Here is a 57,493-nt window from a genome sequence, read left to right on the forward strand (position 1 = left end):
GGTGCGTGGAGCGCGTACTGGAAGTCGTGATCGACGAAGTAGAAGGAGACCTCGTACGAGAAGGGGATACGCGGCTGTACGAGAACGTCCCCGAGACCGCCACCGGGCCGGCCCAGGCCGCCGAGTTCGGCGAGCCTGTCGCGCGGCACGAACCGCATGCCTATCGAGTCCGCGCCGTCCTTCGGCTTGACGACGTACTCGTCCGCGTCCGGCAGCCGCCCCAGGTCCTCGGCCCGGTCGACGGTGGGGATGACCGGCAGCCCGGCGGCGCTCAGCTCCACCAGATACTGCTTGCCCGCCATGTCGCCGCGCCCGGTCAGCGGGTTGTAGACGCGCACGCCCTCGGCCAGCGCCCGGTCCCGGAAGTCGTCGTACTGCTTCCGGTAGTGGATCACGGGCCCGCTGTTGCGTACGACGACCCCGTCGAACTCGCCCATGAGGCGGGCGGCGTCGGCCGGATGGCACGTGGCGACGGTGAAGTCCCGCCGCAGCCGGGAGGAGAACAGGATGTCCTCGTCGCAGTAGCGGCGGCCTCCGGCCTCGTAGGCGAGGTCGGTGACGTAGAGGACACGGGGAGGTACGGCGGCGGACATCGTGCTCCTGAGAGTGAGGGTCTGTCGTTCGGATCAGGCTGGATCAGGGGGCGGGCGCGCGTGCCAGGGACCGCGAGCCCAGCCTGATCCGAACGGCAGACCCTAAGGCGGTGCCCGCAGGTTACGCCGCGCCTCCGGGCGGCCGACGGCCCGGTGCCGGGGGGCCGCGGCACGGCTCCGCGAGGTGCGGAAGCGCCCTCAGAGAGCCACGACCGTCGCCTCCGTCGCCTTCACGCTCGTCCAGACCGGCACCCCGTCGGCCAGCCCGAGTTCGACGGCGGCCCCCGGGGTGATCTCGGCCACCAGGTCCGGGGCCTCTTCCGAGGTGATCAGCACGCGCAGCCGGCTGCCGCTGGAGGTGATCTCGCGTACGGTGCCGGGCCAGACGTTACGCGGGCTGCCGCTCGGCCGGTCGCGGTGCACGGACACCGCCTCGGGCGCGATGATCGCCAGCGCGCGCGTCTTGGGGGGCGGCGGATCCGCCACGACCAGGAGGCCGCCGCCGGTGAGCGCGAGCCCGTCGGCGGTCGCGGTGCCGGACCAGGCGTTCCGGCCGAGCATCCGGGCCACCCACGGCGAGCGGGGGTGGCGGGCGACGTCGGCGGGCGGTGCGTCCTGGACGATACGGCCCTCGTCCAGGACGAGCACCCGGTCGGCCAACGACACCGCCTCCACCGGGTCGTGAGTGACCATCAGACAGACTCCGCCGAAGCCTTCGAGGTGACTGCGCAAAGTGTGCCGTACCCGCGCACGGGTCGTCTGGTCGAGCGCGGCCAGCGGCTCGTCGAGCAGCAGCAGGCGCGGGCTGGTCGCCAACGCCCTTGCCAGCGCCACCCGTTGGGCCTGTCCGCCGGAGACCTGGGCGGGCCTGCGGTGCGCGAGATGGCCCACGCCGAGCCGGTCGAGCCACAGTTGGGCGGTCCGGCGAGCCTCGGCCCGGGTGACGCCGTGGGCGCGGAGCCCGTACGCCGTGTTGCTCAGGGCGCTCAGGTGCGGGAAGAGCGCACCGTCCTGGGGCACCCAGGCGACGCCCCTGCGGTGCGGCGGGAGCGCGGTGACGTCGAGCGCGCCGAGGCGCAGCTCGGCGTGGGCGCGCGGAGTCAGGCCGAGGAGGGCGCGCAGGAGGGTGGTCTTGCCGGCGCCGTTGGGGCCGACGACGGCGATGGTGGTGCCGGGCTCCGCGTCGAGCGTGAGGCGGGTGAAGCCGGTGACGTCGGCGTGCAGCGCCCACCGTTCGTCGACGGTCGGCCGCTCGCCGTCACCCTTCGCGGGGCCGCCGGCCGGCACCTCCGCCCCCGCCCCCGCCTCCGATGCCGTGTCGTCGTCCGCCGAAGTGGCCTGCTTCCGGGGCCTGTTGGTGGCGTCTTTGGTGTCCTGCGGCGTGCCCGTCCACCGTCCGCGCAGCGCGATCAGCACGGCCATGGCGATGACGAGCAGCAGCAGGGAGACGGATGTCGCCGCTTCCGGCGAGCTCTGGAGCAGCAGATACACCTGGAGTGGCAGCGTCTGCGTGGTACCCGGCAGATTCCCCGCGAAGGTGATGGTCGCGCCGAACTCACCGAGCGCCCGCGCCCAGGTCAGCGCCGCCCCGGCGAGCAGCCCCGGGGCGACCATCGGCAGGGTGACGGTGGCGAACACCCGTACCGGCGAGGCTCCGAGGGACGCGGCGGTCTCCTCGTAACTGGGGCGCAGTCCGCCCAGCGCGCCTTCCAGGCTGATGACGAGGAACGGCATCGCGACGAACGTCGCCGCCAGGACGGCGCCCGAGGTGTGGAACGGCAGGGTGATGCCGAACGTGTCCTCCAGCCAGGGGCCGAGCAGCCCGCGCCGCCCGAACGCGAGGAGCAGCGCGACGCCGCCCACGGTGGGCGGCAGCACCATCGGCAGCAGGACCAGGGACCGCACCAGCGCCTTGCCGGGGAAGTCCACGCGCGCCAGCAGCCAGGCGAGCGGCACCCCGAGGACCAGGGAGAGCACGAGTGCCCAGCCGGAGACGAGGAGGGAGAGTTCCAGCGCCACGACGACTCCGGGGCTGGTCAGATGCGTACCGACCTCGCCCCAGGAGGTTCGGGCGAGGATCCCGATGAGCGGCAGGAGCAGGAAGGCGACGGCGAGCAGCGCGGGGACGGCGAGCGCGACGGGGGTACGGGTGCGGCCAGTGGCCCGGCGGGGAATGCTGAGGCGGCTCATCGGGCTCCTGCGGGTCCTTCGCGGTCTCCCGCGGTTCCGGACATCTGCCGCGCGACGGGGAAATGGCCTGAGGCAGGGGCGAGTTGGCGGTTACGGCTGCTGGAAGCCCGCGTCCTTCAGGAGCTTCTGCGCCCCGGGGGTGCTGAGCCACGCGACGAACGCCGCTGCGGCTTCGGCGTGTTCGGACGTCTTGAGTGTGGCGGCCGGGTATTCGGCGACGGCGTTCTGCGCCTCGGGGATCGCGATCGCATCCACCTTGTCCGTGGCGGTGGCGGCGTCCGTCTTGTAGACGATCCCGGCGTCGGCCTCGCCGAGTTCGACCTTGCTGAGGACGGCGCGGACGTTCGGCTCCTCCGAGACCGGCTCGACCTCGACCTTCTGTGCGTCCAAAACCTGTTCGCCGTACCGGCCGACCGGGACCTCGGGCGCCGCGAGGACGACCTTGAGCCTGGTGTCGGCGAGGTCCTTGAGGTTCTCGATCTTCTCCGGGTTGCCCTTCGCGGTGGCGATGACGAGACGGTTCTCGGCGATGACGGTCGGCGTCCCGGTGTCGGCCTTCAGACCGTCCATCGTCTTGGTGTCGGCGGTGACCAACGCGTCGGCGGGGGCGCCCTGTCGGACCTGTGCGGCGAGTTCCTGCGAGCCCGCGAAGGAGAACGTCACCTTGGTGCCGGGGTTCTCCTTCTCGTACGCGGCGCCCGCCGTCTCGAAGACGTCGGTGAGCGAGGACGCGGCGAGAACGGTCAGGTCGGCCTTGGGCGCGCCGGTGGCCGACCCGGTGGACTTGGCACCGGTGTCGCTGTCGTCACTGTCGCTGTCGCCGCACGCGGCCGGCGTGGCGAGCAGGGCCGCGGCGAGCGCGGCGACAGCGGTACGGCGTATGGCGGCAGTTCTGAGGGTGAACGACATGAGGGTTCGAAACTCCCTGGAAGGCTGACGCGGTGGCTGGACGCGGTGGCCGTGCTCGGAGGCTGGGCTCAGATGCTGGGCTGGAAGTGCTGAGCGGGTCAGACGCGGTCGATGTGCACGCTGGTCGACTTCACGCGGGCGGTGGCCTGCATCCCGACCTCCAGGTCCAACTCCTCGACGGCCTCCCTGGTCAGGAGCGAGACGAGCCGGTGCGGCCCGGCCTGGATCTCGACCTGGGCCGCGACGTCGCCGAGTTTGACGGCGGTGACGATGCCGGGGAAGGCGTTACGGGCCGAGCTGTACGGCACCTCCTCCTCGCCGTTGCCGCCACCCTGGCCGACCTCGATCGAGAACGCGGCCAGGTCGCGGCCGTCGATGAGCCGTCGGCCGCCGTCGTCGCGATGGGTGGCGACCCGGCCGGCGTCGGCCCATCGGCGAGCGGTGTCGGTGCTGACGCCGAGGAGACGCGCCGCCTGACCGATTGTGTAGGAGTGCATGCGCGGAAAGATAGGCGTCGGGCCTCGCATTTGCAATGCTTGAGGCGATTACTCATGGCAGATGCGGCGCACCTTGAGGAACGCCCAACGGCGGCGGTCACGCCTGGCCCGACCCGGCGGCGAGGCGCGCGCCGATCGTCGCCCAGCTGTGGCACGTCGGCATGGACCGTGCGCCGGGATCCGGACCGGTCCCCGGGGCCCCGGCCGTCGGGCCCTCCGGCATCGCGGCCGACGGCTCGGTGTCCGGCGTGGCCATGACCTCGGCGGACATCGACGCGGTGATCGCGGCGTACGCCGGGGGAGCCGCGAACGCGAAGGCGGCCGGTTTCGACAGGATCGAACTGCACGCCGCCCACGGCTACCTCATCGACCAGTTCCTCTGGTCGCACACGAACCGTCGTACCGACGGCTACGGCGGCGACCTCGCGTCCCGGACCCGCTTCGCCTCGGAGATCGTCGAAGCGTGCCGTGCCGCCGTGCCGGCGGACTTCCCGGTCCTCTTCCGGATCTCGCAGTGGAGGATGGGCGCCTTCGACGCACGGATCGCCCAGGACCCGCGGGAACTCGACGCCCTCCTCGCACCGCTCGCGGCGGCGGGCGTGGACGCCTTCCACCGCTCGACGCGACGGTTCCACCCGCCGGAGTTCGAGGGCTCGGACCTCAACCTCGCCGGGTGGGCGAAGAAGCTCACCGGCAGGCCCACGATCAGCGTCGGATCGGTGGGCCTCGACAACGAGTTCCCGCATGCCTTCCAGGGGCTACGGGGCGGAGTCACCGACAGGGGTCCTGTTGGACCGCATGGAGCGCGACGAGTTCGACCTGATCGCCGTCGGCCGGGCCCGTTCACCGGCAGGCTCGGCGACGGCCCGCGCACGGCCTGCCGTGGGCTGCCGGGGTGGGCGGCGCGGTCGGACTGGTCTGGCTCTACTGGGCGTTGGGCGGCACGGCGGGAATCGCGCACCCGGCCGAGCGGAACACCGACTGGTACGTGCTGGTCGCTCTTTCGGGTGGCTGGGCACTCGCCGCTGCCGCCGCCGTCACGACGCTCGCCCGCGCACGCCCCGCCCGGCTGCCCCGCCGGGCTGCCCCGCCCGGCTGCTCCGCCGGGCGGCTCTGGCCTTCGGCTGGATCGGCTCGGGCTCACTCTTCGCGTGGAGCGGCTGGAAGGCGCCCGTCTCGCTCTACTGGCATGGGCGGACCCGCCCGACGTCCACCCGCCCGAACACCCCGCCGCCGCGGTGGCGCCGCACCTCTGCGCCGTGCTGGCGGGAGCGGCGATGCTGCGGACAGTGCTCCGTACCCGTACCCATGTCCGCACGACCCCGTCGCGGTCGCACACGCGGCCGGACATGAGCGCCCCGTGATCGTCGGCCCGCTGGGCCGACAGGGGATGATCAAAGGATTTTCAGCGTGTCTTGACCGGATGTCCTCGACCCGAGGTGCATGGTGGCCTCGCAGGTCGAATCGTTCCTTCGCCACAGCACCGTGGTGGGGCGGGTGGGACTCGAACCCACGGCCGACGGATTATGAGTCCGCTGCTCTAACCGGCTGAGCTACCGCCCCTAACGGCGCGTCGCGCACATTTGTGCGCGCCGTCTGCCGCAGCATAGCCGCTCATACGATCTCCTGCTTCAGATGGTCGGCAACGCCTGACCATGAGGACTTCGCCGTGCCTCGACCGGTTCCAGGAAGCCCGAAGATCACCCGGAAGTTGACCGACGCGCCCTCGGCGGACCGCCCCTGGACCGTCGGCGAGCAGTCCGCGGGCACAAGAAAGAGGACCCCGAGGGGTCCTCTTTCCCGTTTGCTCTCCCGGCTGGACTCGAACCAGCAACCCTCCGGTTAACAGCCGAATGCTCTGCCAATTGAGCTACAGGAGATCGCGCTCCCCCGACTGGACTCGAACCAGTAACCTGCCGGTTAACAGCCGGCTGCTCTGCCAATTGAGCTACAGGGGATTGCTGCGTTTGCACCGAACGTACCCGCTCCGGCTCTGCCGGGCGGCGGACGTCCGCTGCGACACATACATTAGCGCAAGCAGGGGGGTGCTCCGCCAATCGGTATCCCGCCGGGTCACACTGGGTGATCTCGGGCCCCGGGGGTAGGCGGACGTCACGGCTCAAGGTCCGATGCCAACGAACTAACGAAGGGTGGCAGGCCATGCGGCGCCTCATGTTCATCGCGGGACTGGCTGTCGGTTACGTACTCGGAACGAAGGCCGGACGCGAGCGCTACGAGCAGCTCAAGAAGTCCGCCACCCGGATCTCGCAGAACCCGGCCGTGCGCAACGCCGCCGAGACCGCGGCCCTGTCCGGCCGTGAGTACGCGGGCAAGGCCTACCACTCGGTGAGCGACAAGGTCGGGGACAATATCCCCGCGTCCGTCGCCGAACGCGTCCGGTCGCTGCGCTCGCGCAACCACAACGGCGAGGACGACTGGGGAACCACCAACACCTGACCCGCTTCACCGGGCTCTCGCACCCGGTCGGTCCCGGAGCGCCTCCGCGGCCTCGCGCGTGCGGCAGAATCGTGCCATGGGAATAGTCGCCGGGTTGGACAGTTCGTCGGGTTCCACGCGCATCATCGTGTGTGACGCGGACACGGGTGCCGTGCTGCGGCAGGGATACGCGGTGCATCCTGTCGAGGCCAAGGCCACCGAGGTCGATCCGCAGGCCTGGCTGCTGTCGCTCGGCGAGGCCGCGGGCGGCGGGCTGCTGGAGGGTGTGGAGGCCATCGGCGTCTCCGCACAGCAGCACGGGCTCGTGCCGCTGGACCAGAGCGGCAATCTCGTACGTCCCGCGCTGCTCGGCAACGACAAGCGCGCGCAGGTCGCCGCCGCCGATCTGATCGACGCGCTCGGCGGGCGGCAGGCCTGGGCCGAGGCCGTCGGGTCGGTGCCGCAGTCCGGTCAGCCGCTGGCGAAGCTGCGCTGGCTGGCGCGGAACGAACCGGAAGCGGCGCGGCGTACGGTGATGATCCTCCAGCCGCACGACTGGCTGGTGTGGCAGTTGCTCGGTCGGCCCGCCCGGCGGACGACGGACCGGGGCGCGGCGTCCGGTTCCGGTTTCTGGTCCGCCCGCACCGGTGCCTACCGGCCGGATCTGATGGAGCTCGCGCTCGGTCACCAGGCGGCACTGCCGGAGGTGCTCGGTCCGGCCGAGGCGGCCGGGACCACGCCCGAGGGGCTGCTGATCTCCGCGGGTACGGGCGAGACCATGGCCGCCGCCTTCGGGCTCGGCGTCGGGATCGGCGACGCGGTCGTGTCGCTGGGCGCCTCCGGGTCGGTGATGACCGTGCACCACGAGGCGCTGGCGGATCCCTCCGGGATGATCACGTCGTTCGCCGACGCCACGGGGATGCATCTGCCGGTCGTCCACACGCTCAACGCCGTACGGGCCCTGCGCGGCACGGCGGAGCTGTTGGGGACCGAGGACCTGGACGAACTGTCCGCGCTGGCGCTCAAGTCCACGCCGGGCGCGTCCGGGCTGGTGTTCCTGCCCTATCTGGAGGGCGAGAAGACACCCCAACTGCCGCACACGGCGGGCACGTTGACCGGGCTGCGGCGGGAGTCGATGAAGCCGGAGCATCTGGCGCGGGCCGCGTTCGAGGGGATGCTCTGCTCGCTGGCCGACGCGATGGACGTGGTGCGCGGGCGCGGTGTCGAGGTGCGCCGGGTCTTCCTGCTGGGGGCGGCGGCCGGGCTGCCCGCCGTGCAGACGTGCGCGCCGGGGATCTTCGGGGCGCAGGTCGTCGTGCCGGAGCCGGCCGACTACGCGGCGCTGGGCGCGGCCCGGCAGGCCGCCTGGGCGCTCGGCGTATCGAAGAACACGCTGTCCCCGCACAGCCCGCCCGAGTGGCGTGGCGCGGCGGCCCAGATCTTCGAGCCGGGCGAGGAGGCGGCGGTCGGCGCCGCGGTGCGCCAGCAGTACACGGCGGCCCGCGAGCAGATCCACCCGGGCGCGTTCTCGCCGGCGCCGGGGGCGTAGGGCGGGGTGGGGATGCGGAGGCCGGGGGTGTGGGGCCGGCGCTCGTGAGGAGGTGGAGCCGGGGCTCCGGTACGACAGTCGTTCTTGACCGGTCCTTTGTGGAAAACCCTTGGGTTCCGGCGGTCGGTGTGTCGCAGGATGGGTCCGACCCCCGATCTTGCCGAGCCCGAGAGACAGTACGTGCTGCTACGACTACTCAGAACCCATCTGGCCCCCTACAGAACGGCCATCGGTCTGCTGGTGGCTTTCCAGTTCCTGCAGACCTGTGCCTCCCTCTATCTGCCCACCCTCAACGCCGACATCATCGACAACGGTGTCGTGAAGGGGGACACGGGTTACATCATGGAGTTCGGCGGTCTCATGATCGCCGTCAGCGTTCTCCAGGTCCTCGGCCAGATCGGGGCGGTCTACTACGGTGCGCGCACCGCGTCGGCCCTCGGCCGTGACGTGCGGGCCGCGATATTCGACCGGGTGCAGAGCTTCTCCGCCCGCGAGGTCGGCCAGTTCGGCGCGCCGTCGCTGATCACGCGTACGACGAACGACGTCCAGCAGGTACAGATGCTGGTCCTGATGTCGTTCACGCTGATGGTGTCGGCCCCGATCATGTGCGTCGGCGGCATCGTCATGGCGCTCGGTCAGGACGTGCCGCTGTCGGCGGTGCTGCTCGCCGTCGTGCCGGTGCTCGGTGTCTCGGTGAGTCTGATCGTGAAGCGGATGCGCCCGCTGTTCCGCACCATGCAGGAGCGGCTCGACACCGTGAACCGGGTGCTGCGTGAGCAGATAACCGGCAACCGCGTCATCCGGGCCTTTGTACGCGACGAGTACGAGAAGGAGCGGTTCAAGGGCGCCAACACCGATCTCACCGAGATGTCGCTGGCGACCGGCCGGCTGATGGCGCTGATGTTCCCGGTCGTGATGACCGTCGTGAACGTGTCGTCGGTCGCCGTCGTCTGGTTCGGCGCGCACCGCATCGACAGCGGCGGAATGCAGATCGGCGCGCTGACCGCGTTCCTCGCGTATCTCATGCAGATCGTGATGGCCGTGATGATGGCCACCTTCATGTTCATGATGGTGCCGCGCGCCGAGGTGTGTGCCGAGCGCATCGAGGAGGTGCTGGACACCAGGTCGAGCGTCGTCCCGCCGAAGGACCCGGTGCGAAGCTTGCGTCGGCACGGTCATCTGGAGGTGCGGGGCGCCGAGTTCCGCTACCCGGGGGCCGAGGAGCCGGTGCTGCGCGAGGTGTCGCTGACCGCGAGACCGGGCGAGACGACCGCCGTCATCGGCTCGACCGGCAGCGGCAAGTCCACCCTGCTCGGGCTGGTGCCCCGGCTGGTCGACGCGACCGCCGGCGAGGTGCTGGTGGACGGCGAGAACGTACGGGGTCTCGATCCGGCCCTGCTGGCCAAGACGGTCAGTCTGGTGCCGCAGAAGCCGTATCTCTTCTCGGGGACGGTGGCGACGAATCTGCGGTACGGCAATCCGGACGCGACCGACGAGGACCTGTGGCACGCGCTCGATGTCGCGCAGGCCAAGGAGTTCGTGACCGAACTGGAGGGCGGGCTGAACGCGCCTGTCGCCCAGGGCGGCACGAACGTCTCCGGCGGGCAGCGCCAGCGGCTCGCCATCGCGCGCACGCTGGTGCAGCGGCCGGAGATCTATCTGTTCGACGACTCGTTCTCCGCGCTGGACTACGCGACGGACGCGGCGCTGCGCGCCGCCCTGGCGCGTGAGACCGCCGAGGCGACGGTGGTGATCGTCGCCCAGCGGGTGTCCACCATCCGTGACGCCGACCGGATCATCGTCATGGACGAGGGCCGGGTGGTCGGTGAGGGGCGTCATCACGAGCTGATGGCGGAGAACGAGACGTACCGGGAGATCGTGCTCTCCCAGCTGACCGAGGCGGAGGCGGCCTGATGAGCGGTCCTGGTGGACGCATGATGGCGGCCGGCGCGGGGGCTCCTTCGCAGCGGTCGATGGATTTCAAGGGGTCGAGCAAGCGGCTGCTGCGGCAGTTGGCGCGCGAGAAGGTCACCCTGTGGTGGATGCTCGCCGCGGGCGTGCTGAGTGTGGCGGCGGCGGTGGTCGGCCCGAAGATTCTCGGCTCGGCGACCGACCTGATCTTCGCGGGGGTCGTCGGTCGTCAGACGCCGGGGGGTGTCAGCAAGGACGAGACGGTCTCGCGGCTGCGGGACGAGGGCGACAGCGGGCTCGCCGATCTGCTCTCCGGGGTGGACTTCACGCCGGGGCAGGGCATCGACTTCGACGCGGTCGGCCGGGTCCTGCTGCTGGCGCTGGCGGTGTATGTCGCGGCCGGGCTGCTGATGCTCGTCTCGACGCGGCTCTCCATCCGGGTCATCAACCTCACCATCTACCGGATGCGTGAGGACGTACAGGCCAAGCTGTCGCGGCTGCCGCTGTCGTACTTCGACCGTCAGCAGCGCGGTGAGGTGCTGAGCCGGGCGACGAACGACGTCGACAACATCTCGCAGACGCTCCAGCAGACAATGGGCCAGCTCGTCAACTCCCTGCTGACGATCGTCGGCGTGCTGGGCATGATGCTGTGGATCTCGCCGCTGCTGGCGCTGGTCGCGCTGGTGACGGTGCCGCTGTCGGTGTTCGTGGCGACGAAGGTCGGCAAGCGTTCGCAACCGCACTTCGTCTCGCAGTGGAAGTCCACGGGCACGCTGAACGCCCATGTCGAGGAGATGTACACGGGGCATGCCCTGGTGAAGGTCTTCGGGCGGCAGGACGAGTCGGCGCAGGCGTTCAAGGAGCAGAACGACGCGCTGTACGAGGCGGGGTTCAAGGCGCAGTACAACAGCGGGATCATGCAGCCGCTGATGTTCTTCATCTCCAACCTCAACTATGTGCTGGTGGCGGTCGTCGGCGGGCTGCGCGTCGCGTCGGGGACGCTGTCCATCGGCGACGTGCAGGCGTTCATCCAGTACTCGCGCCAGTTCTCGATGCCGCTGACGCAGGTGGCGTCGATGGCCAACCTCGTCCAGTCCGGGGTCGCGTCCGCGGAGCGGATATTCGAGCTGCTGGACGCGGACGAGCAGGAGAAGGACGCTCCCTCGGCGGAGCGCCCGCACGAACTGCGGGGAGGGGTGACGCTGGACAACGTGGCGTTCCGCTACGAGCCGGACAAGCCGCTCATCGACGATCTGTCGCTGTCGGTCGAGCCGGGCCAGACGGTGGCGATCGTCGGCCCGACGGGCGCGGGCAAGACGACGCTGGTCAACCTGCTGATGCGGTTCTACGAGGTGACGGCCGGCCGGATCAGTCTGGACGACATCGACATCGCCACCATGTCGCGTGAGGACCTGCGCTCCCGAATAGGCATGGTCCTCCAGGACACCTGGCTGTTCGGCGGCACGATCGCGGAGAACATCGCGTACGGCGCCGCGCGCGACGTCACCCGGGCGCAGATCGAGGAGGCGGCACGGGCGGCGCACGCGGACCGTTTCATCCGGACGCTGCCCGACGGGTACGAGACCGTGATCGACGACGAGGGATCGGGCGTCAGCGCGGGCGAGAAGCAGCTCATCACGATCGCGCGGGCGTTCCTGTCCGACCCGGTGATCCTGGTGCTGGACGAGGCGACCAGCTCGGTGGACACCCGTACGGAGGTGCTGATCCAGAGGGCGATGGCCCAACTGGCACACGGACGGACGAGCTTCGTGATCGCGCACCGGCTCTCCACGATCAGGGACGCGGACGTGATCCTGGTGATGGAGAACGGCGCGATCGTCGAACAGGGCACGCACGAGGGGCTGCTGGCGACGGAGGGCGCGTACGCGCGGTTGTACGCGGCGCAGTTCGCGCAGGCGGTCGCCGAGGTGGACTAAGGGCTGTCCCGTCATCCCCGGTCGACGGGGCCCCGATCGCCGGACGGGCTGCCTGGGGGTGGCCCGTCCGGCGTGTGAGCGGGGCGTTCAGTCCAGATAGCCGCGCAGCTGGTCCGCGAACGCGTGGTCGCGGAGTTTGCTCAGGGTCTTGGACTCGATCTGCCGGATCCGCTCGCGGGTCACCCCGAAGATCCGGCCTATCTCCTCCAGCGTGCGCGGGCGGCCGTCCGCGAGGCCGTAACGGAGCTGGACCACTTTGCGTTCGCGCTCGCCGAGCGTGGAGAGGACCGCCTCCAGATGCTCGCGGAGCAGCAGGAACGCCGCCGACTCCACGGGTGAGGCCGCGTCGCCGTCCTCGATCAGGTCACCGAAGGCGACATCGTCCTCCTCCCCCACCGGCGCGTGAAGCGACACGGGTTCCTGGGCGAGCCGCAGGACCTCGCCGACCCGCTCGGCGGTCAGCTCCAGCTGCGCCGCGACCTCTTCGTGGGTCGGTTCGTAACCGCGCTCCTGGAGCATCCGGCGCTGGACGCGGACGACACGGTTGATCAGCTCGACCACATGGACGGGGACCCGGATCGTACGGGCCTGGTCGGCCAGCGCGCGGGACATCGCCTGGCGGATCCACCACGTCGCGTAGGTCGAGAACTTGTAGCCGCGCGCGTAGTCGAACTTCTCCACGGCCCGGATCAGGCCGAGGTTCCCCTCCTGGACGAGGTCGAGCATGGTCAGTCCGCGGCCGACGTAGCGCTTGGCGACGGACACGACGAGCCGCAGATTCGCCTCGATGAGCCGGCGCTTGGCCATCCGGCCGAGCACGACGAGCCGGTCGAGGTCGACGGCGAGCTGGGAGTCCAGGTCGGGCGTGGAGCCGAGCTTCTCCTCGGCGAAGAGTCCGGCCTCGACGCGGCGCGCGAGGTCCACCTCCTCGACGGCGGTGAGCAGTTTGATCCGCCCGATCTCCCGCAGATACTGCCGGAAGAGGTCGGACGAGGGCCCGCCGTTGTCGGCCTTGCCACGCGGACCGAGGCGTTCCGGGATCTCGGAGATGTCCACCGGGTCCTCGGTGACGGTCTCCGGGACCGCCTCGGGGCTCGCCCCGGGGGTCGTCTCCGGGTGGTGCGCGGCGCGGCTCTGCGATGGAACCGCCGACGCCGGCTCGGTCTCGGTCAGGGTCTGGGTCTGCACGGGCGCGGCCTCCAGGGTGATCGCTGCCGGATCGGGGGCGTGCGGCAGCGGGACGTGAGCGGCCGGGCCGCCGTCAGTCCCGTACACGATGAGCGGATCCGCGGGGGTCAGAGGCCCACTGTGGGTGGACCGGCCGCGCTCCGGGAACACAGGCACCGCTGTCCAGTGTGGCTCAAGGCACACGGCCGCTACGAGAGGTGTGCGGGGACTTTCTGAGTCCAGTGCGTAACCGGGCAGTTACCGAAGGATGTTTAAAACACGGGAAGTTGGGGCGGGTGGGGGTGGAGTGACGGCCTGGGCGCACGCCTCCGCCCTCGATCGGCCGGACAGGGCTTAGAGCGCCGCCGCGCCGCTGTTGCGCAGGGACTGGCGGTACTGCTGGAGCACCCACAGCTCGTTCTGCACGGCCTGGTGCCGTTCGTCGTCCGCGCCGGTGCCCAGGCGGGCCAGCGTGCCCGTCACGTCGTGGATGCGGATGTCGACGGCGCGCAGCCGGACCCGTACGAGCTGGTCCCCCGCGTACGCCTCGTCGATCGTCTTGCCGTGGAAGACCTCCACCGCCAGCTCCGTGACCAGGGCGCGCACCGCGTCGTTCGGCGCGGCCTCACGGACCCGCGCCAGATACTCCGGTGCGGAGTCGGTGCCCTGCTCGGCGCCGCCCGCGTCCTCGATCGCCCGGCGGACCGCCGCGTAGGGCGGGGCGGTGAACTCGTCCGCGCCGTACGCGTCGAAGGCCGGGGAGACCAACTCCGGCCGCTGGAGGGCGAGTTTGAGCAGCTCGCGCTCCGTGCGGTGGGCGGGGCTGCGGAGATTGAGCGCGGGCCCGGAGAGAGCCGCGGGCCGTCCGGAGTCGTAGGAGGACGACGGGCCTCCGCGTCCGCCCTGGTCAGGCGTCCGGCCCGCCGGTCCCGCCGGACCGCGTCCGCCCCGGTCACGCGCCCAACGGGCCATCTGCGCCACGCGCTTGACCACGAACTGGGTGTCGAGGATGCCGAGGATGCCGGCGAGCTGGACGGCGACCTCGTGCTGCGACGCGCCATTCTTGATGCGGGCCACGATGGGGCCCGCCTCGTCCAGCGCGGACGCGCGGCCCGCCGGGGTCTCCAGGTCGTACCGGGAGACGATCTGGCGGATCGCGAACTCGAAGAGCGGCGTGCGCGGTTCCACCAGGTCCTGGACCGCCGCGTCGCCCTTGCTGAGCCGCAGTTCGCACGGGTCCATGCCGTCGGGCGCGATCGCGATGTACGTCTCGGCGGCGAACTTCTGGTCGTCCTCGAAGGCACGCAGCGCGGCCTTCTGACCGGCCGCGTCACCGTCGAAGGTGAAGATCACCCGCGCGCTGCCGTTGTCCATCAGCAGCCGGCGCAGGATCTTGATGTGGTCGGTGCCGAAGGCCGTACCGCAGGTCGCGATGGCGGTCGTGATCCCCGCAAGATGGCAGGCCATCACGTCCGTGTAGCCCTCGACCACCACCGCCCGGCTGGCCTTGGCGATGTCCTTCTTGGCCAGGTCCACCCCGTAGAGCACCTGCGACTTCTTGTAGATCGCGGTGTCGGGGGTGTTCAGATACTTCGGCCCGTTGTCGTCGTCGCGCAGCTTGCGCGCGCCGAAGCCGACGACCTCGCCCGAGATGTCGCGGATGGGCCACATCAGCCGGCCCCGGAACCGGTCGATCGGACCCCGGCGGCCGTCCTGGGAGAGCCCGGCGAGCAGCAGCTCCTTGTCGCTGAAGCCCTTGCCGCGCAGAAAACGGGTCAAATGGTCCCAGCCCACCGGGCTGTAACCGATCCCGAAATGCTCGGCCGCCGCCTGGTCGAAGCCCCGCTCGGCGAGGAACTTCCGGCCGATCCCGGCCTCTTCACCGGCGAGCTGCTCCACATAGAACTCGGCCGCCGCCTTGTGCGCTTCCACCAGCCGGATCCGCTCGCCCCGCTGGTGGGTGGGGTTGTACCCGCCCTCCTCGTACCGCAGCGTGATGCCCGCCTTGGCGGCGAGGCGCTCGACCGTCTCGGAGAAGGAGAGATGGTCGATCTTCATCACGAAGGCGATGGTGTCCCCGCCCTCCTGGCAGCCGAAGCAGTGGAAGAGACCCTTGCTCGGACTGACCTGGAAGGATGGGGACTTCTCGTCGTGGAAGGGGCAGAGACCCTTGAGATTGCCTCCGCCGGCCGGGCGCAGTTGCAGATACTCGGACACGACGGTGTCGATCGGGACCGCGTCCCGAACCACCTTCACGTCGTCGTCGTTGATCCTGCCTGCCACAGGAGAATTCTACGGGGACGCACCGACAGTCCCTTACGCCCGGTCCACGACCGCCCGTCCCACGGACCTCTCAGCTGCCGGGCGTGCCGAAGCTCTCCAGCGGCACCGTCGGGTCGGCGAGGGCGTCGAGATCCTGCCGGGCACCGGAGCGGATGATCCGCTGGATGTCACCGGTGACGTCCCACACGTTGACGTTCATCCCGGCGAGCACCCGGCGGTCCTTGAGCCAGAAGGCGATGAACTCGCGCTTTCCGGCGTCGCCGCGCACCACCACCTGGTCGTAACTGCCGGGCGGCGCCCAGCCCGAGTACTCCAGGCCCAGGTCGTACTGGTCGGAGAAGAAGTACGGCAGCCGGTCGTACGTCACGTCCTGGCCGAGCATCGAGCGGGCCGCGGCCGGGCCGCCGTTGAGCGCGTTGGCCCAGTGTTCGACACGGAGCCTGTCCGTGGGCAGTTCGGTGCCGGGCAGCGAGAACGGGAAGGAGGCGACGTCGCCCGCCGCGTAGATGTCCGGGTCGGAGGTGCGCAGGCCCAGGTCGACGGCGATGCCGCCGCCGTGCTCGCGGTCCACGAGGTCGAGACCGGCCGCCTCGGCGAGGCCCGTACGGGGCGCGGCGCCGATCGCGGCGAGCACGGCGTGCGCCATGTGCTCCTCGCCGTCCTGCGTACGGACGGAGAGGACCATGCCGTCCTGGCCGACGATCTCGGTGAGCCGGGTGCCGAAGTGGAACCGTACGCCGTGCTCGCTGTGCAGCTCGGTGAAGAGCTGGCCCAGCTCCGGGCCGATGACCTGGTGCAGCGGCGTCGGGTGCGGCTCGACGACGGTGACCTCGGCGCCGTACCCGCGGGCGGCGGAGGCGACCTCAAGCCCGATCCAGCCGCCACCTGCGATGACCAGATGGCCGTTGTCACGGCCGAGGGCGGTCAGGACCTGGCGCAGCCGGTCGGCGTGCGCGAGCCGGCGCAGATGGTGGACGCCCGCGAGGCCGGTGCCGGGGATGTCGAGGCGGCGGGGTTCGGAGCCGGTGGCGAGGAGCAGCTTGTCGTAGCGCACGGAGGTGCCGTCGCCGAGGTGGACGCATCGGGTGTCGCGGTCGATCTCGGTGACCGTCTGGCCGAGGTGGAGCTCCACCCGTTGCCGGGCGTACCAGGCGGGCTCGTGGACGAAGACGCTGTCGCGCTCCTCCTTGCCGGTCAGGAAGCCCTTCGACAGCGGGGGGCGTTCGTAGGGGTGGTCTCCCTCGTCCCCGATGATGATCACTCGGCCGGTGAATCCTTCGGAACGGAGGGTTTCCGCGGCCTTCGCCCCGGCCAGCCCACCGCCGACGATGACGAAAGTCCGATGTGCGTCGACCACTTGATGCCTCCTCGTTACGCTGCCGCCATCTGTGAGCGTCCCGCACGGAGCGTGATGGCGAAAGAGGGGAGGCTCCACGGGCATGGTTCCGGCTTGATGTGGCTACCTTGCTACACGCGTCATCCCAGCGCGTGGCGGCTCGGCCCGCTTCGGCCGTTGGCTGAATATGACGGGTGCCTGATGCACGGTGCGGGCGCCCGGGTGCGGCGCCCAGGTATGTCCCCCGGGTACGGCACCCAGTGCGTCCCTCAGGCGCGTCCGGTGAGCGCCGTGTGGAGGGAGCGCGCCGCCGCATCCGTAAGAGAGGCGATCTGGTCGACGATCACACGCTTGCGGGCGCGGTCGTCGGACGCCGTGTCGAAGAGCGCGCGGAACTGCGGGTCCAGCCCGTCGGGCGCACGGGCCGTCAGCGTCCAGGCGAGTTCGGCGAGAACGATGCGCTGGTCCGCGCGGAGCGATTCCTGGTCGGCGCGCTGCATCACATAGCGGTGGGCGACGGCTTTCAGTACGGCGCACTCGTCGCGCGCCTCGCGCGGGACGACCAGAGAGGCGCCGTAGCGGGTGAGCGGCCCGGTGCCGTACTCCGCCCGGGTGGCGCTCTCGGCCGCGAGACAGAACCGGCCGATGAGCTGGCTGGTGGCGTCCTTGAGCCCGGCCTGGGCGACGGCCGTGCCGTCGTAGCCGTGCGGCCACCACTCCTGGACCATGAGCCGGTCCAGTGCGTCGGCCAGTTGCCCCGGGTCCGTGCCGTGCGGTACGTACCGGCCGATCGCGACCGCCCAGATCTCCTCGCGCTCGGGCTCGGAGAGAAGCATCCTCGGGTCCACATGCCCGGCGTGCAGGCCGTCCTCGAAGTCGTGCACCGAGTACGCGACGTCGTCGGACCAGTCCATCACCTGTGCCTCGAAGCAGACGCGGTTCGGCGGGGCGCCGTGCCTGGCCCATTCGAAGACGGGCAGGTCGTCCTCGTACACGCCGAACTTCACCGAGCCCGGGTCGGTGGGGTGGGCGCCCTGCGGCCAGGGGTACTTCGTCGCGGCGTCGAGGACCGCGCGGGTGAGGTTGAGGCCGACGCTGATGAGGCGGGCGCCGCCGTCGGCCTCAGCCTCCGCCTCGACGGCCGCCTCGGCGCGCGGGGCGGTGACCGCCGTGCTGATCGCCGCGGACACCGAGTCGGCGCGGACGAAACGCTTCGGCTCGATGCGGGTGAGCAGGCGGAGCGACTGTGCGTTGCCCTCGAAGCCGCCGCAGTCCTTGGCGAAGTCGTTGAGCACCTGTTCGCCGTTGTGGCCGAACGGCGGATGGCCCATGTCGTGCGAGAGACACGCCGTCTCGACGAGGTCCGGGTCGCAGCCGAGCGCGGCGCCGAGTTCGCGGCCGACCTGGGCGCACTCCAGGGAGTGGGTCAGCCGGGTGCGCGGGCTGGCGTCCCACTCCTGGCTCTGTGAGCCGGGTGTCACGACCTGGGTCTTGCCGGCGAGCCGGCGAAGGGCCGAGGAGTGCAGGACGCGCGCGCGGTCACGCTGGAAGGCGGTGCGGCCGGGGCGCTTGTCGGGTTCGGCCGAGAAACGTTCGGTGTCCGCCGGGTCGTAGGCGCTGTCGTCGTGAGGTGCGGTGATGCCTTCCATGCACCGAAGGTAACCGGCTCGGCCGCCAGGTGTGCCCGCGCCTCCTCGTAGCGGTGGAGCAGGAGGCGTGCCATGTCCGGGTGGGCGCCGAGCGGGGCGGCGGCGATCCATGGCGCGTCGGCGGCCGCGCGGGTGGCGAAGTGTCCGGGCGCGGTGAAGTACGACGCGAGCGCGATACGGCTCCGGCCACGTGCCGTCAGGTCCCGTACGGCGTCGGGGACGGTGGGCGTGGCGGCGGACGCGTACGCGGGGACGACCGGCACCCCGCCGAGCCGCGCGCTCAGCAGCGCCGCCGTGCGGCGGGCGGCGGCGGCGGCCGAGCGCGGGTCGCGCGATCCGGCGGCGGCGAGGACGACGGCGGTGTCGTCCGCGCGGTGCGGTTCGTCGCGCCAGCCGGCCTCCACGAGGCGTGCGTGCAGGGTCTCGACCAGCAGCGGGTGCGGGCCGAGCGATGCGGCGATCGTGGTCCGGAGCCGGGGCGCGGCGGCGGCCGAGCGGGGCAGGTCGTACGTGACGTGGTGGCCGGGGCCGAGCAGCAGCGGTACGAGGACGGCCCGGCCGCCTCCCAAGGAGGCGAGGGTGTCGGCGAGGGACGGCCGCTCGATCTCGATGTGCCCGAGCCGGACGGCGAGACCGGGCCGGTACTCCTCGACCTGTCGCAGCAGGGCCCTGACGGTGCGCAGGGCGCGCGGGTCACGGCTGCCGTGGGCGACGACGACAAGGGTGGGGGCGGGCGTTGCGGCGGGCGGCTCGTCCATGGGCCGATCCTGCGGGGCGGACGTTGCCGGGTGGTTGCGGCGGGTGTCGCGGAGGTTTTCGGGGTGCTCACAGGCGCGAGGGGGGCGCTGCGAACTCTTCGGCGGCGCCGGACGTCTTACCGGGTGCGGGGTACGGAGTACGGGGTCCGGACGGGCGGCGGGACCGTACGGAAGAGACGAATGACGGGGGCTCATGTTCACGCCGAAGATGCCACGGCCGCGTATGCCGAGGGTGCGTATGCCGAGGGTGCGTATGCCGAGGGTGCGTATGCCGAAGGTGCGTATGCCGAAGGTGCGTATGCCGAAGGTGCGTATGCCGAAGGTGCGTATGCCGAAGGTGCCGCTGCCCCGGGTACGGCTGCCGAGGACCCGGCGGGAGCGGCGGCTCGCGGTGCAGGCCCTCATGCTCGGGTGTGTCGTGGCGCTCGCGCCCTCCACCTGGATGTACACGACGGCCGACGCCCATGTCCGCACCGTCGCCGACGTGCCGGAGCATGACGTCGCCGTCGTGTTCGGGGCGGGGCTGCGGGGCGACGCGCCGACGCCGTATCTGGCGCACCGGCTCGACACGGCGGTCGAGCTGTACGAGAGCGGCAAGGTGAAGGTCGTCCTCGTCACCGGCGACAACAGCCGTGAGGAGTACGACGAGCCGGACGCCATGCGGACCTATCTGACGGCACGCGGGGTCCCGGACGACCGGATAGTCAGCGACTTCGCCGGCTTCGACACCTGGGACTCCTGCGTCCGGGCGAAGAAGATCTTCGGGGTGGAGCGGGCGGTGCTGGTGACGCAGGGCTTCCACGTACGGCGCGCGGTCGCGCTCTGCCGGGCGGCGGGCGTCGATTCGTACGGTGTCGCGGTCGCCGAGCGCCACGACGTGACCTGGTACTACGGCGGGGTCCGGGAGTTGGCGGCGGCGGGCAAGGCGGCGCTGGACGCGCTGACCCGGCCCGATCCGCACTTCCTCGGTCCGGTCGAGAGCGGTGTCGGCGAGGCACTGGCGGCCGGCGGCGGGCCGTGACGCGGGTCCGCGCGAGCGGCCCTCACAGCGCGGGACGGACGGGCGGGAGGTGCGTGTGCCGGGGGCGTAACCGCGTACGGCCGGGGCCGTAACACCCGGCACGCACGCTGGCACCATGACCGATGCCGCTGTCCCGACCCACTGCCCGTACTGCGCGTTGCAGTGCGGGATGAGCCTGCGGCGTACGGGGGACGACGACCCGGGAGTCGAGGTCGTCGAGCGCACCGGCTTCCCCGTCAACCGTGGCGCGCTGTGCGGCAAGGGCCGTACGGCGCCGGCCGTGCTGTCGTCACGGGTGCGGCTCACCGAACCGCTCGTACGGCGGCCGGGCGGCGGCGCGCTCGAACCCGCCACCTGGGACGAGGCGCTCGGTGCCGTCGCCGACGGGCTCGCGCGGACACGGTCGGGCCACGGGCCGGACGCGGTGGGCGTCTTCGGCGGGGGCGGGCTGACGAACGAGAAGGCGTACGCGCTCGGCAAGTTCGCCCGCGTCGTGCTGGGGACCTCGCAGATCGACTACAACGGGCGTTTCTGCATGTCGTCGGCCGCCGCCGCGCATCAGAGGGCGTTCGGGCTCGACCGGGGGCTGCCCTTCCCACTGGCGGACATCCCGCGTACGGGGTGCGTCGTCCTGGTCGGTTCGAATCTCGCCGAGACCATGCCGCCCGCGCTGCGCTATCTGAGCGAACTGCGCGAGAACGGCGGCACGTTGATCGTCGTCGACCCGCGCAGGACCAAGACCGCCGAGCAGGCGGATCTCCATCTGGCGCCCCGGCCCGGCACGGATCTGGCCCTGGCGCTGGGCCTGTCGCATCTGGTGGTGGCGCAGGGCCGGACGGACGAGGCGTTCATCCGGGAGCGTACGACCGGCTGGCCGGAGGCCAGGGCCGCGGCGATGGCGCACTGGCCCGAGCACGTGGAACGGGTCACGGGGGTCCCGGTGCCCCAACTCCGCGAGGCGGTGCGGCTGTTCTGCGACGCCCCGACGGGCATGGTGCTCACGGCGCGCGGGCCCGAGCAGCACTCGAAGGGCACCGACACGGTCGGCGCCTGGATCAACCTCTGTCTCGCGACGGGGCGCGCGGGCCGGCCACTGTCCGGCTACGGCTGTCTCACCGGCCAGGGCAACGGCCAGGGCGGGCGCGAACACGGCCAGAAGGCGGACCAGTTGCCCGGTTACCGGAAACTGACCGACCCGGCCGCGCGGGAGCACGTGGCGCGGGTGTGGGGCGTGGATCCCGACGCGCTGCCGGGGCCGGGGCGGAGCGCGTACGAACTGCTCGACGCCCTCGGTGGCGACGTGAAGGCGCTGCTGTTGATGGGGTCGAACCCGGTCGTCTCGGCGCCGCGCGCGTCGCACATCGAGGGGCGGTTGCGGTCGCTGGACTTCCTGGCCGTGGCGGACGTGGTGCTCTCGGAGACGGCGGCACTGGCCGATGTGGTGCTGCCGGTGGCGCAGTGGGCGGAGGAGACGGGGACGACGACGAACCTGGAGGGCCGCGTCCTGTTGCGCCGCCGGGCGATCGCCCCACCACCGGGCGTACGGACGGATCTTGAGGTCCTGCACGGCCTCGCGGGTCTGCTCGGCCACGAGAAGGGCTTTCCGCCGGATCCGGAGGAGGTCTTCGACGAGCTGCGCAGGGCCTCGGCGGGCGGCCCGGCGGACTACTCGGGGATCACCTACGGACGCGTCGTCGCGGAGGACGGCGTGTTCTGGCCGTGCCCGGAGACGGGGACGGAGGCAGGCGCCGCGCCGCCGGAGCCGGGGACCGCGCCGCCGGAGCCGGGGACCGCGCCGCCGGAGCCGGGGACCGCGCCGCATCCCGGGACGCCGCGGCTGTTTCTTGAGCGGTTCGCGACGGCGGACGGGCGGGCGCGGTTCGTGGATGTAGTGCATCGGGAGGCCGGGGAGGAGACCGACGGGGAGTATCCCGTGCTTCTCACCACCGGGCGGGTCGCGGCGCAGTATCAGTCGGGGGCGCAGACCCGGCGGGTCGGGAAGTTGAACGACGCCGCGCCCGGACCCTTCGTCGAGCTGCATCCGCGTCTCGCCGAGCGCGTCGGAGTGGTCGACGGGGACCCGCTCGTCGTGGTGTCGCGCCGGGGGCGGGCGGTCGCGCCCGCGCGGGTCACGGATGCGATCCGCGCGGACACCGTCTTCATGCCGTTCCACTGGCCGGGCGAGGGCCGGGCGAACAATCTGACCAACCCGGCGCTCGACCCGACCTCCCGCATGCCGGAGTTCAAGGTGTGCGCGGTCCGCGTCGAGCGGGCGGAATGACGGGGAGCAGCGGGTACGAGGCGTGCTTGCCGCCCGTGTGGACGGTGGCCCGGCCGTCGTACTTCCCCGCTACCCGGACGCCGGCAGTTCGCCGTGGGTGCCCTGCTCCACGATATGGCCCGCCCCCATCAACCGGCGTACTCGCGGCTCGACTTGGCGTCCCGCAGGGCCAGGCCCCACCAGGCGATCTGGTCGAGCATGGCGGCGGCCGCCGCGTCGGCGCCGTCCGGGTCCCGGTGCCTGCCCTCGTCGTCGAAGAGCGCACCGGCGTTGTGGAAGGAGACGGTGTCGCGTACGGACACGGCGTGCAGTTCGGCGAAGACCTGGCGCAGATGCTCGACGGCGCGCAGACCGCCGGAGATCCCGCCGTAGGAGACGAATCCGACGGGCTTGGCCTGCCACTCGTGGAAGTGCCAGTCGATCAGGGCTTTGAGGCCCGCGGGGTAGGAGTGGTTGTACTCGGGGGTGACCACCACGAAGGCGTCGGCCTCGGCCAGTCGGTGGGTGATCCCGGCGAGCTGGTCGCGGACCTCGGCGGTCGGTTTGTAGGAGAGAGCGGTCGGCAGATCGGTATCGGCGAGGTCGATCAGCTCGACGGTGAAGTCGGCGCGCCCGGCGGCCCGGGAGACGAACCAGTCGGAGATGACGGGGCCGAACCGCCCATGCCGGTTGCTGCCCAGGATGACGGCGAGCCTGAGGGGCGCCCGGGAACCCGGTGAAGCCGGAGAAGCCGGAGAATCCTGGGGCGCCGGGGCTCCGGAAGATTTCGGGGTCGCTTCGGTCCCGGCATCGTTCGTGGTGATGTCCATGGGGTCGAGCCTGGTACTTAAACCATGGTTCAGGTCAAGCTACGCTGGCCCGCGTGAACCATCTCGCCTGGAACGCCAAGGAAGCCACCGTCGGCGAACTGGCCGAACGCAGCGGCGTCGCCCCCTCCGCCCTGCGCTTCTACGAGCGCGAGGGCCTGATCACCAGCCGCCGCACCACGGGCAACCAGCGGCGCTACAGCCGCGACACCCTCCGGCGTGTCGCCTTCATCCGCACCTCGCAGCGGCTCGGCATCCCGCTGGCCCTGATCCGCGACGTGCTGGCCCTGCTGCCGGCGGACAGCACACCCACCGAGGAGGACTGGGCCCGGATCTCCGAGTGCTGGAACGAGCACCTGGAGTCCAGGATCCGGACCCTCCAGCGGCTGCGCGACAACCTCGCCGACTGCATCGGCTGCGGCTGCCTCTCGCTGGAGCGCTGCGCCCTGTCCAACCCCGGCGACGAACTGGCCTCGCGCGGCCCCGGACCCCGCAGACTGATCGAGGAGTGAACGGTCATACCGTGGGGCCCATGGCAGATCCCCTGGCACATTTCGAGGTTGTCGAGGTCAACGGCGAGCCCGCCACGGAGGCCGCGCTGCGGGTCCCCGCGTTCAACAGCTACGGGCACTTCACCGCGATGCAGATCAGGGGCGGCCGGGTCCGCGGACGGGATCTCCATCTCGCCCGGCTCGATTCGGCCACCCGTGAACTGTTCGGCGCGGGTCTGGACGGGAAGCGCGTACGGGAACTGCTCCGGCACGCGCTCGGCGACATCTCCGACGCCTCGGCCCGCGTCTACGCGCACTGGCCGGAGGGCGAGAAGGAGGCGCGGGTGATGATCACCGTCAGACCGCCGCAGACCAAGGCAGACCGGCCGCACGGCCTGATGTCGGTGCCGTACGCCCGCCCGGTCCCGCACATCAAGCATCTGGGCGGCTTCGGACAGACGCACTACCTGCGGGCCGCCGAGCGCGCGGGTTTCGACGAGGCGCTGCTGACCGCGCCCGGCGGGGTGGTGACGGAGGGAGCCATCACCAACATCGCCTTCTGGGACGGCACGTCCGTGGTCTGGCCTCAGGCGCCCTCGCTGCTGGGGATCACCATGGCGTTGCTGGAGCCGCGACTGCCCTCCGTACGGAGGCCGGTGACGCTGGCAGACCTGCCCTCGTACGCGTCGGCGTTCCTCACGAACTCGCAGGGTCTCGCGCCCGTCGACCGGATCGACGACGTGGAGTTCACGGTCGACGCGGAGCTGATGGGAACGGTGACGGCGGCGTACGAATCGGTGGAGTGGGACGCGATCTGAGCCGCCGCCGTCACCGCTCCGGGGCCCTCACCCATTCGGCACGACGGGACGCCCGGCGTGTCCCGCTCCCGGTCTTCCGTTGCTGACCTGCGGAAACTCTGACCGGCAAGCGGGACACGCCGCACGAACGGAGTCAATCTGATCCTCCATCAGCAGGCGTGCGCGCCGGGCCCCGTCTTGTCTCGGTAGAGACGAGAACCGCGCCGCCCCGGAGGACACCATGCGCACCACCGCCCGCCTGCTGACCGGTACCGCGCTGGCGGCCGCCTCGCTCGGAGTGTCCCTCGCGGCCCCCACCGCCGCGTCCGCCGGCGACCGGGGTGAACTGGACCTGTACCCCTCGACATCCGCGCCCGGCGCGAAGGTCACCGTCAACACCACCGCCTGCGGCAAGCACGGCCACGGCAGGGGCGACGCGAGTTCCCTGGGCGCGGGCGAGTTCCCTCTGCGGCCCGGCGACTACAAGGACATCGCCGTCGGCCATTTCCGGGTGCCCGAGAACACCCGGGCCGGCGCCTACGGCGTCTTCGTACGCTGCGAGAACGGCCGGGAGGCCCGCGGCGACCTGACCGTCGAGCACCACCGCCAGCAGGAGCCGACCGGCCACGTACGGAGCGGGGTCGGCGGCAGCGTCGGGCCCGACACCACCCAGATCGCGGCGGGGGCGGCCTTGCTGGCCGCTGCCGCCGTCGGCGGGACCTGGCTCCTGCGCCGCCGGGCGAGCGGCGCGCAGGACAGCTAGGGCCTCTCTTTTGGATCAGGCCGGATCAGGGGGCGCCCGCCGCGGCAGCGGCTGATGTCCCGGTTGGTGCCGCGGATCGCAAAGCGGAGGAGGGAGGCATGGCGGAGCCACGCCGACCGACGACGACGGAGGGGGCACCTCCCGTGCCCCCTCGGGGGCCACGGGGGGAGAGGCGCGGCACCGGGACCGCGAGCCGGGCAAGATCCGAAAGAGAGGCCCTGGGCGGGCCGCGGCCCTCCACCGCGCCCGTGACCGCCGTGGTCCCCGCCTCCGTCATGCTCATCGCTGCCGGGGGCGGGGGAACAACTTCCGGAGGACGTATGAACGCGAGGGTCGGCCGATGACTGTCAAGGGCAAGGCCTGGCTGATAGCCGGCGCCGCGTGCGCCGGAGTGTTGCTCGTCCAGAACGGCTCGCGGAACATCACCCCGCCGATCCCGTCGGCCGCCCAGGCGTTCGCCGCCGGGTCCGGCTTCCACACGGACGCCGCCGCCGATCCGATGCCGGCGTCCTCGCCCGTACGGCTACGGATACCGGAGATCGGCGTCGACGCGCCCGTCACCCGGCTGGGTCTGGCGAAGGACGGCAGTCTGGACGTGCCGCCGGCCGAGCAGGGCGATGTCGCGGGCTGGTACGAGCGCGGCACCGCCCCGGGCGCCAAGGGCACGGCGATCGTCGCGGGCCACGTGGACAACGCGCGCGGCCCCGCCGTCTTCTACAGCCTCGGCACCCTGAGGAAGGGGCAGCGGATCGAGGTCACCCGCGAGGACGGGCGGACGGGCGTCTTCACGGTCGACGCGGTCGAGGTGTACGACAACGAGAACTTCCCCGACCGGAAGGTCTACGGGAAGGCGGACCGGGCCGAGCTCCGGGTGATCACCTGCGGCGGCGGATTCTCCGCGAAGACCGGCTACCGGGGCAACGTCGTGGCGTACGCGCATCTCATCGGTGTCCGGGGGCCCCACTGAGGCGTGGGCGTGCGGGTGCGGGTGCGCGTGTACGCGTACGTGTTGTCGTCAGGCGGCGAACTGGTCGAAGGCGAGCTTCGCGACCAGTGAGAACACCACGACGAGCAGCACACCGCGGACGAACTCGCTGCCCTTCCTGAGCGCCATCCGCGCGCCGAACATGCCGCCCGCCAGATTGAACACCGCCATCAGCGCGGCCAGTTGCCACATCACGGTGCCCTGGTAGGCGAACATCGCGAGCGCCCCGCCGTTGGTGCAGACGTTGACGATCTTGGCGGTGGCGGACGCCGTGACGAGGTCGAGGTGGAGCACGGCGGTCAGCGCGAGTACGAGGAAGGTGCCCGTGCCGGGGCCGAACAGCCCGTCGTAGAAGCCGATCCCGCCGCCGACGAGGACGATCGCCGTGAGGTGCCGGCCCCGGGTGGCGGGCCCGCCCGCCTGCGCCCTGCCGAACGAGGGCCGCAGCATCACGAAGGCGGCGACACCGAGCAGCACCACCATGATCACGGGGCGCAGGACGTCGCTGCTGATCCCGGCGGCGAAGAACGCCCCGGCCATCGACCCGGCGAGCGCCATCAGCCCGATCCGTACCGCGCTCCTCACGTCCACCGGCGCCTTGCGCACATAGGTCACGGCGGCGCCGCTGGTGCCGACGATCGCCACGGCCTTGTTCGTCCCGAGGATGTGCGCGGCGGGGACGTGCGGCAGACCGAGCAGCATCGTGGGCAGGAGCAGCAGCCCGCCTCCGCCGACCACGGCGTCGATCCAGCCCGCGGCGGCTGCCGCGAGGCAGAGGACGATGAGCGTGGTCAGCGATATGTCGGGCATGATCGCGAGCCTATGGGACGAGGTCGTTGTCCCTGACACCGATATCGGCGGAGGTGGCGCACGCCACGTCACGTCCGCGGGGCGGGCGTGCCGGGGGCTCGTCCGGCCTCACACCCCGGGCCGGCCCGTGCTGAGGGCAGCGTTCCGAGCGGGAAACAGTGGAGGCGCCGCCGGGTAACACCGGCCCCGCAGTCTGCGGACATGGCTGCTGACGGCGGGGCGACGGAGATCGTGGTGATCGGCGGGGGCACGGCCGGGGTGCGGCTGGCCCAGCGCCTCGCCGCGTCCTCCTCCGCCGCGCCCCGGGTCACCCTGCTCGGCGAGGAGACGCGCGCACCGTACAACCGGGTGCTGCTCGCGGACGTACTCGCCGGGCGGTACGGCCCCGAGGTGATCGCCCTGCCACGGGTACCCGGCACCGAGCGGCGAGGAGTCCGGGCGGTGCGGATCGACCGGGCCGAGCGAGTGGTGCGGTGTGACGACGGCAGCGTCGTCCCGTACGGGCGGCTCGTCCTCGCGACCGGTTCGAACCCCGTCCTGCCGCCGCTGCGCGGGCTCTGGGGCCCGGACCACCACGGTCTGCCGGAGGGGGTGCACGCCTTCCGGACCATGGACGACTGTGTGGCGCTGTCGGCGGCGGTACGGCCGGGGAGCAGGGCCGTCGTCGTGGGCGGCGGGCTCCTCGGGGTCTCGGCCGCCCGCGCGCTGGCCGAGCGGGGCGCGCAGGTCGTCCTCGCCCAGCAGGGCGAGTATCTGATGGAGCGTCAACTTGACCGTACGGGCTCGCTGTTGCTGAGGCGGCGGCTGGAGTCGTGGGGAGTGGAGGTCCATACGGAGTGCCGCGTACGCGGCCTCGCACTCACCGAGGCGTCCGGCGGAAGGGCCGGCAGGGTGGCGGCCGTCGAACTCGCCGACGGTTTCCGTCTCGACGCCGAACTCACCGTCCTGGCCTGCGGTGTACGCCCCCGGACGGGTCTCGCGCGCGCCGCCGGGCTCGATGTCCGGCGCGGCATCGTCGTCGACGACGAGCTGCGGACGTCGGACCCCCGCATCCACGCGATCGGCGACTGCGCCGAACACCGGGGCCTGCTCTACGGTCTCGCGGGTGCCGCGCTCGAACAGGCCGACGCACTGGCCCAGTCGCTCACCGGCGACCGCGCCGCCGAAGCACCCGCGCCCCGCTACACCGGCACCCGCTCACTCACCCGCCTCACCCTCTCGGCCCTCGGCGGCCACGCTCCCGAAGCCCCGCTCCCACTCGACCTGGCCGCCTTCGGCGAGACGACGGCCCTCCCCGGCGACGACGTCGTCCAGTTGACCGACGCCACCCGGGGCGCCTACCGCAAGGTCGTCGTCCGTGGTGACCGTCTCGTCGGCGGTGTGCTCCTCGGCGACCTCGCCACGATCGGCGCGCTCGCCCGCACCTGGGAGGACGACGAACCGCTGCCGCCCACCACCCCACTGCTCCACCTGCTCACTCCCGACGGAGGCTCCTGAGATGCCCGACACGACATCCCTCCCCACCATCCTGGTCGTCGGCCACGGCATGGTCGGCCAGCGGTTCCTCGAAGCCCTCGCCGAGCACGGCACGACCGGTCGGGCACGGATCGTGGTGCTCTGCGAGGAGCCGCGCCCCGCCTACGACCGGGTCCGGCTGACCTCGTACTTCTCCGGCCGGGCCCCGGACGAACTCTCCCTGGTCGAGCCGGACTTCATGGACCGGCACGGGATCGAGCTGTATCTGGAGGACCCGGCCGAGACCGTCGACCGCACCACGCGCACGGTCACCTCGCGCGCCGGGCTGACATTCACGTACGACACGCTCGTGCTGGCGACCGGCTCGTACCCGTATCTGCCGCCGGTGCCGGGCAAGGACGCGACGGGCTGTTTCGTCTACCGCACGATCGAGGACGTGCTGGCGATCGAGGAGTACGCGAAGACCGCCCGCACCGGCGCCGTGGTGGGAGGCGGGCTGCTCGGTCTTGAGGCGGCCGGTGCGTTGCGGGGGCTTCAACTCGACACCCACATCGTGGAGTTCGCGCCCCGGCTGATGCCCGTCCAGGTGGACGACGGCGGCGGCGCGGCGCTGCTGCGCACGATCGAGGGCATGGGCCTGACCGTCCATACGGGCGTCGGCACGCAGGAGGTGACGACGGACGCCTCGGGTGCCGTCAACGGCATGGTCCTGTCGGACGGTTCGGTCCTGGCGGCCGATCTCGTCGTCTTCTCGGCGGGCGTACGGCCCCGGGACCGGCTCGCGCGCGAGGCGGGGCTGCGGGTCGGCGAGCGAGGCGGTATCGCGGTGGACGAGCGATGCCGTACGTCGGACCCGCGGATCTTCGCCATCGGTGAGTGCGCGCTCGCGGCCGACGGGCGGGTGTACGGACTGGTGGCGCCGGGCTACGAGATGGCGCGGACGGCGGCGGACGCGATCGCCGAAGTCACCGAGGGCGCGGCCGAGTTCACCGGAGCCGATCTGTCCACGAAGCTCAAGCTGCTCGGGGTGGACGTCGCGTCGTTCGGCGACGCGCACGGCGCCGCCCCCGGCTGCCTCGACGTCGTGTACGCGGACTCCCGCTCGGGCGTCTACAAGAAGGTCGTCGTCGGCGCGGACGGCGCGCTGCTCGGTGGCGTGCTCGTCGGCGACGCGGACGCGTACGGGATGCTGCGCCCGCTGACCGGTTCCGTACCGCCCGTACCCCCGGAACAGCTCGTCCTGCCGCCAGGGGCCGGGACACCGGCCGCGCTGGGCCCGGCGTCGCTGCCCGACAGCGCCGTGATCTGCGGCTGTCACCACGTGACGAAGGGCGCGATCACCGCGTGCGCGACGCTTCCCGAGGTGAAGAAGTGCACCAAGGCCGGTACGGGCTGCGGCAGTTGCGTGAAGGTGATCGGTCAGCTCCTGCCCTCGGCGGGCGACGGCGGACTGTGCGGCTGTTTCCCGCACACACGCGGCGAGTTGTACGAGATCGTGCGGACCCTGCGCGTGACCTCGTACGCCTCGCTGCTCGACTCGCACGGCCGCGAGGGCGCGCGCGGCGGTGACGGCTGCGAGATCTGCAAGCCGGCGATCGGCTCGATCATCGCCTCGCTCGCGCCGACACTCGGGCTGAGCGGCCATGTCCTGGACGGCGAGCAGGCCGCGCTCCAGGACACGAACGACCACTTCCTCGCCAACTTGCAGCGCAACGGCTCCTATTCGATCGTGCCGCGTATTCCGGGCGGTGAGATCACCCCTGCGAGACTGATCGTGATCGGCGAGGTGGCACGGGACTTCGGGCTCTACACGAAGATCACGGGCGGCCAGCGGATCGATCTGTTCGGCGCGCGTGTCGATCAACTGCCGCGGATCTGGGCGCGGCTGGTGGCGGCGGGCTTCGAGTCGGGGCACGCGTACGGGAAGGCGCTGCGCACGGTGAAGTCGTGCGTCGGCCGGACCTGGTGCCGTTACGGCGTGCAGGACTCGGTGAGAATGGCCATCGATCTGGAGCTCCGCTACCGGGGGCTGCGCGCGCCGCACAAGCTCAAGTCGGCTGTCTCGGGCTGCGCCCGGGAGTGCGCGGAGGCGCGCGGCAAGGATTTCGGGATCATCGCGACCGCGGAGGGCTGGAATCTGTACGTGGGCGGCAACGGCGGCGCCGAGCCGCGTCACGCGGATCTGCTGGCGCGGGATCTGGACGACGAGTCGCTGGTGCGGCTGATCGACCGGTTCCTGATGTTCTACATCCGCACCGCCGACCGCCTTGAGCGCACCTCGGCGTGGCTGGGCCGGATCGAGGGCGGCCTCGACCATGTGCGGGACGTGGTGGTGAACGACTCGCTGGGGCTCTGCGGCGAGCTGGAGAGGCTGATGGCCGACCATGTGACGGGCTACCGCGACGAGTGGGCCGAGACGCTGGAGGATCCCGAGCGGCTGCGCCGTTTCGTCTCCTTCGTCAACGCGCCGGACGCGCCGGATCCGACGGTGCGGTTCGTGCCCGAGCGCGACCAGATGAAGCCGGATCTGACGTTCCTGACGCTGGAAGGGGTCTCTGCCCGATGAACGCGATGAACGTGATGAAGACGACGACCATGGACCCGGCGGCCGGCCCGGGGCAGGCTCGCGGGGACCGGCCGCCTGTTCTTCAACTCCTCCTCGGCGACGCCTGGTTGCCGATCTGTGAGCGATCCGCGCTCATTGCGGGCCGGGGGGTGGCCGCGCTGCTGCCTGACGGCCGGCAGGCCGCGCTCTTCGTGGACCGGGCGGGCCGTACGTACGCGATCGACAACCGTGACCCGTACTCCGGCGCCCAGGTGCTCTCACGCGGGCTGACCGGCACCAGGGACGGCCGTGCCTTCGTGGCGTCGCCGCTGCTCAAGCAGTGTTTCGACCTGGAGACGGGCCGGTGTCTGGACGACGACTCGGTGGCGGTGACGGTCTACGCCTCACGCCTCGCCCATTGAGTCGGCCCTTGAGCTGTTCCGGCGGCAGGAAAGATCCCCGCACCGGGTGTTGGCCGCGCCGCGCCGTCCGCGCGCCTCGGAGTTCAGACGGTGGCCATCCGGTCCCACTAGGTTGTCGTGCGCACGCCAACTCACGCCCACCCCACCCCATGGAGCGGCCCAGTGGAACGTCGCAATTTTCTGCGTGGAGCGGTCATCGGAACCTCGGCGGCCGCACTCGGCGGCACACTCTGGCGCGGCGCGGCCTACGCCGACCCCGCACAGCCCGGCGCGGGGCCGTACGGCACCCTCGGATCCGCCGACGGCAACAACATCCGGCTGCCCGCCGGGTTCACCAGCAGAGTCGTCGCGCGGTCCGGGCAGACCGTGCCCGGTACGTCGTACACCTGGCACAACGCCCCTGACGGCGGCGCCTGTTACGCCGACGGCAGCGGCTGGATCTATGTCTCCAACTCGGAGATCAACCCGTCCGGCGGCGCGGGCGCGGTCCGTTTCTCCGCGGCGGGCGCGATCACCGGCGCGTACCGGATCCTCTCCGGCACCCGGCAGAACTGCGCGGGCGGCAGCACCCCGTGGAACACCTGGCTGTCCTGCGAGGAGGTGGACCGCGGCTATGTGTACGAGACCGACCCGTGGGGCGTGAAGGCGGCGGTACGGCGCGACGCGATGGGCCGGTTCAAGCACGAGGCCGCGGCGGCCGACCCGGTGCGCCGGGTGATCTATCTGACCGAGGACGAGACGAACGGGTGCTTCTACCGCTTCACGCCCACCACGTGGGGTGATCTGTCCGCCGGGACCCTCCAGGTGCTGCGGGCCGGCACCGCCACCTCGGGCTCCTTCACCTGGGCGGCGGTGCCGGACCCGGACGGCTCGCCGGCCCAGACCCGTGACCAGGTCTCGGGCGCCAAGCGGTTCAACGGCGGCGAGGGCTGCTACTACGCGGACGGCTCGGTGTGGTTCACCACCAAGGGCGACAACCGCGTCTGGCGGGTCGATCCGGCCGCCGGTACCTACGAGTTGGCGTACGACGACTCGCTCGTCAGCGGCGGCGGTGCCCCGCTGACCGGCGTCGACAACGTCACCGGCTCCTCGTCCGGCGATCTGTTCGTCGCGGAGGACGGCGGGAACCTGGAGATCTGCGTGATCACTCCCGATGACGTCGTCGCGCCGTTCCTGCGCGTCGGCGGGCAGTCGGGCTCGGAGATCACCGGTCCGGCCTTCTCGCCGGACGGGTCGCGGCTGTACTTCTCCAGCCAGCGCGGTACGAGCGGCAGTTCGTCGGGCGGCATCACCTACGAGGTGACGGGGCCGTTCCGCACGTAGGACGTCCCGTCCGGCGTCCCGTCGGACCCGCCGTCCGACCTCTGGGACCGGCCGGGCAGCTTCTGGGCGCCGCCGCGCAACAGGGCGGCGCCCAGCGGTGTGAGCGTGTGCAGGACGGCGTTGCCGTGGCGCAGGGTCACCACGAGGCCCGCCTCGCGCAGGACGCACGCGTGCTGGCTGGCCGAGGCGAGTGACACCCCTGCCCTGCGGGCGAGTTCGCTGGTGGTCGTGCCGTGCTCGATCGCGCTCAGGACGGCGGAGCGCGTACGGCCGACCAGCCGGCCGAGGGACGCCCCGGCGCCCCGGCCGCCGTGGCCCGAGGCGACCGCGGTGTCCGCGTACGTGACGGGGTAGACGAGCACCGGCGGCAGCGCCGGGTCGCGGTAGACGACCGGTGTGACCCGGCAGAAGTACGAGGGCTGGAGCAGCAACCCCCGTCCGTCCAAGCACAGTTCCCGGTCCACCGGGTAGTCGGCCTCCAGGACCGGGGCGCGCCAGCGGATCATCGGCGGGAGCGTGGCGAGAAGTTCGTCCGTACCCCCGTCGAGCAGCGCCCGGCCCCTGGCGACGCGGTCCGCCTCGGCGCGTGCCCTGATGTGCGGCCAGTACGGCTCCACCGCCGCCCGGTGGTACGCGCGCAGAGCCCCGACGAGCCGGCCCAGCTCCGCCGGGTCGCCCCCGGCGAGCGCGACGGTCCGGGCGGGGCGGGCGGGCGATCCGGAAGGGAGCAGGGCCAGTTCCGTACGGACCCGCTCCCGCGGTGTCGCGCGCAGCGCCTCCAGCCCGTCCACGAGCCCGAATCGGCTCTCCGGGGGCGTCAGGAAATCCGGGAAATAGCCTCGTCGGGGCACCACCGCGTTGAGCAGACGTGTTTCACCCTTCAACTTCACCCGCGCTTCCGCGCGCCATTCCCCGAAAACGAGTGCGCCCCGCCGGTCCCGCAATCGGTGAAAGCTGAGAATCGTTTCCCACAACGGGTCGGGACCGGCGGCCATCCTGACCCCGCCGAGGTCTCTTCCCGTGAAATGAATTCGCAGCACCCATCCCCCACTTGTTGCATCCGCAATCGACACCAGCGATGAGTATGCACGCCATCACAGGCCGTCACCACGGAGTTTCAGCCACAGTTGAAACGCATCGCGCGGTCCGGGTGCGAAACGAAAGGCTGTACCGGGTCGGGCGCGAAACCCGAACCACCGGAAAGGCGCTGTGAAGGCCGTGGGGGGCTTTGCACGCTCGGCGGCGGTGGGTGAGGGTTGCGGCTCCGCGCCCGGCCTGAAAAATGGGGTGCGGCCGATGGATGGGGATCCACCGGCCGCACCCCGATTTGTTGCCCTCCCGGTCTTATCCATTTCCGGAAGAGCGGGAGCGAGCGATTTCACATTCCGCGCGGCGCGATACCGTGCTCGTGGTCCGGCGCCGGCGAATATGCCCGGGGCTCAGCGCGAGTCGCCGGAGCCGTCCGACCGCGCCGCCGCCCGCCCGGCCTCCAGGCGGGCCACGGGGATCCGGAACGGCGAGCAGGACACGTAGTCCAGGCCCACCTCGTGGAAGAAGTGCACCGACTCGGGGTCGCCCCCGTGCTCGCCGCAGATGCCCAGCTTCAGATCGGGCCGCGTCCTGCGGCCGGCCTCGCACGCGCTGCGCACGAGTGCCCCGACACCGTCCATGTCGATGGTCTCGAACGGGGACACCCCGAAGATGCCCTTCTCCAGGTACGCGGTGAAGAAGCTCGCCTCGACGTCGTCGCGCGAGAAGCCCCACACGGTCTGGGTGAGGTCGTTCGTACCGAAGGAGAAGAACTCGGCGGCCTCCGCGATCTGACCGGCGGTCAGCGCGGCACGCGGGAGTTCGATCATCGTCCCGAGCGCCAGCTTGAGGTCGATGCCGCTGGTCCGCCGTACCTCGGCGATGACCTGCTCGGCCTCGTCGCGGACGATCTCCAGCTCCTGGACGGTGCCGACGAGCGGGATCATGATCTCGGCGCGCGGGTCGCCCTTGGCGTGCTTGCGCTCGGCCGCGGCTTCGGCGATGGCCCGCACCTGCATCGCGAACAGCCCGGGGATGACCAGGCCGAGCCGTACACCCCGCAGTCCCAGCATCGGGTTCTGCTCGTGCAGTTTGTGCACGGCCTGGAGCAGCCGCAGGTCGTTCTCGTTGTGGTCCTTACGGGCCTCGGCGAGCGCGACCCGTACCGACAACTCCGTGATGTCGGGCAGGAATTCATGCAGCGGCGGGTCCAGCAGCCGTACGGTGACGGGCAGTCCGTCCATCGCCTCGAACAGCTCGACGAAGTCCTTCCTCTGCAACGGCAGGAGGTTCTTCAGCGCCTGCTCGCGCTCGTCGTCGGTGTCCGCGAGGATCAACTTCTCGACCATCGCCCGGCGTTCACCGAGGAACATGTGCTCGGTGCGGCACAGTCCGATGCCCTGCGCGCCGAAGCGCCGGGCCCGCAGCGCGTCCTCGGTGTTGTCGGCGTTGGCTCGCACCCGCAGCCGGCGGCGGCGGTCGGCGTACGCCATCATCCGGTGCACGGCCTCGACCAGTTCGTCCGCGTCGTCGGCGCCCGCGTGCATCCGGCCCTCGAAGTACTCGACCACCGGCGAGGGGACGACCGGTACCTCGCCGAGGTAGACCTTGCCGGTCGAGCCGTCGACGGAGACGATGTCGCCCTCCTCGACCACGGTCTTGCCGACGGTCATCCGGCGCCGCTTGGTGTCGACCTCCAGCTCCTCCGCGCCGCAGACACAGGTCTTGCCCATGCCGCGGGCGACGACGGCGGCGTGCGAGGTCTTGCCGCCGCGCGAGGTCAGGATGCCCTCGGCGGCGATCATGCCGTCCAGGTCGTCGGGGTTGGTCTCGCGGCGGATGAGGATGACCTTCTCGCCGGAGCGCGACCACTTGACCGCGGTGTACGAGTCGAAGACCGCCTTGCCGACGGCGGCCCCGGGCGACGCGGCGATACCGCGCCCCAGCAGCTCCGCTCCGGCCCCGCCCTCGAAGCGCGGGAACATCAACTGGGCCAGCTGTGCCCCGTTGACGCGCTGGAGCGCCTCCGCCTCGTCGATCAGGCCCTGGTCGACGAGCTGGGTCGCGATCCGGAAGGCGGCACCGGCGGTGCGCTTGCCGACACGGGTCTGCAGCATCCACAACTCGCCGCGCTCGATGGTGAATTCGATGTCGCAGAGGTCCCGGTAGTGCGTCTCCAGGGTCTCCATGATCTGCATCAGCCGGTCGTACGACTTCTTGTCGATGGTCTCCAGATCGGCGAGCGGCACGGTGTTGCGGATACCGGCGACGACGTCCTCACCCTGCGCGTTCTGGAGGTAGTCGCCGTACACGCCCTGGTGACCGCTGGCCGGGTCGCGGGTGAAGGCGACGCCGGTGCCGGAGTCCGGGCCGAGGTTGCCGAAGACCATGGAGCAGATGTTGACGGCGGTGCCGAGGTCGCCGGGGATGCGCTCCTGGCGCCGGTAGAGCTTGGCGCGGTCGGTGTTCCAGGACTCGAAGACGGAGCAGATGGCGAGATCCATCTGCTCACGCGGGTCCTGCGGGAAGTCACGGCCCGCGTCGCGCGCGACGATCTTCTTGAACTGCTTGACCAGCTTCTTCAGGTCGGCGGCGTCGAGGTCGACGTCGGTGGCGGCCTTCTTCGCCCGCTTGGCGTCCTCCAGCGCCTCCTCGAAGTGGTCGCCGTCGACGCCGAGGACGGTCTTGCCGAACATCTGGATGAGCCTGCGGTAGGAGTCCCAGGCGAAGCGCTCGTCGCCGGACTGTTTGGCGAGGCCGGCGACGGACTTGTCCGAGAGGCCGATGTTGAGGACGGTGTCCATCATCCCGGGCATGGAGAACTTGGCGCCCGACCGTACGGAGACGAGCAGCGGGTCGTCGGACTGGCCGAGCTTCTTGCCCATCGTGCGTTCGAGGGCGCCGAGGTGTTCGCCGACCTCCGCGCGCAGGGCCGGCGGCTCGGCACCGGTGTCGAGGTAGACCTTGCACGCCTCGCTGGTGATCGTGAAGCCCGGAGGGACGGGCAGGCCGAGGTTGGTCATCTCGGCGAGGTTGGCGCCCTTGCCGCCGAGAAGGCCCTTGAGATCCTTGTTGCCCTCGGTGAAGTCGTAGACGAACTTCTGGTCCTGTGGGGCGGTGTCTGTCGCTACGTGGGTGTCTTTGCTTCTCGACACGGATCTCGACTCCTCCGGGAGGCGCTGGCTGCCCTGACGGCGAGGAACATACCCAGATCGAAGGTGCCTGGACATGTCCACTTGTCCGTCATACGGCCGCAACCACCCGTCCGCCACTGGATCGAATGCGAATGACGGGGGGTCACCGATCCCCATCCCCTTCACGCCTCGAACCGGCCATGACCTTTGCATGGGGCAACTCGCTCATGTGAGCCGGGATAGCGACTTCTGAGTTCATCTCTCGAACACGGAAGGGGTGGCACCCAGTGCCACCCCTTCCGGAAGTGCAGCCGCACGTCAGCCGCTCGTCTGAGCGAAGAATCTATCAGACGTGGCGAGAATCACGCCCTCCAGAACCGCCGGATCCACGTCCTCCAGACTGCTCGCGAAGTACCGGCCCTTCCCCGGTGCCACCGGCAGGAGCGAGGGGACGACGAGGACGGGGCACCCGGCGGCCTCGGCGGAGGCCGTGCCGTCCGGGGAGTCCTCCACGGCCACGCACGCGCCGGTCGCGACACCGAAGCGCTCGGCCGCCGCCCGGTAGGGATCCGGGTACGGCTTGGTCCGTACGGTGTCGTCGGCCGACAGCGTGAAGGCGAAGGCGACATCGGCCAGCGAGCCCGCGACGACCGAGTCGACCACGCTCCGCGGTGAGGCGCTGACCAACGCGAAGGGCACTCCCGCCTGTTCGAGGGCGGCCAGCAGTTGGCAGGCTCCGGGGCGCGGGGGCGCGCCCGCCTCCACACGCCGGAGGAATGATCCGGCGAGGTCGGCGGCGACTGTCTCCACGCGGGGCGCGCCCGTCATACGTACGAGGTGCGCCGCCGTGTCGGCGACGGCGCGGCCCACGACCTCGGGCGCGTCGGCGTCCGAGAGACGGTGGCCGAGTCCCTCGGCGACCTCGGCCGCCGCGTCCCACCACAGGGTCTCGGTGTCGACCAGCGTGCCGTCCATGTCGAAGAGCACGGCGGCGGGAGTACGTACCCGGTGGTCGTCCGGCCCGCTCACGCGGCCGTCCCGGCCGCGGTCGGCACGACCAGCACCGGGCGGTCCGCGGGCCGGACGGTGGCGCGTACACCCGGTGCCAGCGCCCCCGCGTCCCGTGACGGCACGTCGGCCTTCACCGAGCCGCCGTCGGGCAGGTCGAGCAGCACACGCGTCACGGACCCGAAGAAGGACGCGGAGACGACCGTCGCCGTACCCCGCCCGTCCGCCGTCGCCGTCACGTTCTCGGGCCGGATCAGCACATCCACGGCCGGGCCCGGCGGGATCTCGCCGTCCACCGGCAGCGTGACTCCGGCGACCGCCACCCGTCCGCCGTCGGTGAGCTGTCCGGGCAGCCGGTTCATCGTGCCGACGAACTCGGCGACGAAGGCCGTCGCGGGCCGCTCGTACAGCTCGGCGGGCGGCGCGCACTGTTCCAGGCGGCCCGCGTTGAGGACGGCGACGCGGTCGGCCATCGACAGCGCCTCCTCCTGGTCGTGCGTGACGAAGATGGTGGTGATGCCGAGCGAGAGCTGGAGCCGCCGGATCTCCTCACGCAGGGACAGCCGGACCTTGGCGTCGAGCGCCGACAGCGGCTCGTCGAGCAGCAGGACGCGGGGGCGCAGCGCGAGCGCGCGGGCCAGCGCGACCCGCTGCTGCTGGCCGCCGGACATCTGGTGCGGGAAGCGGTCGCCGTGCTCGGGAAGGCCGACGAGGCCGAGGAGTTCGGCCGCGCGGTCGCGCCGCTCGGCGGCGGACACCTTGCGTACGCGCAGGCCGAAGGCCACGTTGTCGCGGGCGTTGAGGTGCGGGAAGAGGCTGTACGACTGGAACACCATGCCCGCGTCGCGGCGGTTGGCCGGGACACGCGTGATGTCCTCGCCGTCCACGAGCACCTCGCCGGCGTCGGGGTGCTCGAAGCCCGCGAGCACCCTCAGGGCGGTGGTCTTGCCGCAGCCGGACGGACCGAGCAGGGCGAGGAGTTCGCCGGGGCGGGCGGTCAGGTCGAGACCGTCGAGCGCGACGGTGGGGCCGAACTCCCGGCGCAGACCGCGGAATTCGACGAGCGCGCCGGAGGCGGCGGCGCCGGGTGCGGCGGCCTGCCCCGGACCGGTGGCGCCGCCGGGCAGCGTGGATGTGGCTGACATGGGTGGGTTACTCCTTGCCGGAGAGGGAAGTCGGGGCGCCCGGCGCCGGGCTGGTGGCTCCGGCGGCCGCGCGTGCTCCCGCGCGGGACAGGACCATCAGCAGCGCCCACGCGATCAGCAGGCTGAGCAGTGACACCGCGACCGATGTCTGGGCCTGCGAGCCGGAGATGGTGACGATCCAGACCGCGAAGGGCTGGTAGCCGAGCAGTGCGGCGATCGTGTACTCGCCGAGGACCAGCGCCAGGGTGAGGAACGAGGCCCCCGCGAGCGACGACCGCAGATTGGGCAGGACGACCCGGAGGATCACGTACGGCATGCCCGCCCCGCAGTTGCGCGCGGCCTCCACGAGTGTCGGGATGTCGACCGCGCGCAGGCCCGCGTCGAGCGACCGGTACACGAACGGCAGCGCGAGCACGGTGTACGCGATCACCAGCACGAGCGGGAACGACTCGTTCTGCACGACGATGAACGTCTGGTAGAGCGGCGTCGTGGACAGATACTCCGGTCCCCAGCCCAGCACCGTGGTGATCCCGCTGACGAGCGCGATCGGCGGCACCACCAGCGGCAGCATGCAGACGATCTCCACGAGGGGCCGCAGCCGGGGCGCCCCGAGCCGTACGGCGACGAGCGCGGGCACCGCCAGCAGCAGGGACAGGACGATGGTGCAGGCGGCGAGCCCGAGCGAGAGCAGCAGGCTGTCCGCGAACCCCTCCGCCGACAGGATGCCGGTGTACGCCTCGAAGGAGACGCCCTGGCCGGGCGTGTGCACGGTGAAGACGAACGAGGCGAGCAGGGGTACGACGAAGTAGATCCCGGCCAGGACCAGTACGGCCCCGCGCCAGACACGCGGGCGGCGCCTCCCGCGTACCGAGGAGGCGGCCGGCGTCACCTCCTTGGGAGGCGGAGCCGCCGGCGAGGTCGCGGACGCCGTCGGGGTCAGTGCAGCCATCGGGTGCTCCGTCGCTGGAGGGGCAGGTAGACCGCCATCACCACACCGGCGATCACGATCATGTCGAGGCTCAGCGCGAGCGCCACGTTCTCCTGCCCGACCTGCACGTTCCCCGACAGCGCCGCGGCTATCTTCAGGGTGACCAGTGGCACGGATCCGCCGACGAGCGCGGCGGCCGTCGCGTACGCGGCGAACGCGCTGCCGAAGAGCAGCACGAACCCGCCGAGCAGGGTGGGGAGAAGGACCGGCAGTCCGACGTGGCGCCAGAACTGCGCGTCCGTGGCCCCGGCGTTCTGCGCCGCCTCCCGCCACTGCGGGCGCAGGCCGTCCAGCGCGGGGACGCTGACCAGCACCATCAGCGGCACCAGGAAGTAGAGGTAGATCACGGTGAGTCCGGTGAACGAGTAGAGATTCCAGCCCGCCGCGTCGAGATGCGCGAGCTGGGTGACGACACCGGAGATGCCGAGGGTCGCCACGAAGGCGAACGCGAGTGGCACCCCGCCGAAGTTGGCGAGGACCCCGGACGCGGTGAGGACGGACTCGCGCAGCGCGCGCCGCCGTGAGGTGACGACGGCCTGGGCGATGAGCATCCCGAGGACGGTGCCGATCAGGGCGGTCAGCGCCGACAGTTCGACGCTGCCGGTGAGGGAGGTGAGGTAGGGCCCCTGGAGGGAGGTGGAGACGTTGGCGCCGGTGGCCGAAGTGGCGCCGGTGACCGCGTCCTTGGTGGTGAAGGCGCCGTACACGACGGCGGCGACGGGGAGTCCGAAGCAGGCACCGGCGAAGGCGAGCAGCGGCAGGGCGCCGAGCCAGGCGCGCGGCCGGGGCGCCCGCGAACGCGTTCCGTGCGGTCGGGGCGCGCGCCACCGACGGCGGGTGCCGTCGGCGGCGGGCGGCGGGGACGAGGTGCCCGGAGGGGGCACGGCGGAAACAGCCATCAGGAGACGGCCTTGTCCCAGTTCTCGGCGAGTACGGCCTTGACGCTGTCGAGGTCGGCCGCCTCGGGGAACGTCGGGTCGCCGTCGACCTTGGGCAGCTTGGTGACGAAGGTCTTGTCGACGGAGCCGTCCTCGGTCATCGAGGGCAGCAGTACAGGCCTGGCGTACCCCTTCAGGAAGAGGTTCTGACCCTCGGTGCTGTACAGGTACTCCATCCACAGGCGGGCGGCGGCCGGGTGCGGCGCGTCCTTGTTGATCGCCTGCGAGTAGTACTGGGCGTACACGCCGTCGGTCGGTACGGCGACCTGCCAGTCGACGCCCTTGCCCTTGAACTGGTCGGCGTAACCGGCGTTCAGGTAGTCCCAGTCGATCGAGATGGGGGTCTCGCCCTTCTGGACCGTGGCCGGGGTGGACTCGACGGGGATGAAGTTGCCGCTCTTCTTCAGCTCGCCGAAGTAGTCGATGCCGGGCTGGATGTCGGTGAAGGTGCCCTTGTTGGCGAGCGACGCCGCGTACACACCGCCGAAGGCCGAACCGGACTTGTTCGGGTTGCCGTTGAGCGCGACCTTGCCCTTGTACTCGGGCTTGAGGAGATCGGCGAAGGTGGTGGGGCAGGTCTTGACGCGGGAGGCGTCGCAGCCGATCGAGATGTAGCCGCCGTAGTCGTTGTACCAGAGGCCGTTCGGGTCCTTCTGGGCCGTGGGGATCTTGTCGAAGGACGTCACCTTGTACGGGGCGAAGAGCCCTTCGGCGGCGCCGCTGCGGTCGAAGGGGATGCCGAGGTCGACGACGTCGGGGGCGCGGTCCTGGCCCTTGCGGGACTTGATGGCGTTGATCTCGTCGGCGCTGGCGGCGTCCGGCGTCTCGACCTCCACCTCGACCTTGTACTTCGCCTCGAAGGACTTGATGATCTCGCCGTAGTTCGCCCAGTCCGGCGGCAGGGCGATCGCGTTGAGCGTGCCCTCCTTCTCGGCCGCGGCGACGAGGGCGTCCATGCCGCCGAAGTCCGAGACGGTCACGGCGGCGCCGGCCTTCACACCGCCGGCCGTGTCGGCGTCGGCGGACGTGTCGGACTTCGCACCGCAGGCGGTGAGCGTGGTGAGTGCGGCGGTACTGAGCGCCAGGGCGGCGATGAGCCGGCCGTTGGCGCGCATGCGTATACGGGTCACGCGGGGACTCCCGGAAGCGGTGAGGGTTTGAGTAAGGGCTCAACTTGTTCATACAAGCTGGGATCAGTTCGCCCGGTGCGGATGACCGGGAGGTGAACGGACGATGGCCGTCCCGGCACAGCCCGTGGAAGACAAAAACACCCACAAAGCACCTGATCGGCACAGGAATTCAGGAGGGTGGAGGGCGAAGGGGCGGGAACGGGTACGGTGCCTGAAAGGCATCCGCGTACAGACGTACGTGCGCACAGTCGGCCCGGCTGACCGACCGGACCGGAATGACAGGCACGACGGGGCGCGACGGCAGGACGGCATGAGGCATGACGGCAGGACCGGGACCGGTCGGCACCGGTCGACCTGGGGGGAGCAACGGCGTGGGAAGTTCGGCGGGTTCGCGCTATCTGGAGATCGCGGAGGCGCTGCGGCAGTCGATCCTCGACGGCGAGTACCCGATCGGCGCGCGCCTGCCGTCCGAGAGCGATCTCGCGGCCCACTGGTCCGCCTCGCGCGGCACGGTCCGCCAGGCGGTGGGGCTGCTCGCCTCCGAGGGACTGATCGGCTCACGCCAGGGGGCGCGCCGTGTCGTCCTGCGCCAGGAGCGGCGGCACAGCTTCCAGCAGCTCAACAGCTTCGCGCAGTGGGCGCGGGCGATGGGCAGCGAGGTAGCCAGCCGCATCCTGACGCGTACGACCCGGCCGGCCACCGCCGAGGAGACGGCCCGCCTCGGTATCGCCCCCGGGAGCGAGGTGCTGGACGTCCTGCGGCTGCGCCACCTCGACGGCGAACCGGTCCTCGTCGAGCGCACCGCGTACACGGACTGGGTGGCCCCCGCCGTCCGGGCGCTGCCCGAGGACTGCGTGTCGATCATGGACAGCATCGCGGCGGACGCGGGCATAGTCGCCCACTACGGCGAGCATCTGATCGACGCGCTCGCGGCAGGGAGCGAGGACGCCAGACTGCTGCGGGTCCGCCGGGGCAGCCCACTGCTGCGTCAGCGCTATCTCACGTACACGGCGGCGGGGCGCCCCATCGAGTGGACCGACGACCGCTATCGCGCGGGCACGGTCGCGTTCAGCGTCTCCAACTCGGCCGCCGCGGCGCCGCTGGAGCGGCACGCGGCGCCGGGTGTCGCAGGCCGTTGACTGGACTTTCGGCAGTGTCGGAAGGGTCCGGAGATCCGTACGGTCGTACGTGTGGACAGCACGACGACAGCCGGAAGAACGACGGCCGAAAGACACCCACCCGGGCGGGCCGGCGGACCGGTCCCGTCCGGCGCCCTGCTGACGGCCGCCACCACGGTGTGCGCCGGGCTCAGCGCGCTGAGCCTGTGGTGGACCGTGCCGACGGTGATCGCCGCGTTCCTGGCGGGGCGGCGGCCGGGCAGGACCGGTCCGACCGCGCTCGTGCTGGTCGCGGCTCTCGCGGCCGGGGTGGTGGCGGTCACCACCGTGCCCGGCCGGCCGGAGTTCGGGGACTGGTTCGTCGGCGTGGTCGCCTTCGGCGCGACGCTGCCGTGGTTCGCGGGGCGGTTCTGGCGCCAGTGGCAGGACCTGACACAGGCGGGCTGGGAGCGGGCCGAACAGCTCGAACGTGAACAGCGGTTGGTCGCCGAACAGGCCAGGTCGCGCGAGCGGGCCCGGATCGCCCAGGACATGCACGACGTGCTCGGCCACGACCTGAGCCTGATCGCGCTGTCGGCGGGCGCCCTGAAGCTCGCGCCCGGCCTCGACGAGCGGCACCGGACGGTCGCCGGGGACATCAGGACCAGGGCGGCGGCAGCGGTGGAGCGGCTGGGAGAGGTGATCGGTGTCCTGCGCGAGGAGACCGAAGGGGATCCCGAGGTACGGGGAACAGGGATCGCTCGGCTGGCCGAGGAGGCGGCCGCGTCGGGGCTGGCGGTGGAGTTGTGTGTGGACGGCGAGCCGGCGGAGGTACCCGCGATGGTCGGGCGGGCCGCCTTCCGCGTCGTACAGGAGGCGTTGACGAACATCGCCAAGCACGCGCCCGAGGCGACGGCGACGGTGCGGGTGACGCACTCGGCCGGTGAGACGACCGTCGTGGTGGAGAACGGTCCGTCACCGTCCGCGCCCAAGTCGCCTGTACGGAGGGGGAGTTCGGGCCGGGAGGCGGGACGCGGTCTGATCGGGCTGGACGAGCGGGTCCGGCTGGCCGGCGGCACCTTCGAGTACGGCCCGCGCGACGGGGGCTTCTCCGTGGGCGCCCGCATTCCGCATGTCCCGCCGCCCCGACGCCCACCGCCGTCCACATCCACGTCCGCGCCCCCGTCGCTGTCGCCGTCGCCGTCGCCGTCGCCCCAGGAGCACCGCGCCGCCCGCCGCCGCGTCAGCAGGACCCTCGTCGCGGCGGTCATGCTGCCGCTGGTCACGGCGGCGTTGCTGAGCGGGGCGCTCGCCCGGTGGGAGGCGTATTCGGCGTCCCGGTCGGTGCTGGACCCCGGCGACTACGCCCGGCTGCGGGTGGGACTGGACAGGTCGGAGGTGGGCACGTTCCTGCCCGACCGCGAGACGAACCAACGGCCGCCCGGCGCGGACCCGGAAGAGCGAGGAACGACGTGCGAGTACTACGCGATGACGGCCGACCGTTTCGACGACCGCTCCGGCGATGTCTACCGGCTCTGCTTCCGGGACGGCACGCTGGTGTCCCTGGACGCGCTCGCCCCGTGAACGGCGGAGTACGGGGCGCGAAGGCGGTCGGCCGATGATCCGCGTGCTGATCGCCGACGACGAACCGATGATCCGCGCCGGAGTCCGCGCCGTTCTGTCCACCTCCCCGGACATGGACGTCGTCGCGGAGGCGGGCGACGGCCGCGACGCGGTGGAGCTGACACGGCGTCACCGTCCCGCCGTGGCCGTCCTCGACATCCGCATGCCGGGCCTCGACGGCATCGAGGCGGCCTCCGAGATCCGCGCCACCGTGCCGGAGACGAACGTCATCATGCTGACGACGTTCGGCGAGGACGACTACATCCTCCAGGCGCTCGGCGGCGGCGCGGCCGGCTTTCTGATCAAGTCGGGCGAGCCGGAGGAACTGATCGCCGGGGTACGGGCGGTGGCCGAGGGCGCCGCCTGTCTCTCGCCCACGGTCGCCGCCCGCGTCGTCGCGCATCTCGCGGCGACCGGCGCGGGCGCCGTGGCGGGGCGCCGCGCCGCCGCCCGCGCCAGGACGGACACGCTCACCGGCCGGGAGCGGGAGGTGCTGGTCTGTGTCGGCTGCGGGCTGTCCAACGGGCAGATCGCCCGGCGGCTGCATGTGGTGGAGGGGACGGTGAAGGCGCACGTGAGCTCGATCCTGGCCCGCCTTGAGGTGGACAACCGGGCGGCGGCCGCGATCGTCGCGCACGAGGCGGGGCTTCTCCCGTAGGGGCGTCGGCAAAGTCCCGCCCGGCCCACGACGCCCGGCACGCACGCTCGCTGTGTTGTGCTCAGTCGGCCATGTACGCCCAGTACGAGCCCGATCCTCCGCCTTGCGACCGCACGCACCGGACGCCGCGCCCCCCGCCCTGCGGCGGACGCCCCTATTTGTCGGACACGCCCCAGGGGAGTTGGCGCCGAAAGGCAGGGGCGGCGGTTGACTTTCGTCGGTACGGCGAGGCGCGACTCGTTCCTAGGCTCTCGCCCATGAACCGAACTCGCGGTTGGGCAGCCGCAGTTGTCCTCGCCCTCACCCTCCCGCCGTCGGCCTCGACGGTCGTCGCCCACGCCGTCCCGTCGCCCACCGCGACAGCCGCGCCCGACCGCGCGGCCACCGTCCTTCAACTCCCCCGCCCCACCGGCCCGTTCGCGGTCGGGAGGGAGATACGGCATCTCGTGGACGACAAGCGCCGCGACCCGTGGGTACCCACCGCGGGCGCGCGAGAGCTGATGGTGTCGATGTACTACCCGGCCCGCGCGGACGGCTCCGGCACCCGCGCGCCCTACCTGACCGACGACGAGGCCCAGGCGCTCCTGGAGAGCCAGAAGCTCACCGGCGTGGTCGGCGTCGAGCAGGTCACCGGTACCCGGACGAACGCGCGCACCGGCGCCCGCCCCGCCGACGGAAGGCACCCGCTGGTGGTGATCTCCCCCGGCTTCAGCCTCACCCGGGGGATCCTCACCACGCTCTCGGAAGAACTCGCCTCCCGCGGCTATGCGGTGGCCCTGCTGGACCATGCCTACGAGTCGTTCGGCACGAGCTTCCCGGGCGGGCGCACCCTCACCTGCGTGGCGTGCGATGTCCTCGACGCGGCGCCGACTAACGAGGCGTCGCGCGAACGGCTCGCCAAGGCCGCCGCCGACCGCGCGGCCGACATCTCCTTCGCCGTCGACGAGCTGACCAGGCGCCCGACAGCCGGCAAGCCGGCCCTCTGGCGGCACTCGGCGATGATCGACCCGAAGCGCGTCGGCGCGGTGGGCCACTCGCTCGGCGGCAACGCCTCGGCGCATGCCATGACTGTCGATCGACGGATCCGCGCGGGCGTGAACATGGACGGCACGTTCTTCCAGCCGGTCCCCGCCACCGGCCTCGACGGCCGCCCGTTCCTGATGCTCGGCACCCTCGGCGGCCACGCGCCAACGAGCAAGGACGCCACCTGGCCCACCACCTGGCAGCGCCTCGACGGCTGGAAGCGCTGGCTCACGGTCCGCGACTCGGGCCACTTCACCTTCATCGACCTGCCCGTCCTCGCCGCCCAACTCGGCATGACCGACCCCTCGGCCCCGCTCCCCGGCCCCCGCTCGGGCGAGATCACCACGTCGTACGTGGGCGCCTTCTTCGACCAGGAGCTGCGGGGCATCCACCAGCCCCTGCTGGACGGCCCCACCCCGGCCGACCCGGAGGTCACGTTCCAGAACCCCTGAACGGGGCCTGTCAGCCGCCGGAGGTGTCCAGTTCCGCTTCCGCGCCGACGCCCGTGCAGTCGTACGGGTCCTTCAGCCAGCCGTCCGGCAGGACCACCCGGTTGTTGCCCGACGTCCGCCCGCGCGGCCCGTCGGCGCCGTCCGGCCACGGCTGGTCCAGGTCCAACTCGCCCAGCAGTGCGTCCAGTTCGGCGAGGGAGGAGGTGATGGCCAGCTTCTTGCGCATCTCGGAGCCGACCGAGAAGCCCTTCAGATACCAGGCCACGTGCTTACGGAAGTCGATCACCCCGCGCGCCTCGTCGCCGATCCACTCCCCCAGCAGCTCCGCGTGCCGCCGCATGACGCCTGCCACCTCGCGGAGCGTGGGCCGGGCGAGTTCCCCCGTACCTTCGAAGGCCGCCACCAGATCGCCGAAGATCCATGGCCGGCCGAGACATCCCCGGCCCACGACCACTCCGTCACAGCCGGTCTCGCGGACCATCCGCAGGGCGTCGTCCGCCGACCAGATGTCGCCGTTGCCGAGGACGGGGATCTCGGGGACATGCTCCTTGAGGCGGGCGATGGCGTCCCAGTCGGCCGTGCCGCCGTAGTGCTGGGCGGCGGTTCTGCCGTGCAGGGCGATCGCCGTCACGCCCTCCTCGACGGCGATGCGGCCCGCGTCCAGGTAGGTGAGGTGGCCGTCGTCGATGCCCTTGCGCATCTTCATGGTGACCGGGAGGTCACCGGCGTTCGACACGGCCTCGTGCAGGATCGCGCGCAGCAGGGGCCGCTTGTACGGGAGGGCCGAACCGCCGCCCTTGCGGGTGACCTTGGGGACGGGGCAGCCGAAATTCAGGTCGATGTGGTCGGCCAGGCCCTCGTCCGCGATCATGCGGACGGCCTTGCCGACGGTGACCGGGTCGACCCCGTACAGCTGGATCGAGCGCGGCGTCTCCGCCCGGTCGAAGCGGATGAGCTGCATCGTCTTCTCGTTGCGCTCGACCAGCGCCCGCGTGGTGATCATCTCGCTGACGAACAGCCCCTTGCCGCCCGAGAACTCCCGGCACAGCGTCCGGAACGGCGCGTTGGTGATCCCGGCCATCGGTGCGAGCACCACGGGCGGACGCACGGAGTACGGGCCGACGGCGAGCGGACCCGCGGGAAGCGGGCCGACGGCGAGCGGGCCGGTGGCGAGCGGGCGCGGCGGCGCGGGGGACGGGGCGAGCGGAGCGGTCATCCGTCCATTGTCGCGCATGGCGGCCGAGGGGCCGCCGGGTGCCGGACTTACCATCGCCCCATGCCAGCTCCCCACCCCAAGTCCTGGTCGAAGCCGTCCCAAGAGTCCGTGGAGGAGTTCGGTCCCCACCGGCGCAAGGTGATCCTGGGGACCTGCTGCATGAGTCTGCTGATCGTCAGCCTCGACAACACGGTGCTCAATGTCGCACTGCCCTCGATGCAGAGGGAACTGCACACCACGGTCGCCGGCCTCCAGTGGACCCTCGACGCGTACACCCTGGTCATCGCCTCTCTGCTGATGCTCGCGGGCTCGACGGCCGACCGTATCGGCAGACGGCGGGTCTTCAAGACCGGGCTGGTGATCTTCACGCTCGGCTCACTGCTCTGCTCGCTCGCGCCGACCCTGGAGACACTGGTCGCGTTCCGGATCATTCAGGCGGTCGGCGGCTCGATGCTCAACCCGGTCGCGCTGTCGATCGTGACCAACACCTTCACCGATCCCCGTGAACGCGCCCGCGCGATCGGGATCTGGGGCGGGGTCGTCGGTATCTCGCTGGCGGCCGGGCCGGTCATCGGCGGCCTGCTGGTGGAGACGGTCGGCTGGCGCGCGATCTTCCTGATCAATCTGCCGGTCGGGCTCACGGCGTTCCTGCTGACCTGGCGGTACGTCCCCGAGTCGCGCGCCGCCAAGGCGCGCCGCCCCGACCCGGTCGGCCAGTTGCTGATCATGATCACCCTCGGCGCGCTGACGTACTCGATCATCGAGGCCCCGACGGCCGGCTGGACGTCACCGCTGATCCTGACCTTCGTCGGCGTCGCGGCGTGCGCGCTGACGGGGCTGCTGATGTACGAGCCGAGGCGCGCCGAGCCGCTGATCGATCTGCGTTTCTTCCGCAGCGCGCCGTTCAGCGGGGCGACCCTCATCGCCGTGTGCGCGTTCGCCGCCCTCGGCGGCTTCCTGTTCATGAACACGCTCTACCTCCAGAACGTCCGGGATCTCTCCGCGCTGGACGCCGGTCTCCACATCCTGCCGATGGCGGCACTGGCCTTCGTCTGCGCGCCGCTGTCGGGCCGGCTCGTCGGCTCGTACGGAGCGCGTGCCCCCCTGCTGATCGCGGGCACGGCCCTCGCGACGAGCGGGCTGCTGTTCGCGGTCTTCGAGGCGGAGACGCGTCTGGGGTCGCTGTTCACCGGATACGTACTGTTCGGCATCGGCTTCGGCATGGTGAACGCCCCGATCACCAACACGGCGGTGGCCGGGATGCCGCTGGCCCAGTCGGGCGTGGCCGCCGCCGTCGCGTCGACGAGCCGGCAGATCGGCCAGACGCTGGGCGTCGCGGTCATCGGGGCGGTGCTGGCGGCGGGCGCCGCGTCGCCCACGCAGCGCGGGGCCATCGATCAGGCGGGTTTCGTCGTCGCGAGCCGGCCCGCGTGGTGGATCATCACCGGGCTCGGCCTGGGCGTCCTGACGATCGGCGCGCTGACCACCGGGGAGTGGGCGCGGGGTACGGCTCGCCGCAACGCCGAACGGCTGGGACCGGCGTCGGTGCCGGGCTCGCCGGACGCCAGAGGCTGAGCGGCGCCCCGCGCCGGATCAGACGCCGGCGAGCGTCAGGTCATGAAGCCGCTCCAGGCGCTCGCGGGCCTCGTCGTCGGCGGGGACGTACGAGACCAGACGGCTGCCGTTGCTCGGGCTCAGCCAGAGGTTGGTGTGATGGAGGCTGAGTTCGCCGACGCTCGCGTTGATGAACCTCTTCGTCTTGGAGGCCGTACCGACCACCTCGTGCCGCTCCCAGATCTCGCAGAACTCGGGCGACGCCGCCCGCAGGCGCCCGAGCAGGGTCTTCCAGGCGGGTTCGGCCAGGTGCTCCGCCATGTCGGCGCGGAACCGGGCCGCCATCAGCCGGACGGTCTCCGCGCGGTTGCCGAGGGCGGACTGCCACCGCTCGTTGGTGAAGGCGAGCCAGAGGCAGTTGCGGTCCTCCGGCGGCAGCGCGTCGAGGTCGCAGAGCATCGCGCTGTACGTGCGGTTGTACGCCAGGATGTCGTAGCGCCCGTTCTGTACGCAGGCCGGGAACGGGTCCAGCCGCTCCAGCATCAGCCGCACGGCGGGCGTGATCGTGGGGGACGGCGTTCCGGGGGCCGGGTCGACGGCGCCCGCCAGGGCGAACAGGTGGGCGCGCTCGCTGGGGTCGAGGAGCAGCGCGCGGGCCAGCGCGTCGATCACCTGGGCGGAGACCTGGATGTCGCGGGCCTGCTCCAGCCACGTGTACCAGGTGACGCCCACGGCGGACAGGTGCGCGACCTCTTCGCGGCGCAGGCCCGGGGTGCGGCGGCGGCTGCCGCGCGGCAGGCTGACCTGCTCGGGGGTGATGCGTTCGCGCCTGCTGCGGAGGAAGTCCGCGAGCTCGTGCCGTCGGATGTCCGGTTCGCGGACCACAGTGGTCATGGAGTCAGTCTCTCTTTCACCTCAGCCCATTACCAGGTACTTCCTCTACCAGGATAAAGACACTCTGGTACCAGGGTCCGCGCGGAACGATCGTCGGTGAGGTGAGTAGAACATCCGCGCCTCTCTCCACGTCAACGTCCGCATCCGCCTCCACCGCGACGTCCGCGACCGACGCGACCGTCATCCACGACCACGGCTCCGTACTGGGTCCCCTCGGCCTGTTCACCGTGCTCCTGGGTGCCGCGCTCCCGCTGATCGACTTCTTCATCGTCAACGTCGCCCTGCCCACCATCGAGCACGACCTGAACGCGGGCCCCGCCCTGCTGGAACTGGTGGTCGCCGGTTACGGACTCGCGTACGCCGTCCTGCTCGTCCTCGGCGGACGGCTCGGCGACATGTTCGGCCGCCGGCGGCTCTTCATGACCGGCATGGCCGCCTTCGGTCTGACCTCGCTCGCCTGCGGCCTCTCGCCCGACGCCTGGACGCTGGTCGGCGCCCGCGTCGCCCAGGGCGCCGCCGCGGCGCTGATGCTCCCGCAGGTGCTGGCCACCATCCAGTCGGCGACGTCGGGACACCGCCGGGCGAAGGCGCTCAGCCTGTACGGCGCCACCGCCGGGCTCTCCATGGTCGTCGGCCAGATACTCGGCGGTGTGCTGGTGGCCGCCGACATCGCGGGCAGCGGCTGGCGCGCGATCTTCCTGGTGAACGTGCCGATCGCGCTCGCCGGGCTGCTGCTCGCCCTCCGTACGATGCCCGAGACCCGCTCCCAGCGGCCCGCGCCCATCGACGTACCGGGCACCGTGCTGCTCGCGGTCGCGCTGATGACGCTCCTCGCGCCCCTCACGGAGGGCCGCGCGGCCGGCTGGCCGGCGTGGACCTGGGTGTCGCTGGCCGCCTTCCCTGTCGCGGCGCTCGCCTTCCTCGCCGTGGAGCGGCGCGCGGACCGGCAGGGCCGTACGCCGCTGGTACCACCGAGCCTGTTCGCGCTGGTCTCGCTGCGCCGGGGGCTCGTGCTCGTGCTGCCGTTCTCGATCGGTTTCGGCGGCTTCATGTTCGTCATCGCGATCGCCATGCAGCAGGGGCTGCACATGAGCGCCGTCACCGCGGGGGTGGCGCTGGTGCCGTGCGCGGTGGCCTTCTTCTTCGCCACGCTGGCCGGGCCCCGGCTGGTACGGCGCCACGGCAGCCTCGTCGTGACGGTCGGCGCCGTGATCCAGGCGGTCGGTATCGCGCTGCTGGCGTTCACGGTCTGGCGCGACTGGCCGTCGCTCGGCACGCTCGCACTGCTGCCCGGCACCGCGATCGCGGGATTCGGCCAGGGCCTCCAACTGCCGGTCATCTTCCGGATCGTGCTGTCCGAGGTACCGCCGGAGCGGGCCGGTGTGGGCGGCGGCGTGATGATCACGACCCAGCAGTCCGCGCTGGCGCTCGGCGTGGCCACGCTCGGCTCGCTCTTCCTCAGCCTGACCGAGAGTTCGGGGATGGGCACCGCCCTGACCGTGACGCTGCTGGTGCAGTTGGCCGCGATCGTCCTGACGGGGGGCCTGAGTCTGCGGCTGCCGCGCGAGGTGAGGTGAGGCGCGGACGACGGCCCCGGTCACAGAGGTGACCGGGGCCGTCGTCGTGCTGTGTCGGTCAGGACCGGGCGGCAGGCCCGTCGCTCGCGCCGGTCGCGTCCGTCGCGTCGGTGGCGTCGGTCGCGTCGTCGGTGTTCGCGGTGCCTTCCTCGGACTCCGTGCCGGTCGCCCGCTCGCGCATCTTGCGCACGAGCTCCTGCTTCTTGTCCTCGGCGACCTTGCGGTCGGCGTTCCGGGTGGGGCCGTTGCCCTGCTGGTCGGCGCGGGACAGCTTCTTACGCTGTCCGCCCACGCCGAGGAGGTTGTTCCGGCTTTTTGCCACGGGTTCTCCCGAATTGGTGAAGGCGAAGTGATCTGCGGATTCGTCTGGTGAGAGGCGGACCGTGACCGCCGCGTTCTCACTCGTAGATCTGGAAGAACATGCCCGAGACGCTACCACCGGGCGGGTGGCACCCGTCACCTCATTTTCCCGGCCGGGCACACGCCCCGCGGCCCCTCTCAGCCGTTGCCCGTCACCGTCGGATCGACCGTCGCCTGGTGCGCCTCGCCGAGATGTTCCTCCGCCTTGAGCCACGGCAGGAACTGCGCGTTCTTGTTCCAGCCGCAGGTGTCGCAGGTCAACGCCCGCTGGATGCCCGCCTTCTGGACATGGACGACATGCTCGCGGCCGTGCTGGTCCCATCGGCTTACTTTGCTGCTGGTCGTGGGCGGCATGGGTGCCTCCTGTTGACGAATGCGGCCAATGAGCAGTGTGCGACGAAGCCCCCGGCTCCGTCATGGAACCGGGGGCTTCGAGCCACGACCGTAATCAGCAGCCGAGCAGCCGCTCACCCAGGTAACCCTGGATCTGGCTCAGCGAGACGCGCTCCTGCTTCATGGTGTCGCGCTCGCGCACCGTCACCGCGTCGTCGTCGAGTGTGTCGAAGTCGACGGTGACGCAGAACGGCGTACCGATCTCGTCCTGCCTGCGGTAGCGCCGGCCGATCGCGCCCGCGTCGTCGAACTCGATGTTCCAGTTCTTCCGCAGGTCCGCCGAGAGCCCCTTCGCCTTCGGCGACAGCTGCGGGTTGCGCGACAGCGGCAGCACCGCGACCTTCACCGGCGCCAGCCGCGGGTCGAGCCGCATCACCGTGCGCTTCTCCAGCACACCCTTCGCGTTGGGCGCCTCGTCCTCGTTGTACGCGTCGAGGAGGAAGGCCAGCATCGCGCGGCCCACACCCGCGGCGGGCTCGATGACGTACGGGGTCCAGCGCTCACCGGCCTCCTGGTCGAAGTACGACAGGTCGTGGCCCGACGCCTTGGAGTGCGCGTTGAGGTCGTAGTCGGTGCGGTTCGCGACGCCTTCGAGCTCGCCCCACTCCGAGCCGCCGAAGCTGAAGCGGTACTCGATGTCGGCGGTGCGCTTGGAGTAGTGGGAGAGCTTCTCCTTCGGGTGCTCGAACCAGCGCATGTTCTCCTCGCGCAGGCCGAGGTCCCGGTACCAGTTCCAGCGCTGCTCCATCCAGTAGTCCTGCCACGTCTCGTCCTCGCCGGGCTTGACGAAGAACTCCATCTCCATCTGCTCGAACTCACGTGTGCGGAAGATGAAGTTGCCGGGCGTGATCTCGTTACGGAAGGACTTGCCCATCTGCGCGATGCCGAACGGCGGCTTCTTGCGCGATGTCTGCTGCACCTGGGCGAAGTTGGTGAAGATGCCCTGCGCGGTCTCGGGACGCAGATACGCGACCGAGCCCGAGTCCTGCGTGGGGCCGAGGTGGGTGGAAAGCAGACCGGAGAAGGACTTGGGCTCGGTGAAGGTGCCCTTGTTGCCGCAGTTGGGGCAGTTGATGTCCTTCAGGCCGTTGGCCGCCGGCTTGCCGTGCTTCTCCTCGTACGCCTCCTCCAGGTGGTCCGCGCGGTAACGCTTGTGGCAGGAGGTGCACTCGGTGAGCGGGTCGGTGAACGTGGCGACATGGCCCGAGGCCACCCAGACCTCGGGAGCCAGGATCACCGACGAGTCGAGACCGACAACGTCCTCGCGCGAAGTGACCATGTAACGCCACCACTGGCGTTTGATGTTCTCCTTCAGCTCGACCCCGAGCGGCCCGTAGTCCCAGGCGGCACGCTGTCCGCCGTAGATCTCGCTGCATGGGTAGACGAAGCCACGGCGCTTGCTCAGGTTGACGATGCTGTCGATCTTGTCGGCGGCCACGGTGCTCTCTTCATTACGACGGCGAACGGCGAATGCCTCAGATTAGCGGCGGGCGCACCCCCTGTATCAAATCGGTATCCCGCGGTGGCGTTCACCACCCCTTGTTGACAATCGTTTCCACTTTTGTTGAAAATGACTGTCATGAACATACGACGCCTGATACCCACCGCCGCGCTCGCCGGGTCCGTCACCCTCGGCCTGGTCGCTCTGTCCGCGTGCTCCCCCTCCGACGCGGCCGACAGCGGGGGCGCCGCCGAGAAGAGCGGCGACAAGCTCGCGGTGGTCGCGTCGTTCTACCCCATGCAGTATCTCGCCGAGGAGATAGGCGGGTCCCACGTCGACGTCTCCACCCTCACCAAGCCCGGCGTCGAGCCGCACGAACTGGAGCTGGGGACCCGGCAGGCGGCGCAGCTCGGCGACGCCGACTACATCCTCTACCTCAAGGGCATCCAGCCCGCCGTCGACGAGGCCATCACCGCCGCCGGGGTGCCGAACACCGTCGACGCCGCCTCCCTCACCACGCTGGAGAGGCACGGCTCGGAGGTCGGCCACGACCACGGGGACGAGCACGGCGACGAGCACGCGGGCGAGGAGCACGCCGGTGAGGAGGAGCACGCGGGCGAGGAGGGCGAGGCCGGCACCGACCCGCACATCTGGCTCGACCCCGTGAAGTACGCGGAGGTCGCCAAGGGCGTCGGCGCCTCGCTGGAGAAGGCGGACCCGGACAACGCCGCGGCGTACCGGAAGAACACCACCGCCCTCGTCGAGCGGCTCACCACCCTCGACACCGCCTTCAAGGAGGGACTCGCCGACACCTCCACCAAGACCTTCATCACCACCCACTCGGCCTTCGGCTATCTCGCCGAGCGCTACGGCCTCACGCAGGAGTCCATCTCGGGCCTCTCCCCCGAGTCCGAGCCCAGCCCGGCGCGGATCAAGGAGCTCCTGTCCATCGCCGCCGAGGAGAAGGTCGGTACGGTCTTCTTCGAGACACTGGTCAGTGACAAGACGGCGAAGACCGTCGCCGCCGACAGCGGTCTGAAGACAGACGTCCTGGACCCGATCGAGGGAATCACGGAGAAGTCCAAGGGCGCTGACTACGTCGAGGTCATGAAGTCCAACCTCGCCGCGCTGGAGAAAGCCCTCGGCGCGAAGTGAACCAGCTGACCGGAGCAACGGAGGTACGGGACGTGGCAACGACGCACACCGGGCGGGCGGAGCAGGCCGGGAGAGAGGCGGAGGACGTACCGAAGACCGCCCCGGCCGCCGGGCCCACACCCGCGCCCGCCCCCGCGCCCACCGTCCTGTCGCTGCGCGGTGCCACCGCCACCCTCGGCTCCCGCCCCGTCCTGCGCGGGATCGACCTCTCCCTGCGGCGCGGCGAGGTCGTCGCGCTGCTCGGCGCCAACGGCTCGGGCAAGTCCACCGCCGTACGCTCCGTGATCGGCCAAGTCCCGCTCACCGGCGGCGAGGTGACCCTCTTCGGCACCCCGCTGCGGCGCTTCCGCGACTGGTCGCGCATCGGCTACGTACCCCAGCGCACCACGGCAGCGAGCGGCGTACCGGCCACCGTCCGCGAGGTCGTGGCCTCCGGGCGGCTCTCCCGCACCGGACTGCTCCGCCGGCCCGCCAGGGCCGACCGGGCGGCCGTCCAGCGCGTCATCGAACTCGTCGGTCTGGCGGACCGGGCGAAGGACGCCGTCGGCGCGCTCTCCGGCGGCCAGCACCAGCGGGTGCTCATCGCGCGCGCCCTCGCCGCCGAACCCGAACTCCTGATCATGGACGAGCCGATGGCGGGCGTCGACCTGACCAGCCAGAAGATCCTGGCGGCCACGCTGCGTGAGCAGGTGGCGGCCGGTACGACCGTCCTGCTCGTCCTGCACGAACTGGGCCCGCTGGAGCCGCTGATCGACCGCGCGGTGGTGCTGCGCGACGGCTGCGTGGTGCACGACGGGCCGCCGCCGAAGGCGGTGGGGCACCCGCCCGGTCATGATCCCAGCCTTTTGACCAATCAAGGCTGTCATCCGCACGCGGCCGGTGAGCCGCTCCGTACGGGACTGCTGACCTGATCATGGAAATCCTTGAGACCGCACTCATGCAGCGGGCCCTGATCGCGGCCGTGCTGGTCGGCGTCATCGCGCCCGCCGTCGGCATCTATCTCGTCCAGCGGCGCCAGGCCCTGATGGGCGACGGCATCGGCCATGTCGCCATGACCGGCGTCGGTCTGGGCTTCCTGCTCTCCACCAGCCCGGTGTGGATGGCGACGGTCGTCGCGATCGTCGGCTCCATCGCGATGGAGCTGATCCGGGCGTACGGCCGCACGCGCGGCGACATCGCGCTGGCCATGCTCTTCTACGGCGGTATGGCGGGCGGCGTCCTGCTGATCAATCTCTCGCCGACCGGCTCGAACGCCAACCTCAGCTCGTACCTCTTCGGCTCGCTCTCCACCGTGTCCGAGGCCGATCTGGACGCGATCTGGGTCCTGGCGGCGCTGGTGGTGCTGGTCACGGTGGGGCTGCGCAGGCAGCTGTTCGCCGTCAGCCAGGACGAGGAGTTCGCGCGGGTCACCGGGCTGCCGGTGCGCGCCCTGAACCTGCTCGTCGCCGTCACGGCGGCGGTGACCGTCACCGTCGCGATGCGGGTCGTCGGGCTGCTGCTGGTCAGCGCGCTGATGGTGGTGCCGGTCGCCGCCGCGCAGCAGATCACCCGGTCCTTCGCCGTGACCTTCATACTGGCGGTGGTGATCGGTACGGCGGTGACGCTGGCCGGCACGGTCACCTCGTACTACCAGGACGTACCACCCGGCGCGACGATCGTCCTGCTGGCCATCGGCGTCTTCCTCGTCCTGACCGTGCTCGCGACGCCACTGGCGAGACGGCGGGCACGGGCCTTGCGGTCGGC

46 protein-coding genes, 3 tRNA genes and 1 pseudogene (2 of these 50 running past the window's edge) are annotated in these 57,493 nt (G+C 71.3%); 24 read left to right on the forward strand and 26 right to left on the reverse strand.

Going from position 1 to position 57,493, the window contains the following annotated elements; genetic code table 11:
* The 4 genes from ACIBBB_RS09255 to ACIBBB_RS09270 all read right to left on the reverse strand — a co-directional run.
* On the reverse strand, positions 1–593 hold the 5' portion of the coding sequence (locus ACIBBB_RS09255; protein WP_398980379.1) for a hypothetical protein. 259 nt of this gene lie to the left of the window's left edge; 593 of the gene's 852 nt are visible here — the first part of the coding sequence; it begins with the start codon at positions 591–593; its stop codon lies off the left edge, out of view.
* 198 nt (positions 594–791) lie between these two features.
* A complete protein-coding gene (locus ACIBBB_RS09260; RefSeq protein ID WP_398980380.1) occupies positions 792–2,783 on the reverse strand; it encodes an ABC transporter permease in 1,992 nt (663 codons plus the stop codon).
* A 90-nt stretch (positions 2,784–2,873) separates the two neighbouring features.
* Positions 2,874–3,692, reverse strand: a complete 819-nt coding sequence (gene modA, locus ACIBBB_RS09265; RefSeq protein ID WP_398980381.1) for a molybdate ABC transporter substrate-binding protein — start codon at positions 3,690–3,692, stop codon at positions 2,874–2,876.
* A 98-nt stretch (positions 3,693–3,790) separates the two neighbouring features.
* Positions 3,791–4,189: a molybdopterin-binding protein gene (locus ACIBBB_RS09270; RefSeq protein ID WP_398980382.1), complete on the reverse strand. Its 399-nt coding sequence runs from the start codon at positions 4,187–4,189 to the stop codon at positions 3,791–3,793.
* A 161-nt stretch (positions 4,190–4,350) separates the two neighbouring features.
* On the opposite strand from ACIBBB_RS09270, the gene ACIBBB_RS09275 reads away from it, so the two are divergent.
* Positions 4,351–5,553 carry a hypothetical protein gene (locus tag ACIBBB_RS09275; RefSeq protein WP_398980383.1) on the forward strand — a complete coding sequence of 401 codons (1,203 nt, stop codon included), beginning with the start codon at positions 4,351–4,353 and terminating at the stop codon, positions 5,551–5,553.
* 122 nt (positions 5,554–5,675) lie between these two features.
* On the opposite strand, the gene ACIBBB_RS09280 is transcribed toward ACIBBB_RS09275, so the two are convergent.
* The 3 genes from ACIBBB_RS09280 to ACIBBB_RS09290 form a co-directional block, all read right to left on the reverse strand.
* Positions 5,676–5,752 (reverse strand) — tRNA-Ile (locus ACIBBB_RS09280).
* A 244-nt stretch (positions 5,753–5,996) separates the two neighbouring features.
* Positions 5,997–6,069: transfer RNA gene (locus tag ACIBBB_RS09285), tRNA-Asn, on the reverse strand.
* A 5-nt stretch (positions 6,070–6,074) separates the two neighbouring features.
* Positions 6,075–6,147, reverse strand: a tRNA-Asn gene (locus ACIBBB_RS09290).
* A 202-nt stretch (positions 6,148–6,349) separates the two neighbouring features.
* Here ACIBBB_RS09290 and ACIBBB_RS09295 point away from each other — a divergent pair.
* The 4 genes from ACIBBB_RS09295 (at position 6,350) to ACIBBB_RS09310 (ending at position 12,022) form a co-directional block, all read left to right on the forward strand.
* On the forward strand, positions 6,350–6,646 hold the full coding sequence (locus ACIBBB_RS09295; RefSeq protein WP_398980384.1) for a YtxH domain-containing protein: 297 nt from the start codon (positions 6,350–6,352) through the stop codon (positions 6,644–6,646).
* 76 nt (positions 6,647–6,722) lie between these two features.
* On the forward strand, positions 6,723–8,174 hold the full coding sequence (locus ACIBBB_RS09300; protein ID WP_398980385.1) for an FGGY family carbohydrate kinase: 1,452 nt from the start codon (positions 6,723–6,725) through the stop codon (positions 8,172–8,174).
* A 180-nt stretch (positions 8,175–8,354) separates the two neighbouring features.
* On the forward strand, positions 8,355–10,088 hold the full coding sequence (locus ACIBBB_RS09305; protein ID WP_398980386.1) for an ABC transporter ATP-binding protein: 1,734 nt from the start codon (positions 8,355–8,357) through the stop codon (positions 10,086–10,088).
* Positions 10,088–12,022, forward strand: a complete 1,935-nt coding sequence (locus tag ACIBBB_RS09310) for an ABC transporter ATP-binding protein (protein ID WP_398980387.1) — start codon at positions 10,088–10,090, stop codon at positions 12,020–12,022. The genes ACIBBB_RS09305 and ACIBBB_RS09310 overlap by 1 nt, the downstream gene beginning before the upstream one ends.
* Positions 12,023–12,109: 87 nt before the next feature.
* Here ACIBBB_RS09310 and ACIBBB_RS09315 read toward each other — a convergent pair whose 3' ends face one another.
* From ACIBBB_RS09315 to ACIBBB_RS09335, 5 genes and pseudogenes are all read right to left on the reverse strand, one after another.
* Entirely contained in the window at positions 12,110–13,366 is a 1,257-nt protein-coding gene (locus tag ACIBBB_RS09315; protein WP_398980388.1) for a sigma-70 family RNA polymerase sigma factor, read from the reverse strand.
* Positions 13,367–13,543: 177 nt separating this feature from the next.
* Complete coding sequence (dnaG, locus tag ACIBBB_RS09320; RefSeq protein WP_398980389.1) at positions 13,544–15,472, reverse strand: DNA primase; 1,929 nt, start codon at positions 15,470–15,472, stop codon at positions 13,544–13,546.
* Positions 15,473–15,542: 70 nt separating this feature from the next.
* Complete coding sequence (locus tag ACIBBB_RS09325) at positions 15,543–16,829, reverse strand: NAD(P)/FAD-dependent oxidoreductase (protein ID WP_398980390.1); 1,287 nt, start codon at positions 16,827–16,829, stop codon at positions 15,543–15,545.
* Positions 16,830–17,077: 248 nt separating this feature from the next.
* Positions 17,078–18,457, reverse strand: coding sequence for a deoxyguanosinetriphosphate triphosphohydrolase (locus ACIBBB_RS09330; RefSeq protein ID WP_398980391.1), 1,380 nt, complete (start codon positions 18,455–18,457; stop codon positions 17,078–17,080).
* A 23-nt stretch (positions 18,458–18,480) separates the two neighbouring features.
* Positions 18,481–19,215: pseudogene (locus ACIBBB_RS09335) on the reverse strand (sirohydrochlorin chelatase); the annotation flags it as partial.
* A gap of 313 nt (positions 19,216–19,528) precedes the next feature.
* Here ACIBBB_RS09335 and ACIBBB_RS09340 point away from each other — a divergent pair.
* Complete coding sequence (locus ACIBBB_RS09340; protein WP_398980767.1) at positions 19,529–20,236, forward strand: vancomycin high temperature exclusion protein; 708 nt, start codon at positions 19,529–19,531, stop codon at positions 20,234–20,236.
* Positions 20,237–20,351: 115 nt separating this feature from the next.
* Positions 20,352–22,517 (forward strand): molybdopterin oxidoreductase family protein, encoded by a 2,166-nt coding sequence (locus ACIBBB_RS09345; protein ID WP_398980392.1) that lies wholly within the window; start codon positions 20,352–20,354, stop codon positions 22,515–22,517.
* A gap of 128 nt (positions 22,518–22,645) precedes the next feature.
* Here ACIBBB_RS09345 and ACIBBB_RS09350 read toward each other — a convergent pair whose 3' ends face one another.
* The gene (locus ACIBBB_RS09350; RefSeq protein ID WP_398980393.1) at positions 22,646–23,326 is read right to left on the reverse strand and encodes an NADPH-dependent FMN reductase; all 681 of its coding nucleotides are present in this window, start codon (positions 23,324–23,326) and stop codon (positions 22,646–22,648) included.
* A 53-nt stretch (positions 23,327–23,379) separates the two neighbouring features.
* Here ACIBBB_RS09350 and soxR point away from each other — a divergent pair, with 53 nt between their 5' ends.
* From soxR to ACIBBB_RS09370, 4 genes are all read left to right on the forward strand, one after another.
* Entirely contained in the window at positions 23,380–23,835 is a 456-nt protein-coding gene (gene soxR, locus ACIBBB_RS09355; protein ID WP_398980394.1) for a redox-sensitive transcriptional activator SoxR, read from the forward strand.
* Positions 23,836–23,855: 20 nt separating this feature from the next.
* Positions 23,856–24,632 (forward strand): aminotransferase class IV, encoded by a 777-nt coding sequence (locus ACIBBB_RS09360; protein ID WP_398980395.1) that lies wholly within the window; start codon positions 23,856–23,858, stop codon positions 24,630–24,632.
* 220 nt (positions 24,633–24,852) lie between these two features.
* Positions 24,853–25,374 (forward strand): hypothetical protein, encoded by a 522-nt coding sequence (locus ACIBBB_RS09365; RefSeq protein WP_398980396.1) that lies wholly within the window; start codon positions 24,853–24,855, stop codon positions 25,372–25,374.
* 340 nt (positions 25,375–25,714) lie between these two features.
* Positions 25,715–26,341 carry a class F sortase gene (locus tag ACIBBB_RS09370; protein ID WP_398980397.1) on the forward strand — a complete coding sequence of 209 codons (627 nt, stop codon included), beginning with the start codon at positions 25,715–25,717 and terminating at the stop codon, positions 26,339–26,341.
* A 48-nt stretch (positions 26,342–26,389) separates the two neighbouring features.
* On the opposite strand, the gene ACIBBB_RS09375 is transcribed toward ACIBBB_RS09370, so the two are convergent.
* The gene (locus tag ACIBBB_RS09375) at positions 26,390–27,169 is read right to left on the reverse strand and encodes a sulfite exporter TauE/SafE family protein (RefSeq protein WP_398980398.1); all 780 of its coding nucleotides are present in this window, start codon (positions 27,167–27,169) and stop codon (positions 26,390–26,392) included.
* 201 nt (positions 27,170–27,370) lie between these two features.
* Here ACIBBB_RS09375 and ACIBBB_RS09380 point away from each other — a divergent pair, with 201 nt between their 5' ends.
* The 4 genes from ACIBBB_RS09380 to ACIBBB_RS09395 all read left to right on the forward strand — a co-directional run bounded on the left by ACIBBB_RS09380 (position 27,371) and on the right by ACIBBB_RS09395 (position 32,935).
* Positions 27,371–28,666, forward strand: a complete 1,296-nt coding sequence (locus ACIBBB_RS09380; RefSeq protein WP_398980399.1) for an NAD(P)/FAD-dependent oxidoreductase — start codon at positions 27,371–27,373, stop codon at positions 28,664–28,666.
* Between the two features lies 1 nt (position 28,667).
* Positions 28,668–31,211 (forward strand): nitrite reductase large subunit NirB, encoded by a 2,544-nt coding sequence (nirB, locus tag ACIBBB_RS09385; protein WP_398980400.1) that lies wholly within the window; start codon positions 28,668–28,670, stop codon positions 31,209–31,211.
* A gap of 14 nt (positions 31,212–31,225) precedes the next feature.
* On the forward strand, positions 31,226–31,612 hold the full coding sequence (nirD, locus tag ACIBBB_RS09390) for a nitrite reductase small subunit NirD (RefSeq protein ID WP_398980768.1): 387 nt from the start codon (positions 31,226–31,228) through the stop codon (positions 31,610–31,612).
* Between the two features lie 162 nt (positions 31,613–31,774).
* Complete coding sequence (locus tag ACIBBB_RS09395) at positions 31,775–32,935, forward strand: alkaline phosphatase PhoX (RefSeq protein WP_398980401.1); 1,161 nt, start codon at positions 31,775–31,777, stop codon at positions 32,933–32,935.
* On the opposite strand, the gene ACIBBB_RS09400 is transcribed toward ACIBBB_RS09395, so the two are convergent.
* The 7 genes from ACIBBB_RS09400 to ACIBBB_RS09430 all read right to left on the reverse strand — a co-directional run bounded on the left by ACIBBB_RS09400 (position 32,905) and on the right by ACIBBB_RS09430 (position 42,292).
* On the reverse strand, positions 32,905–33,975 hold the full coding sequence (locus ACIBBB_RS09400) for an ArsR/SmtB family transcription factor (protein WP_398980402.1): 1,071 nt from the start codon (positions 33,973–33,975) through the stop codon (positions 32,905–32,907). The genes ACIBBB_RS09395 and ACIBBB_RS09400 overlap by 31 nt on opposite strands.
* Positions 33,976–34,374: 399 nt before the next feature.
* The gene (gene ppdK, locus ACIBBB_RS09405; RefSeq protein WP_398980403.1) at positions 34,375–37,194 is read right to left on the reverse strand and encodes a pyruvate, phosphate dikinase; all 2,820 of its coding nucleotides are present in this window, start codon (positions 37,192–37,194) and stop codon (positions 34,375–34,377) included.
* A gap of 222 nt (positions 37,195–37,416) precedes the next feature.
* Positions 37,417–38,127, reverse strand: coding sequence for an HAD family hydrolase (locus ACIBBB_RS09410; protein WP_398980404.1), 711 nt, complete (start codon positions 38,125–38,127; stop codon positions 37,417–37,419).
* Positions 38,124–39,251 (reverse strand): ABC transporter ATP-binding protein, encoded by a 1,128-nt coding sequence (locus ACIBBB_RS09415; RefSeq protein ID WP_398980405.1) that lies wholly within the window; start codon positions 39,249–39,251, stop codon positions 38,124–38,126. The genes ACIBBB_RS09410 and ACIBBB_RS09415 overlap by 4 nt, the downstream gene beginning before the upstream one ends.
* 7 nt (positions 39,252–39,258) lie before the next feature.
* Entirely contained in the window at positions 39,259–40,200 is a 942-nt protein-coding gene (locus ACIBBB_RS09420; protein ID WP_398980406.1) for an ABC transporter permease, read from the reverse strand.
* Positions 40,188–41,138: an ABC transporter permease gene (locus tag ACIBBB_RS09425; protein ID WP_398980407.1), complete on the reverse strand. Its 951-nt coding sequence runs from the start codon at positions 41,136–41,138 to the stop codon at positions 40,188–40,190. The genes ACIBBB_RS09420 and ACIBBB_RS09425 overlap by 13 nt, the downstream gene beginning before the upstream one ends.
* Positions 41,138–42,292 (reverse strand): ABC transporter substrate-binding protein, encoded by a 1,155-nt coding sequence (locus ACIBBB_RS09430; RefSeq protein WP_398980769.1) that lies wholly within the window; start codon positions 42,290–42,292, stop codon positions 41,138–41,140. The genes ACIBBB_RS09425 and ACIBBB_RS09430 overlap by 1 nt, the downstream gene beginning before the upstream one ends.
* A 386-nt stretch (positions 42,293–42,678) precedes the next feature.
* Here ACIBBB_RS09430 and ACIBBB_RS09435 point away from each other — a divergent pair, with 386 nt between their 5' ends.
* From ACIBBB_RS09435 to ACIBBB_RS09450, 4 genes are all read left to right on the forward strand, one after another.
* A complete protein-coding gene (locus ACIBBB_RS09435) occupies positions 42,679–43,446 on the forward strand; it encodes a GntR family transcriptional regulator (protein ID WP_398980408.1) in 768 nt (255 codons plus the stop codon).
* 51 nt (positions 43,447–43,497) lie between these two features.
* Positions 43,498–44,988, forward strand: coding sequence for a sensor histidine kinase (locus ACIBBB_RS09440; RefSeq protein ID WP_398980409.1), 1,491 nt, complete (start codon positions 43,498–43,500; stop codon positions 44,986–44,988).
* Positions 44,989–45,022: 34 nt separating this feature from the next.
* Positions 45,023–45,685: a response regulator gene (locus ACIBBB_RS09445; protein ID WP_398980410.1), complete on the forward strand. Its 663-nt coding sequence runs from the start codon at positions 45,023–45,025 to the stop codon at positions 45,683–45,685.
* Positions 45,686–45,942: 257 nt separating this feature from the next.
* Positions 45,943–47,160 (forward strand): alpha/beta hydrolase family protein, encoded by a 1,218-nt coding sequence (locus tag ACIBBB_RS09450; protein ID WP_398980411.1) that lies wholly within the window; start codon positions 45,943–45,945, stop codon positions 47,158–47,160.
* Between the two features lie 10 nt (positions 47,161–47,170).
* On the opposite strand, the gene dusB is transcribed toward ACIBBB_RS09450, so the two are convergent.
* On the reverse strand, positions 47,171–48,394 hold the full coding sequence (dusB, locus tag ACIBBB_RS09455; RefSeq protein WP_398980412.1) for a tRNA dihydrouridine synthase DusB: 1,224 nt from the start codon (positions 48,392–48,394) through the stop codon (positions 47,171–47,173).
* A gap of 42 nt (positions 48,395–48,436) precedes the next feature.
* On the opposite strand from dusB, the gene ACIBBB_RS09460 reads away from it, so the two are divergent.
* Positions 48,437–49,951, forward strand: a complete 1,515-nt coding sequence (locus ACIBBB_RS09460) for an MFS transporter (RefSeq protein WP_398980413.1) — start codon at positions 48,437–48,439, stop codon at positions 49,949–49,951.
* 18 nt (positions 49,952–49,969) lie between these two features.
* On the opposite strand, the gene ACIBBB_RS09465 is transcribed toward ACIBBB_RS09460, so the two are convergent.
* Positions 49,970–50,824 (reverse strand): helix-turn-helix transcriptional regulator, encoded by an 855-nt coding sequence (locus ACIBBB_RS09465; RefSeq protein WP_398980414.1) that lies wholly within the window; start codon positions 50,822–50,824, stop codon positions 49,970–49,972.
* Positions 50,825–51,006: 182 nt separating this feature from the next.
* Here ACIBBB_RS09465 and ACIBBB_RS09470 point away from each other — a divergent pair, with 182 nt between their 5' ends.
* On the forward strand, positions 51,007–52,401 hold the full coding sequence (locus ACIBBB_RS09470; RefSeq protein ID WP_398980771.1) for an MFS transporter: 1,395 nt from the start codon (positions 51,007–51,009) through the stop codon (positions 52,399–52,401).
* 58 nt (positions 52,402–52,459) lie between these two features.
* On the opposite strand, the gene ACIBBB_RS09475 is transcribed toward ACIBBB_RS09470, so the two are convergent.
* The 3 genes from ACIBBB_RS09475 to ACIBBB_RS09485 all read right to left on the reverse strand — a co-directional run bounded on the left by ACIBBB_RS09475 (position 52,460) and on the right by ACIBBB_RS09485 (position 54,592).
* The gene (locus ACIBBB_RS09475) at positions 52,460–52,723 is read right to left on the reverse strand and encodes a DUF6243 family protein (RefSeq protein ID WP_398980415.1); all 264 of its coding nucleotides are present in this window, start codon (positions 52,721–52,723) and stop codon (positions 52,460–52,462) included.
* A 176-nt stretch (positions 52,724–52,899) separates the two neighbouring features.
* Entirely contained in the window at positions 52,900–53,115 is a 216-nt protein-coding gene (locus ACIBBB_RS09480; protein ID WP_398980416.1) for a hypothetical protein, read from the reverse strand.
* Positions 53,116–53,209: 94 nt separating this feature from the next.
* Complete coding sequence (locus ACIBBB_RS09485; protein WP_189108249.1) at positions 53,210–54,592, reverse strand: glycine--tRNA ligase; 1,383 nt, start codon at positions 54,590–54,592, stop codon at positions 53,210–53,212.
* Positions 54,593–54,733: 141 nt separating this feature from the next.
* Between ACIBBB_RS09485 and ACIBBB_RS09490 the strand changes: the two genes are divergently transcribed.
* The 3 genes from ACIBBB_RS09490 to ACIBBB_RS09500 all read left to right on the forward strand — a co-directional run.
* A complete protein-coding gene (locus ACIBBB_RS09490) occupies positions 54,734–55,750 on the forward strand; it encodes a metal ABC transporter substrate-binding protein (RefSeq protein WP_398980417.1) in 1,017 nt (338 codons plus the stop codon).
* Between the two features lie 146 nt (positions 55,751–55,896).
* Entirely contained in the window at positions 55,897–56,661 is a 765-nt protein-coding gene (locus ACIBBB_RS09495; protein ID WP_398980772.1) for a metal ABC transporter ATP-binding protein, read from the forward strand.
* Positions 56,662–56,663: 2 nt separating this feature from the next.
* Positions 56,664–57,493: the 5' portion of a metal ABC transporter permease gene (locus tag ACIBBB_RS09500; protein WP_398980418.1), read on the forward strand. It continues 103 nt past the right edge of the window; only the first 830 of its 933 coding nucleotides appear in the window; it begins with the start codon at positions 56,664–56,666; its stop codon lies off the right edge, out of view.

The sequence above is a fragment of the Streptomyces sp. NPDC051217 genome (assembly GCF_044455465.1).
GTDB lineage: Bacteria > Actinomycetota > Actinomycetes > Streptomycetales > Streptomycetaceae > Streptomyces.

Bases quoted from the DNA above. Each gene is read 5' to 3' on its own strand.
- ACIBBB_RS09260 (WP_398980380.1), bottom strand. From the start codon at position 2,783: ATGAGCCGCCTCAGCATTCCCCGCCGGGCCACTGGCCGCACCCGTACC.
- modA (WP_398980381.1), bottom strand. From the start codon at position 3,692: ATGTCGTTCACCCTCAGAACTGCCGCCATACGCCGTACCGCTGTCGCC.
- ACIBBB_RS09270 (WP_398980382.1), bottom strand. From the start codon at position 4,189: ATGCACTCCTACACAATCGGTCAGGCGGCGCGTCTCCTCGGCGTCAGC.
- ACIBBB_RS09275 (WP_398980383.1), top strand. From the start codon at position 4,351: ATGGACCGTGCGCCGGGATCCGGACCGGTCCCCGGGGCCCCGGCCGTC.
- ACIBBB_RS09295 (WP_398980384.1), top strand. From the start codon at position 6,350: ATGCGGCGCCTCATGTTCATCGCGGGACTGGCTGTCGGTTACGTACTC.
- ACIBBB_RS09300 (WP_398980385.1), top strand. From the start codon at position 6,723: ATGGGAATAGTCGCCGGGTTGGACAGTTCGTCGGGTTCCACGCGCATC.
- ACIBBB_RS09310 (WP_398980387.1), top strand. From the start codon at position 10,088: ATGAGCGGTCCTGGTGGACGCATGATGGCGGCCGGCGCGGGGGCTCCT.
- ACIBBB_RS09330 (WP_398980391.1), bottom strand. From the start codon at position 18,457: ATGGAAGGCATCACCGCACCTCACGACGACAGCGCCTACGACCCGGCG.
- ACIBBB_RS09340 (WP_398980767.1), top strand. From the start codon at position 19,529: ATGCCGAAGGTGCGTATGCCGAAGGTGCCGCTGCCCCGGGTACGGCTG.
- ACIBBB_RS09345 (WP_398980392.1), top strand. From the start codon at position 20,352: ATGACCGATGCCGCTGTCCCGACCCACTGCCCGTACTGCGCGTTGCAG.
- ACIBBB_RS09350 (WP_398980393.1), bottom strand. From the start codon at position 23,326: ATGGACATCACCACGAACGATGCCGGGACCGAAGCGACCCCGAAATCT.
- ACIBBB_RS09360 (WP_398980395.1), top strand. From the start codon at position 23,856: ATGGCAGATCCCCTGGCACATTTCGAGGTTGTCGAGGTCAACGGCGAG.
- ACIBBB_RS09365 (WP_398980396.1), top strand. From the start codon at position 24,853: ATGCGCACCACCGCCCGCCTGCTGACCGGTACCGCGCTGGCGGCCGCC.
- ACIBBB_RS09370 (WP_398980397.1), top strand. From the start codon at position 25,715: ATGACTGTCAAGGGCAAGGCCTGGCTGATAGCCGGCGCCGCGTGCGCC.
- ACIBBB_RS09375 (WP_398980398.1), bottom strand. From the start codon at position 27,169: ATGCCCGACATATCGCTGACCACGCTCATCGTCCTCTGCCTCGCGGCA.
- ACIBBB_RS09380 (WP_398980399.1), top strand. From the start codon at position 27,371: ATGGCTGCTGACGGCGGGGCGACGGAGATCGTGGTGATCGGCGGGGGC.
- nirB (WP_398980400.1), top strand. From the start codon at position 28,668: ATGCCCGACACGACATCCCTCCCCACCATCCTGGTCGTCGGCCACGGC.
- nirD (WP_398980768.1), top strand. From the start codon at position 31,226: ATGAAGACGACGACCATGGACCCGGCGGCCGGCCCGGGGCAGGCTCGC.
- ppdK (WP_398980403.1), bottom strand. From the start codon at position 37,194: ATGTCCAGGCACCTTCGATCTGGGTATGTTCCTCGCCGTCAGGGCAGC.
- ACIBBB_RS09415 (WP_398980405.1), bottom strand. From the start codon at position 39,251: ATGTCAGCCACATCCACGCTGCCCGGCGGCGCCACCGGTCCGGGGCAG.
- ACIBBB_RS09420 (WP_398980406.1), bottom strand. From the start codon at position 40,200: ATGGCTGCACTGACCCCGACGGCGTCCGCGACCTCGCCGGCGGCTCCG.
- ACIBBB_RS09425 (WP_398980407.1), bottom strand. From the start codon at position 41,138: ATGGCTGTTTCCGCCGTGCCCCCTCCGGGCACCTCGTCCCCGCCGCCC.
- ACIBBB_RS09430 (WP_398980769.1), bottom strand. From the start codon at position 42,292: ATGCGCGCCAACGGCCGGCTCATCGCCGCCCTGGCGCTCAGTACCGCC.
- ACIBBB_RS09445 (WP_398980410.1), top strand. From the start codon at position 45,023: ATGATCCGCGTGCTGATCGCCGACGACGAACCGATGATCCGCGCCGGA.
- ACIBBB_RS09450 (WP_398980411.1), top strand. From the start codon at position 45,943: ATGAACCGAACTCGCGGTTGGGCAGCCGCAGTTGTCCTCGCCCTCACC.
- dusB (WP_398980412.1), bottom strand. From the start codon at position 48,394: ATGCGCGACAATGGACGGATGACCGCTCCGCTCGCCCCGTCCCCCGCG.
- ACIBBB_RS09460 (WP_398980413.1), top strand. From the start codon at position 48,437: ATGCCAGCTCCCCACCCCAAGTCCTGGTCGAAGCCGTCCCAAGAGTCC.
- ACIBBB_RS09465 (WP_398980414.1), bottom strand. From the start codon at position 50,824: ATGACCACTGTGGTCCGCGAACCGGACATCCGACGGCACGAGCTCGCG.
- ACIBBB_RS09480 (WP_398980416.1), bottom strand. From the start codon at position 53,115: ATGCCGCCCACGACCAGCAGCAAAGTAAGCCGATGGGACCAGCACGGC.
- ACIBBB_RS09490 (WP_398980417.1), top strand. From the start codon at position 54,734: ATGAACATACGACGCCTGATACCCACCGCCGCGCTCGCCGGGTCCGTC.